Below are 56,418 nucleotides of genomic sequence, written 5' to 3'. Positions count from 1 at the left end.
TGACCGACAACACCCGGCTGATCCGCGGCCTGGAGGTCAGCAGAATCCCGGGCCTGTTCCAGACGCCGGAATACGCGCGTGTCCTCTTCGACGCGCTCGCCGAGTTCCGTGGCGTCCCGCCGACCACCGACGCGGCAGTCGAGGCGCGTATGCGGCGGCAGGAAGCCTTGTACGACCCGGCCAAGTCCTTCCACTTCGTCCTGTGCGAGGCGGCCCTGTATCACCGCGCGTGCCCCGTTGACGTGATGGCCGAGCAGCTCGACCGCCTCTACAACCTCGTCGGGCAGCGCCGCGTTGAACTCGGGATCATCCCCTTCGGCGCGCAGCTGCGCCGCACCGTTCCGCACGCGTTCTGGATCTACGACCGCCGGTTGGTCATCGTCGAGACGATCAGCGAGGAACTGTGGCTGACGGGTGACGAGGACCTCGCACTGTATGAGCGGGCGTGGGACTGGCTCGCCGAGTCCGCCGAGTACGGGGCGCCAGCACGGCGGCTGATCGGCCGTGCACGGGCCTCTCTCGACCTGTCGTAGGCAATCAGCCGCAACCTCTGCAGCAGCGCGCGCAATCCCGCGCAATCGGCGCACAGGCCCGCAACCGCCCTGCATACGGTCGGGGTATGCCGACGCAATTCCACCTCGCGCCGACGCGTGCGGGGCAGGACTGGCTTCTGTCCTGCGCCCCCGCCCCCGCAGCAGCGCAGCGCGCATGGGACACCCAGCAGCTTGCCGCGATCCCTACCGGCCCGCACTGGCGGGTGGCCGAGGCGTCGCTGCAGCGCTCCCTCGACGCCGTCCGGCGCATGGGCTCCAACCCCCATGGCCCGGTGCTCGCCGACACCCACCTCGGCACGGCCTGGTGGCTGCTCCCGCCGAGCCTGGCTGACGAACTCGACGATGTCACCGGCCTCACCGTGCGTCCGGCCGGCTGGCCGCTGGAGTGCCCGCCCGTCGTGCATTCCCTTGGCGACCGGTGGTGGCTGGAGCTACCGGACGGCACCGGCCATCTGACCGACCCGACACTCCTCGCCGCCGCGTTCGGGCCGGGCGGCTACCGGCCTGAAGCGGAGACACGAGCATGAGCAGCGCGACGCAGTCGGGGCCGCTCGCCCTGCTCGACCTGCCCGCCCCCGCAACGCTGACCGGCGCCCAGCTGCGCGGCGCGCACTGCGTGTGGTGCGCGGCCGAACTCCACGGCGACACAGCCGTAGACCTTGAGCCCCGCCACGCCAGCATCAAGGACGTGCCCGGCCGCTGGTACCCCCGCGGCTGCCGCCCCTGCACCCGCAAGCCGCTCTTGCTGCTGGTGCGCACCCACCCGGGTACGTGCGAGCAGTGCACGGACGACGCCTCCTTGTGCGAGACCCGCCGCGCCCTGCGGGCCCTGGCCTTGGAGCTGCGCCGATGACGCGGCAACAGGCCAATGAGGCGGAGCAGGCGGCGCGGGCGGCCGGCCGTGCAGCCGGGTACTGCTGGGCGCCGCACGAGGGAGGCCGCGCACGGTGTACGAGGCCGCCGCACAACGATCGACATCACGTCGACCACTACACCGGCCGGACGTCCACCACGGACGCCCATGGCGTGACGTGGACTACGTAGCTGCACAGACGTCCAGCGGGCTTTGGGAGCGTCACCGCTGGATCGGCCACCCGGACGGGGTTGCGGGTGGCCGTGGGTCCGCCGCCGGAGCTACCCCGTCCCGACCCGACGAGCAGTTGGCCAGTTGCCGCGGCACGGTCATGGACGCCAACCCGGACATGCCGGAGGAGATGGCCGGCCGGATCGTCGAGGAGGGCATCAAGTTCGTGGCCGCCTGCTCGCGCAACCCGGGCTGGGACCCGACGAACTACGACTCGCCGATCCTGGAGCGGACCCGCAAGCAGATCGCCAAACTCGGGTGGGTGGCAGACCCGCAGCTGTGGGGGCCGCCGTCCGACGAGACGCTCGTGTCCGTGGCGGCGAACTGCCAGCACGCCCCGGAGTGCACCATCCGTCCCATGCCGAAGCCGGAGCCTCCCGTAGGCTGACGGCGGAGGTGGCGCATGTCTGAGTGGATCGACCCGCGGTACGCGGAGCTGGTGGCGGCGTGGAAGCGCGCGCAGCAGCCGGACTCGCGTGCCCCGGAACCCAGGCCGGTGCGGGGGTTCATCGTCCCGCCCAAGCCCTGACAGCAATCCCCGCGGCCCCGGCCGGCAGCTCGCCGGCCGGGGCCGCGCCATGCCAGCGAGACACAATGCTTCGCCGTGGACAGTGAAACAACCGTCGTCATGATCGGGCTCGCCGGCGCGCCCGCACCCGCGGCGCTCACCCCCGACGACGAGCAAGCCCGCGCCGCCACCACGGAACTCACCGACGCCCGAAGGCAGGACGCCCGCCAGATCCTGCGCGACGGCATGCGCGGCCGAGCCCGTCGCCGGGCTCCGCCGCGTCGCTCAGGCCACCGACCCGATCCGCCCCGTCGGCAGTGACGCCGTGTCGTGGTGGATCGGGGTGTGTGCTCCGGTCAGTGAGGTCCCGCTGCCTCCGCGCCGGCCCGCGACGATCTCGGCGGCGATGGAGAGTGCCGTCTCCTCGGGCGTACGGGCGCCGAGGTCGAGGCCGATCGGGGAGCGCAGGCGGGCCAGTTCGAGTTCGGTGACGCCGACCTCGCGGAGGCGCTCGTTGCGGTCGAGGTGGGTGCGGCGGGAGCCCATCGCGCCGACGTAGGCGACCGGCAGGCGCAGCGCCAGTTCGAGCAGCGGTACGTCGAACTTGGCGTCATGGGTGAGGACGCACAGGACGGTGCGGCCGTCGACCTCGGTGCGCTCCAGGTACTTGTGGGGCCACTCGACGACGATCTCGTCGGCCTCCGGGAACCGGGTGCGGGTGGCGAACACCGGGCGGGCGTCGCACACCGTGACGTGGTAGTTCAGGAACTTGCCGACGCGGACCAGGGCGGAGGCGAAGTCGATGGCGCCGAAGACGATCATGCGGGGTGCGGGGACCGACGACTCGACCAGGAGCGTGAGCGGGGCGCCGCAGCGGGAGCCCTGTTCGCCGATCTCCAGGGTGCCGGTGCGGCCCGCGTCCAGGAAGGCACCGGCATCGGCGGCGACCGTGCGGTCCAGTTCGGGGTGGGCGCCGAAGCCGCCGTCGTAGGAGCCGTCGGGGTGCACGAGGAGGGCCCGGCCCAGGAGTTCGGCCGGTCCCCGGACGACGCGCGCGACCGCCGCCGCCTCCCCATGGGCGGCGGCGGCCAGCGCGGCCGCGAGCACCGGCCGGGCGGGACCGTCCGCCCGGACCGGTGTGACGAGGATGTCGATGATGCCGCCACAGGTCAGGCCGACGGCGAAGGCGTCCTCGTCGCTGTACCCGAAGCGTTCGAGGACGGTTTCCCCGTCGTCGAGCGCCTGTTGGCACAGCTCGTACACCGCGCCCTCCACGCACCCGCCGGAGACCGAGCCGATCGCCGTGCCGTCGGCGTCCACCGCGAGGGCGGCGCCGGGCTGGCGCGGGGCGCTGCCGCCGACGGCCACCACGGTGGCGACGGCGAAGTCACGGCCCTGCTCGACCCACCGGTTCAGCTCCTCGGCGATGTCCAGCATCTCTCGGTCTCCTTAACGGGGTTGCGTGGAAGGGGCGTTCGGCAGGCCGGCTAGTGCACGCCCAGCCAGCCCTCGATCGGATGCAGTGCGAAGTAGATCAGGAAGATGACCGTCAGACCCCACATGAAGGCGCCGATCTCGCGGGCCTTGCCCTGGGCGGTCTTGATGGCCACGTAGGAGATGACGCCCGCGGCGACACCGGTGGTGATGGTGTACGTGAACGGCATCAGGACGACGGTCAGGAAGACCGGGATCGCGGTGGCGCGGTCGGCCCAGTCCACGTGCCGGGCGTTCATCAGCATCATGGCGCCGATGACGACCAGGGCGGCGGAGGCGACCTCCTGCGGGACGATCGCGGTGACCGGGGTGAAGAAGAGACAGGCCGCGAAGAACAGGCCCGTGACGACGGAGGCCAGACCCGTGCGGGCGCCCTCGCCGACGCCGGTCGCCGACTCGATGAACACCGTCTGACCGGAGCCGCCCGCCACACCACCGATCGCACCGCCGGCGCCGTCGATGAACAGCGCCTTGGACAGGCCCGGCATACGGCCCTTGTCGTCGGCCAGCTTGGCCTCGGTGCCGACGCCGATGATGGTGGCCATCGCGTCGAAGAACCCGGCGAGCACCAGCGTGAAGACGATCATGCCGACGGTCATCGCGCCGACCTTGCCCCAGCCGCCGAACTCGACGTGCCCGAAGAGCGAGAAGTCGGGCATCGAGACCGCGCTGCCGTGCAGTTCGGGGGCGCCGTTCGCCCACTGCTTGGGGGCGATCACGCCGGCGGCGTTGAGGACCGCGGCGACGATCGTGCCGGAGATGATGCCGATGAGGATGGCGCCGGGGATGTTCCGGGCTTGCAGCATGAAGATCAGCAGCAGGGTTCCGGCGAAGAGCAGCACGGGCCAGCCGGCGAGTTCGCCCGCGGGGCCGAGGGAGACGGGGGTGTGCGCACCCTGGTGCACGAAGCCGGCCTTGTAGAAGCCGATGAGGGCGATGAAGAGGCCGATGCCCATCGTGATGCCGTGCTTGAGCGCCAGCGGGATCGCGTTCATGATCATCTCGCGCAGGCCGGTGACGACCAGCAGCATGATGACGACGCCGTACATCACGCACATGCCCATGGCCTGCGGCCAGGTCATCTCGGGGGCGACCTGCGAGGACAGGACGCCGGAGACGGAGAGGCCGGCGGCGAGGGCGAGCGGCACCTTGCCGACGAATCCCATCAGCAGCGTGGTGCAGGCCGCCGCGAACGCGGTCGCGGTGATCAGCGCCTTCTGGCCGAGCGTGTCCCCCGCCGCGTCCTTGCCGGACAGGATGAGGGGGTTGAGCAGGAGGATGTAGGCCATCGCCATGAAGGTGGTGATGCCGCCGCGGACCTCTGTCGAGACCGTGGACCCTCTCTTGGATATGTGGAAGTACCGGTCGAGCCAGGAACGCCCGGCCGGGACGCGGCTGCCATCGCCCGCGTCGTCGGCTGCGGTCCTGGGCTCCACTGACTGCTGGGTCATGGTGCCATCTCCCAAGGTTCACAGGGGCACCCGTGCGTGTGCCTTCGGCAACTCACGGGATTTGGGGGAATGGACGACCCGGGGGACGGCCCGAGACGAACGAATTTCCTGGTACTTCAAGGACCGCGAGCGGTGCGGAACTCAAAGGGGTTCCTCCGGGCGGCGCGGCGGAGTGTGTGACGTTCCCTCACACCGCCCGGAGAGCTGGGGTGTTACGCGGTCCCCGTCAGGTGCTCGGGCCGCACCGGAGTGCGGTTGAGCTCCAGCCCGGTCGCGTTCCGGATCGCCGCGAGGACGGCCGGGGTGGACGACAGGGTCGGGGCTTCACCGATGCCGCGCAGCCCGTACGGGGCGTGGTCGTCGGCGAGTTCGAGGACGTCGACCGGGATGGTCGGCGTGTCGAGGATGGTCGGGATCAGGTAGTCCGTGAAGGAGGGGTTCCTGACCTTCGCCGTCTTCGGGTCGACGATGATCTCCTCCATCACCGCCACGCCCAGGCCCTGGGTGGTGCCACCCTGGATCTGGCCGATCACGGACAGCGGGTTGAGGGCCTTGCCGACGTCCTGGGCGCAGGCCAGTTCGATGACCTTGACCAGGCCGAGTTCGGTGTCGACCTCGACGACCGCGCGGTGCGCGGCGAAGGAGTACTGGACGTGTCCGTCGCCCTGGCCGGTCGCCAGGTCGAAGGCTTCGGTCGGCCGGTGCCGCCACTCCGCCTCGATCTCGACGGTCTCGCCCTCCAGGACGTCGACCAGGTCGCCGAGGACCTCGCCGCCGTCGGTGACGACCTTGCCGCCCTCCAGCAGGAGTTCGGCGGTGGCCCAGGCGGGGTGGTAGCTGCCGAACTTGCGGCGGCCGATCTCCAGTACCTTCTCGCGGACGAGTTCGCAGGTGTGCTTCACGGCGCCGCCGGTGACGTACGTCTGCCGGGAGGCCGAGGTCGAGCCGGCGCTGCCCACCTGGGTGTCGGCCGGGTGGATGGTCACCTGGGCGACGCCCAGCTCGGTGCGGGCGATCTGCGCGTGGACGGTGACTCCGCCCTGGCCGACCTCCGCCATCGCGGTGTGCACGGTCGCGACCGGCTCGCCGCCGATGACCTCCATGCGCACCTTGGCGGTGGAGTAGTCGTCGAAGCCCTCGGAGAAGCCGACGTTCTTGATGCCGACCGCGTAGCCGACCCCGCGTACGACGCCTTCGCCGTGCGTGGTGTTGGACAGGCCGCCGGGCAGCTGCCGTACGTCGGCGCCCTCGCTGGACTCCCACTGGCGCTCCGGCGGCATGGGCATCGCCTTGACGCGGCGCAGCAGTTCGGCGACCGGGGCCGGGGAGTCGACCGGCTGCCCGGTCGGCATGATGGTCCCCTGCTCCATCGCGTTCAGCTGCCGGAATTCCACCGGGTCCATGCCCAGCTTCTTCGCCAGCTTGTCCATCTGCGCCTCGTAGGCGAAGCACGCCTGGACCGCGCCGAAGCCGCGCATGGCGCCGCAGGGCGGGTTGTTGGTGTAGAGGGCGATGGCCTCGATGTCGACGTCGTCGATGACGTACGGGCCGACGGAGAGGGAGGAGGCGTTGCCGACGACTGCAGGGGAGGCGGAGGCGTAGGCGCCGCCGTCCAGGACGATCCGGCACTTCATGTGCGTCAACTTGCCGTCGCGCGTGGCCCCGTGCTCGTAGTAGAGCTTCGCCGGGTGCCGGTGGACGTGCCCGAAGAAGGACTCGAACCGGTTGTAGACGATCTTGACGGGCTTGCCGGTGCGCAGCGCCAGCAAGCAGGCGTGGATCTGCATCGACAGGTCCTCGCGGCCGCCGAACGCGCCGCCCACGCCGGCCAGCGTCATGCGCACCTTGTCCTCGGGCAGACCGAGGACGGGCGCGATCTGGCGCAGGTCGGAGTGGAGCCACTGGGTGGCGATGTAGAGGTGGACGCCGCCGTCCTCCTCGGGCACGGCGAGGCCGGACTCGGGGCCGAGGAAGGCCTGGTCCTGCATGCCGAAGGTGTACTCGCCCTTGACGATGACATCGGCTCGCTTCGCGGCCTCGTCCGCGTTGCCGCGGATGATCGGCTGGCGGTGCACGATGTTCGGGTGCGGGACATGGCCGATGTGGTGGTCGTCGCGGTTCTCGTGGACGAGGATCGCGTCCGGGGCGGTCGCGGAGGCCTCGTCGGTGATGACCGGGAGTTCCCGGTACTCGACCTTGATCTTGGCGGCGGCGCGGCGGGCCGTCTCCGGGTGGTCGGCGGCGACGATCGCGACCGGCTCGCCGTGGTGGCGTACCTTGCCGTGCGCGAGGACCGGGGTGTCCTGGATCTCCAGGCCGTAGTTCTTCACCGCGGTGGGCAGGTCGTCGTAGGTCAGGACCGCGTAGACACCGGGCGTGGCGAGGGCCTCGGCGGTGTCGATCGACACGATCTCGGCGTGGGCGACGGTGGAGCGCAGGATCTGGCCCCACAGCATGTCCTCGTGCCACATGTCGGACGAGTACGCGAACTCGCCGGTGACCTTGAGGGTGCCGTCCGGACGGAGCGTGGACTCGCCGATGCCGCCCTTGGTCCGGGTGCCCTGCGTGATCTTCGTAGGAGCGCCGTTGGTCGGCATGTCAGACCCCCTCGGACTGGCGGGCAGCCGCCAGACGGACCGCGTCCATGATCTTCTCGTAGCCCGTGCAGCGGCACAGGTTGCCCGACAGCGCCTCGCGGATGTCCGCGTCGGACGGGTTCGGGTTGTTCTCCAGCATCTCGTCGGCGGCGACCAGCAGACCCGGGGTGCAGAAGCCGCACTGGACGGCGCCGGCGTCGATGAACGCCTGTTGGATGGGCGAGAGTTCAGTGCCCTCGCCGGTCTGCGAGTCGGTGTCCTTGGCCTGCCACTGCTGGGCGTCCTGGAGGCTCGTACCGCAGGCGCCGCTCGCGCAGCCGCCCTCGGCGCGCTGCTTGGCGTAGTCCGCGAGGCCCTCGACGGTCACGACCTCGCGGCCCTCGACCTGGCCGGCCGCGACCAGGCAGGAACAGACCGGGACGCCGTCCAGACGGACGGTGCAGGAGCCGCACTCGCCCTGCTCGCAGGCGTTCTTGGAGCCGGGCAGGCCGAGGCGCTCGCGCAGGACGTAGAGCAGGCTCTCGCCCTCCCAGACGTCGTCGGCTTCCTGCGGACGTCCGTTGACGGTGAAGTTGACGCGCATTACGCAGCTCCCTCGGTGGTGCGGCGGGCGCCGCGGTACGACTCCCAGGTCCAGGTGAGCGTCCGGCGGGCCATCACGCCGACCGCGTGGCGGCGGTAGCTCGCGGTGCCCCGGACGTCGTCGATCGGGTTGCAGGCGGCCGAGCACAGGTCCGCGAACTGCTTGGCGACCGACGGGGTGATGATCTTTCCGTTGTCCCAGAAGCCGCCCTCTTCCAGAGCCGCGTTCAGGAAGTCCTCGGCGGTCTTGGCCCGCACGGGGGTCGGGGCGGCGGAGCCGATGCCGGTCCGGACCGTACGGGTCTCGGGGTGCAGGGCGAGACCGAAGGCGCACACCGCGATGACCATGGCGTTGCGGGTGCCGACCTTGGAGTACTGCTGCGGGCCGTCCGCCTTCTTGATGTGGACGGCGCGGATCAGCTCGTCGGGCTGGAGCGCGTTGCGCTTGACGCCGGTGTAGAACGCGTCGATCGGGATCAGGCGGGTGCCGCGGGCCGCCGACTCCACCTCGACGTCGGCGCCGGCCGCGAGGAGGGCGGGGTGCGCGTCACCGGCGGGCGAGGCCGTGCCGAGGTTGCCGCCGACGCCGCCGCGGTTGCGGATCTGCGGGGAGGCGACCGTGTGCGAGGCGAGCGCCAGGCCGGGCAGCTCGGCACGGAGATTCTCCATGATCTGGGTGTACGGGACGGAGGCACCCAGCCGTACGGTGCCCTCGCCGACCTCCCACTCGGTGAGGTCGCCGATGCGGTTCAGGTCGAGCAGGTACTCGGGCCGGCGGTGGTCGAAGTTGATCTCGACCATCACATCGGTGCCACCCGCAATCGGCACAGCGGTGGGGTGCTCGGCCTTCGCGGCGAGCGCCTCCTCCCAGCTGGCGGGGCGAAGGAAGTCCATGACCGGCTCTCTTCTTCGTCTCGTGGGTCGTACGTATTGAGCCAATCCGTGTGCGGCGGGCCCGGCTCGTTCATGTCCTGTTAACGCGGAGTGGACTCAGTACACCGCCCCGTACTCCGACCCGGTCAGTCACCGAAAACATGAAGGAGTTGGCTGGCCACGTGGGGCATCTTGTAGATTCGTATGAACGGAGGCCATCGGTAACCTCTCCGTTTTCCTCGGGAAACGCAGGACACGGCCCGACGACCCCGGAGAACGGCCTGTGCGCCCCGCGTCGGGTCCCTCCCCCGTCACCCATCCAAGATTCATCGTAGGTTTCGAGACAAAGAACGGCGGCGACGAGATGCGGCTGCGCGCACTTCTGGACACCGATGCGCTGGGCCTGCGGCTGCTCGGCGGCGAGGACGAGCTGGACCGCTCGGTACGCGGAGTCATGACCACCGACCTGCGCGACCCGAGCCGCTATCTCTCCGGCGGCGAGCTGGTGCTGACGGGCCTGGCCTGGCGTCGGGACGCCGACGACTCCGAACCCTTCGTGCGCATCCTGGTGCAGGCCGGGGTGGCGGCCCTCGCGGCCGGCGAGGCCGAGCTGGGCGATGTGCCGGACGACCTGGTGCTGGCCTGCGCCCGGCACCGGCTGCCGCTGTTCGCGGTGCACGAGTCGGTGGCGTTCGCGACCATCACCGAGCACGTCGTACGGCAGGTCTCCGGCGAGCGGGCCGGGGACCTGGCGGCCGTGGTCGACCGGCACCGCCGGATGATGACCTCAGGCCCGGCCGGCGGCGGCCCGGACGTGGTCCTCGACCTGCTCGGCTCCGACCTGGACCTGCGCGCCTGGGTGCTCTCCCCCACCGGCCGGCTGATCGCGGGCTCGAAGGTCTCGGGCCCCGAGCTGCCGCCGGAGACCTGCGCCAAGCTGGCCGCCGAGCACCTGGCCGCCGCCCGCACCGGCCGCCGCGGACCGCACCGGCTGCTGCTGGGCGGGACCCGCTACTCCCTGTTCCCGATCCGCTCCTCCGGGCGTTCCCCGCAGGCCGCCCGCGACGTGCGCGAGACGGTCCTGTCGGACTGGCTGCTGGCCGTCGAGGCGGACGCCGGGGACTGGCCGGAAGAGCGCCTCGACCTGCTCCAGGGCGTCACCCAGCTGATCGCCGTCGAACGGGACCGCCGGGACGCGGCGCGCACGGTGCGTCGCCGGCTCGCCCAGGAGGTGCTGGAGCTGGTGCAGACGGGCGCCGCACCGGGCGAGATCGCCGCGCGCCTGCGGGTGGCGGCACCCGTGCTGCTGCCCGGGCTCGGGGCGGCCCCGCACTGGCAGGTCGTGGTGGCCCGCGTGGAGTGGGAGGGCGACGTGGTCGAGGGCGGCCCGGTCGCCCAGTCGCTGCTGGAGGAGGTCCTGGTCGACCCCATGGCCACGGGCCCGGAGCCCTCGGACCGCATCGCCGTCGCACACACCGGCGACGAGGCGATCGCGCTGGTCCCCCTCCCGGCGGTCGCCACCGAGCACGACGGCTCGGAGACCGGTCTGCTCGCCGACGCGCTGCTGCAGTCGGTGCGGGAGCCGCTGTCGGCGGGCCTGAACGACGACGGGCGGATCACGCTCGGTGTCAGCGCGGCCGTGCACTCGGCTGAGGGGCTGCGCGGCGCCCTGGAGGAGGCCCGGCACGCCCGCCGGGTGGCCGCGGCCCGTCCCGGCCGGGTCTGCGCGGCCGGCCACCAGGAACTGGCCTCCCACGTCCTCCTGCTGCCCTTCGTCCCGGACGACGTCCGCCGCGCCTTCACGGCACGCCTGCTGGACCCCCTGACGGACTACGACCGCCGTCACCGCGCCGAACTGATCCCGACCCTGGAGGCGTTCCTGGAGTGCGACGGCTCCTGGACCCGCTGCGCCACCCGGCTCCACCTGCACGTCAACACGCTGCGCTACCGGGTGGGCCGCATCGAGCAGTTGACGGGACGGGACCTGTCGCGCCTCGAGGACAAGCTGGACTTCTTCCTGGCACTGCGCATGAGCTGAGGCCGGACGGGCGTGGGGCGGTCAAACCAACTCACGCCAATGCCCCGCCACTTTGTGAAATCTTTCACCCACCCTCTTGGCCCGGCCCCGCCATTGGTGCTGGAATGCCGCCACCACTCAACAGCTCGATGGCGTGCTCGGGGAGGGCAACGTGGCGCATTCCGCCATGTCTGGTAACGGAACGACCGCCGGCGACGATCCTCTCCAGACCGCGGTATGGCGGCTGCGCTCGCGGGCCTGCTGGGCCGATGCGGCGGCGCTGCTCCCGGCGGACACACCGGCCACGACCCTGCAGCGGGCCGCGCTGCTGGTCGAACGGTGCCTGTACACCGAGCGGGGCTGGGAGGAGGCGGAGGACGCCCTCCGCACGGCCGAGGCGCAGGCGCACACCGACGAGGAGCGGGGAGCGGCCGCCTGCGAACGCGGCCAGCTCGCCTACGCGGCCACGCTGCACGGGGTACGGGACCGGGCGGACGAGGCCCGAGCCGCGCTGGGGCGGGCGGCCGCACTGATCCCTCCGGGGGCCGCGGGCCGGGCCCTGCTGGACTTCCGCCGGGGCCTGCTGGCCGAGAACCTCGCCCGCTCCCCGCAGGCGGCCCGCGCCGCGTACCGCCGGGCCCACGCGGGCGCGACGGCACACGCCGACCCGCTGCTCCTGTCCTTCACCTGGCGCCACCTGGCCGGACTCGCACTGCGGGAGGGAGAGTTGGCGGAGGCCCGGCACGGCTTCGCCGAATCACTGCGCATCCGTGAGGAGTTGGGCTACCTGGTGGGTACGGCACCTGCGCTGGCGTCGCTGGCGGACGCGGAGTCCGAGCCGGAGGCTTCGCGGCTACGGGAGGAGGCCCGGCGGCTGTTCCGGTTGCTCGGCGGTGTACCTACGTGGCTGGCCCGCCAGCTGACTCCACCGGCTCCGGGGGCTGCGACGGCCTAGCGGCGGGTGGGTGCGGGCTCGTCGCCGGTCAGCGCAACGTACCCAAGGGGCGCGGGGCTGTATCGATATGCGGCTCCGCCGCGTGCGCGCGACAAGCCACGACGGACCCGCACCCGGCGAAGGATCCCACCCCAACGGCGAGAGCCCGCTCAGCTCGCGCCGGCGAAGTGCTCCCCCACCAGCGCCCGCACGACATCGAGATCCCGAGCGATCAACGCGTCAAGCAGCGCAGCGTGTTGCGCCGCGTCCGCCACCAGGTCCGCCCTGCCGTGCCGTACCTGTGACCGCCGGTGCAGGTCCTCCGCGACCTGGACCAGCTGCTCGTTGCCCGCCAGGGACAGGACGGCCCGGTGAAAGGCACGGTCGGACTCCGCGTACGTCGCCACGCAGCCGGAGGACGCCGCGCGTACCGTCTCCTCCGCGAGGGGCCGGAGTTCGGCCCACCGCTCGGCCGGAACGGCGCGGGCCAGCCGCAGCATCACCGGGACCTCGATCAGCGCCCGCACCTCGGCCAGCTCGGCCAGCTCGCGCGCACCCCGCTCGACGACCCGGAAGCCACGGTTGGGCACGACCTCGACGGCGCCCTCCAGCGCGAGCTGCTGCATGGCTTCCCGCACGGGGGTCGCCGACACGCCGAAACGTTCGCCGAGGACCGGTGCGGAGTAGACCTCGCCGGGCTTCAGCTCGCCCGCCACCAGCGCCGTACGCAGCGCGTCCAGGATCTGCCCGCGCACCGAGGAGCGCTGCACGACGGCCCGCGGCTGCGGCATCGGCCGCTCACAGTGCGTGTGCTCGCCCCGCGCGCCCGGCAGGGCGGCGCCCCGCTCCCGGGCCACGTCCACGTTCACCGCGCGCTGCTGCGCAGGCACCCGGGGGGAGCCCTGCACGCCCTGCTTCACGGGGTCCTCCTCCGGCTGGTCGGCACTCGGGTCATTAACGGCGGTTTGTTACTTGTCCGTCAAGCACCTTAGGCGCACAAGGCGACAGTTCAAACTCCCCGAAGGGCGGATAAGGTTAGCCTTACCTATCCATCCCGCTCTGGTCCGGAGCAGCCCCCGGGTCCACTAGGATCACCGCATCCGGACCACCCACCCCCGGACGGGCAATTCACAACTCCCTCACTTGTCACGGGAACTTTCCGCGGAACCATCCGTACGGGTAGTCTTATTCGAACTCAACTCCCGCCCCTCAAGCGGCAGTTCGAGCAGAACGCCGCCCTGGGCATCCCCTTGCACTTCCTTGGCGGCCTCTTGCCCCGAAACCCCCTGAGGGCCGTCGGGAGTGGGCCACTATGGCGGGCGTTACGCCCTATCCCAATGCAAGGGACCCCTGATGAGACTGACCGACATATCGCTGAACTGGTTGCTTCCGGGCGCCGTACTGCTCCTGGGCATGCTGGCGGCGGTGGCGGTGCTCGCGCGCGGCAAGCGCTCCTCCGGGGAGAACGCGAGCGCGGACGACTCGTGGGAGCGCAGCGAGGAGCGCCGCAGGCGCAAGGAGGCCATCTACGGCACGGCCTCCTACGTGCTTCTTTTCTGCTGTGCGGCGGTCGCGGCCGCACTTTCCTTCCACGGCCTGGTCGGCTTCGGCGAGCAGAACCTCGGCCTGACCGGCGGCTGGCAGTACCTGGTGCCGTTCGGCCTGGACGGCGCGGCGATGTTCTGCTCCGTCCTCGCGGTGCGCGAGGCCAGCCACGGTGACGCGGCGCTCGGCTCCCGGATACTGGTGTGGATGTTCGCCGCGGCCGCGGCCTGGTTCAACTGGGTGCACGCGCCCCGAGGTGTGGGTCACGACGGCGCGCCGCAGTTCTTCTCCGGCATGTCGCTGTCCGCGGCCGTCCTGTTCGACCGCGCGCTGAAGCAGACCCGCCGGGCCGCGCTGCGCGAGCAGGGCCTGGTGCCGCGTCCGCTGCCCCAGATCCGCATCGTGCGCTGGCTGCGGGCCCCCCGCGAGACTTACAAGGCCTGGTCGCTGATGTTGCTCGAAGGCGTGCGCAGTCTTGACGAGGCCGTCGAGGAGGTCCGCGAGGACACCCGGCAGAAGGAGCAGGCGCGGCAGCGCCGACGCGACCAGCAGCGGGTGGAGCGCGCCCAGCTCAAGGCGATCAGCCGGGGCCACCGCGGCTTCGTCGGCCGCACCGCCGGCCGGCAGGTCGAGATCCAGACGCTGGAGCGCGAGCCCGCGTCGGCGACCGCGGAGCCTGCCATATCGACGCCGGAGCAGCTGCCCGTACGCTCTCGGCCCTCCCTTCAGCCGGTTCGCAAGGCCACTGAGCCGCTCACGGTGGACCTCACCGCGGAGGACGACACCATGGCCCTGCCGCGCCTGGACTCGCTGGAGCGCAAGCTGAAGGACCTCGAACAGCAGTTCGGCTAGGACGCCAGGACTTCGGATCGGCACGGGACGGGGGCGTGACCACGCGGGTCACGCCCCCGTCCCGTTCCTGTCTCCGTCTCCGCTCCCTCTCACGCGGCTACGCTGCCTCGGCGCCGAGTTCGAACCACACCGACTTGCCCACCCCGTGCGGCCGTACGCCCCAGGCGTCCGCGAGGGACTGCACCAGGACCAGCCCCCGGCCGTGGGTGTCGTCGCCGGTGTCCGGCGCGCGCAGGAGCGGCCTGCGGGCCACGAAGTCCCGTACCTCCACGCGCAGTCCGCGCGGTGAGACGACGGCGGTCAGTACGGCGTCGTCGTCGGTGTGCACCAGCGCGTTGGTGACGAGTTCGCTGGTCAGCAGTTCTGCTATCTCCGAGCGGTCCGGCCTGCCCCACTGCCGCAGCAGTTCACGCAGCTCCCGTCGGGCCTCGGGCACCGCCCTGAGGTCCGCCCGCCCCAGCCTGCGCCTGAGCTGGGGCCGGTGCGCCCGTTCCGCGATGGTGTCGGTCTCTTCCCCCGCCTTCGCCGAGGAGGCCCCGATGGCCACGGGACCGCCCCCTCGTGCCTGCCTCTTCATGACCCCCGCCTGCACGTTGCCGGACCTGCCCCTCCTGATCGAACGCGTACACGGCAATCCATGCCCAACGGTCCTGTGGGCACGCATGGCGGTCCGCCGACGGCCGTCTGTTCGGCCACCCCCGGACGGCCGCCCGGCCGGCCCTCCGGCACCCCCGCACCCGCCAAGCCCGCCGTACGACGTCACGCACGCCTCATCGCGGCACGGCTCGGCCGTCCGGCAGCGGAGGCCGAGCCGTGCCGCGATGGGCCGTCACCCGGCACGAAACTGGCCGGAAACCATCGCTCCGGTCGGCCCGCTCAGGGCCCAGCCGGGAATATGACACAGGCCCTCAGGGTCTGGGGACGTTCCGCAGATTGGAGCGGGCCATCTGGAGCATCCGGCCGACCCCGCCGTCGAGCACGATCTTCGAGGCGGAGAGCGCGAACCCGGTGACCATCTCGGCACTGATCTTCGGCGGGATGGACAGGGCGTTGGGATCGGTGACGATGTCCACCAGGGCCGGGCCCTTGTGGCGGAAAGCGTCCTTCAGCGCCCCGGCGAGCTGCTTGGGCTTCTCCACCCGCACCCCGTGGGCACCGCAGGCGCGGGCCACGGCGGCGAAGTCGGGGTTGGTGTTGGCGGTGCCGTACGAGGGCAGGCCCGCGACCAGCATCTCCAACTCGACCATGGAGAGCGAGGAGTTGTTGAACAGCACGACCTTGACCGGCAGGTCGTGCTGTACGAGCGTGAGGAAGTCGCCCATCAGCATGGCGAATCCGCCGTCCCCGGACATGGAGACGACCTGCCGGCGCCGGTCGGTGAACTGGGCGCCGATCGCCATGGGCAGCGCGTTCGCCATCGAGCCGTGCGAGAAGGAACCGATGATCCGGCGCCGGCCGTTGGGCGAGATGTAGCGGGCGGCCCACACGTTGCACATGCCCGTGTCGACGGTGAACACGGCGTCGTCGTCGGCGACTTCGTCCAGGACGGCGGCCACGTACTCGGGGTGGATCGGGACGTGCTTCTCGACCCTCCGCGTGTACGCCTTGACCACGCCCTCCAGCGCGTCGGCGTGCTTCTTCAGCATCTTGTCGAGGAAGCGCCGGTCGGTCTTCTCCCGCACCCGCGGGAGCAGACAGCGCAGGGTCTCGCGGACGTCGCCCCACACGGCGAGGTCGAGCCGGGAGCGGCGGCCGAGCACCTCGGGGCGTACGTCGATCTGTGCGATCCGCACGTCGTCCGGCAGGAAGGCGTTGTACGGGAAGTCGGTACCGAGCAGGATCAGCAGGTCGCACTCGTGGGTGGCCTCGTAGGCGGCGCCGTAGCCGAGCAGGCCGCTCATGCCGACGTCGTACGGGTTGTCGTACTGGATCCACTCCTTGCCGCGCAGGGCGTGCCCCACGGGCGACTTGACGCGCTCCGCGAACCGCATGACCTCGGTGTGCGCGCCGGCCGTGCCGCTGCCGCAGAAGAGGGTGACCTTGTCGGCCGTGTCGATCATCTCCACGAGCTTGTCGATCTCGGCGTCGCCGGGCCGGACGGTGGGCCGGGAGGTGACGAGGGCGCTCTGGGGGGCCTTCTCCGGGGCGGGTTCGGCGGCGATGTCGCCGGGCAGGGAGACCACGCTCACGCCGCTCTGGCCGACCGCGTGCTGGATGGCTGTCTGCAGCAGCCGGGGCATCTGCCGGGGGCTGGAGATCAGCTCGCTGTAGTGGCTGCACTCCTGGAAGAGCCGGTCCGGGTGGGTCTCCTGGAAGTAGCCGAGGCCGATCTCGCTGGAGGGGATGTGCGAGGCGAGGGCGAGCACCGGGGCCATGGAGCGGTGGGCGTCGTACAGGCCGTTGATGAGGTGGAGGTTGCCCGGGCCGCAGGAGCCGGCGCAGGCGGCGAGGCTGCCGGTGATCTGGGCTTCGGCGCCGGCCGCGAAGGCGGCGGTCTCCTCGTGCCGTACGTGGATCCAGTCGATGGCGGAGTTGCGGCGGACGGCGTCGACGACCGGGTTGAGGCTGTCGCCGACGACGCCGTAGAGGCGGCGTACCCCGGCGCGGACCAGGATGTCGACGAACTGCTCGGCGACGTTCTGCTTGGCCATGGCTCTCGTCAGCCCCTTCGATGTCCCGGGATCCGCCCCTCCCGTTCCATCAATCCACAGGGGCCACGGTTACGCCTCCCAAACGGCCGCCGCCGTGCGGTCGTCGGAGTAGCCCTTCACCCGCACCTGGGTGTCCGCGAGGAACGCGGCGAGGCCGGGCGGGGTGCGGCCGGACCAGCGGCGGGCCAGGTAGGCGCAGAAGGCGGCCTCGCCGCGCAGCGGGTCGGCGAGGCCGCCGGTGCCCATCACCAGCACGTCACCCGGGCGGGCTACCGAGGCGCGGAACCGGAAGGGTTCGCGCGGCGGCTCGGGCGCCGGCTCGTACGGGCTCGGCGGGGTCGGGATGCCGAGGTCCATGGTGAGGCGGTCGCCCTCGGGGGTCTCGGCCGGCGGGGAGCCGAAGCCGAGGACGGGTTCGCCGGTGGTGTCGGCGGGTGACACCCGCGGCTCGATGTCCTGCCAGTCGCCGTCCCGCAGCCGGAACAGACCCCCCTCGCCGGCACCGAAGAACACCCGGGTACGGCAGTCGGGGTCGGCGGGCAGCAGCAGACAGCGCAGGCTCGCCGAGTACTCCTCGGGATCCAGGCCCTGCTCGACGGCGCTGGCGCGCAGCTTGCCCAGACTGCGGTCGGTGAGCCGGTGCAGCCCCGACTTCAGGTCGCCGCGGCGGGCGGCCCGGATGTCGTCGACCAGCCGCTGCCGGCTGCGGCCCACGGCCCGCCCGATCAGCCAGCACGCCTCCGCCGCCGCCAGGTGCGCACCCGGCGTGGCCCGCGCGCCGGTCGCCATCGCGACCAGCACCAGCGCCTGCTCCCCCACCCCGAACCGCGCGGTGAGCAGCGCGTCCCGCCGCGGCTCCCCTCGATACCGCGCCGAGTCCCCACGCAGCGACACGGCCCGCAACGTCCAGGCCCCGTACCGGGCACCGTCCAGCACGGTGTCGGCGACCAGATCCCCGAGTTCGTCCGGGTCGGCGGCGGGGAGCGCGGTGGGCTCGGGGTCGTAGGTGGGCGGCCCGGAGCCGACGTAGTCGAGGGCGGAGGACGGTGGGGGTGGAGCGGAGGTGGCGGCGAGGTCGAGCTGGGTGGCCACGGGAGGCGGACTCGTGAAGGCACCACCGGGGGCCCGGGCCCCCTCGGGCCACTCGGACGCCTCGGGGTCGGGGGCACGCTCGGGCGGAACGCCGGACCGGCCCCCGGAGGCCGCTCGGGCTCCGGGAACGGGTCCGGGCTCCTTCTCCGCCCGTCGGTCCGTTTCCCCCGCCCCGCGCCACGAGGCTTCGGGCACTTCGGGTCCGGCCGACTCCGCCCATCCGCCCGCTCGGCCCAACCCGGACGGCGAGGCCCCGGGCGCCTCGGGTTCGGCCTTCGAAGCCGATGTACGCCCCGACTCCGCCCATCCGTCCCCTCGGCCCAACCCGGGCGGCGAGGGCTCGGGCACTTCAGGTCCGGCACTCCGGGTCGACGTGCGCGCCGCCCGCTCCCGATCCCCGGCACCGCCCCCCGAGGGCGGCCCGGCCCCGGGTGCCTCGGATTCCACCTTCGGAGCCGATGTACGCCCCGACTCCGCGGGTTCGGCCGGCGGACGTTCCCAGGGGGCACGCCGGCTGGGCGGTGCGCCGGTCGGGGCGGTGCCCGGGGTCGTCGGGGGTGACGCGGCTCGCTGTGGTGGTACTGCGGGCTCGTGCGGCGGCTCCTGACTCGGTGTCCGAGGCATCGTGCCCCCGGTGTGCCCCGTCGTCCCGCCCGGCCGCCCCGCCACCGTGTCCTTCGCCGAGGCGAAACGGTCGTCCAGGGAGTCGGGTGCGGCCGTGGGGCCCGTGTCCTCGGTGGAGTCGTCGTACAGCTGCCCCCACCAGTCGTCCTCGCGACGGGCGGGCCTACCCCCCTGCTGGCTCATGCCCCTAATTGTCCACCGCACGGGCCGGATGAAAACGGGGCATCAGGAAAAACCGGCGCACGTGGCCGACTCGAACGGCGTGTCGAGGGATGGAACGAACAGCCGTACGAGAAACGGAGGTTGATGGCCGCCGGGCGACCCCACCCCCCACGGGAGGGCCGCCCGGCGACATCGGAAGCGACCCGGCCCCACATCCCCTCGTGCGCTCGCGCACGCGCGGGCCCGGGTCACCGTCTCACGCGACCGGCCGCCGAGGGCGCCGGTCGAATGGCGTGATTGTGGCTTGGTTTCCTGGGACGCAGCTGTGAACCGTGCGCACGGCCCCGCGTCCTTCGGTGCCCCCACCTTGGCAGAGTCACCTGAGGTACGGCGATGATGGGCGACGGCGGGTTTGCGCCGTGGCCGTTTTCCGCCAGGCCGTACGGCGCCGACGGCTGGTTCTCAGGGGAGGGACGTGGGCCGATGCTGGCAGCGATAGGCCTGGACGAGACGCACGAGTCGGCGTACCGGGCGCTGGTGTCCGCGGGCGCCGCCGAGGTGGCCGATCTGGCCCGGCGTCTGTCGCTGGCCGAGCCGGACACCGAGCGTGCGCTGCGCCGGCTGGAGCGGCAGGGCCTCGCGGCCCAGTCCCCCGCGCGGCCGGGCCGCTGGGTGGCGGCCCCGCCCGGGGTGGCGCTGGGGGCGCTGCTCACCCAGCAGCGGCACGAGCTGGAGAAGGCGGAGCTGGCGGCGGCGCTGCTGGCCGAGGAGTACCGGGCGGCGGCGGCCGAGCCGGAGGTGCACGACCTGGTGGAGGTGGTGACCGGCGCCGCGGCGGTCACCCAGCGCTTCCTGCAGCTCCAGCTGGGCGCCGCCGAGGAGGTGTGCGCTCTGGTCACCGGCCATCCGGTGGTGGTCTCCGGGATGGAGAACGACGCGGAGGAGCAGGCGGCCGGGCGCGGGGTCCGCTACCGGGTGGTGGTGGAGCGTGCGGTTCTGGACCTGCCGCACGGGCTCACCGAGCTGACGGCCGCGCTCGGCCGGGACGAGCAGGTGCGGGTGGTGGACCGGGTGCCGACCAAGCTGGTGATCGCGGACCGCTCCCTCGCGATGGTGCCGCTGACCTCGCGGACGGCCGGGCCGGCCGCGCTGGTGGTGCACGCGAGCGGTCTGCTGGAGCTGCTGGCCGGGCTGTTCGAGTCGGTGTGGCGCGAGGCGCTGCCGCTGAGGCTGGGCGCGTCCGGGGTGACCGAGCAGCAGCCGGACGGCCCGGACGCCACCGATCTGGAGGTGCTGTCGCTGCTGCTGGCCGGGCTGACCGACGCGAGCGTGGCCAAGCAGCTCGACCTGGGTCTGAGGACCGTACAACGCCGGGTGAAGCGGCTGATGGAGCTGACCGGGGTGACGACCCGGCTGCAGCTGGGCTGGCAGGCCTACGAGCGCGGCTGGGTGTCCCGCGAAGGCTCCCGGTGACCTGCGAGTTCCTTCCTCCTCCGGCACTCTGGGCAGATGGGAGCGTGGGAACTCCTGCTGGTCGGCGTGGTGCTGGTGCTCGGCCTGTGCGGAGTGCTGGTGCCCGGGGTGCCGGGGTCGTGGCTGGTGTGGGCCGCGGTCCTGTGGTGGGCGCTGAAGGACCCGCAGCCGGTTGCCTGGGGCGTTCTGGTGGGCGCCACCGGGGTGCTGCTGCTGTCGCTGGTGGTGCGCTGGGCGCTGCCGCCGCGCCGGCTGCGCGCGAGCGGCGCCACCCCCCGCATGGCGGTGTACGCCGGAGTCGGCGCGCTCCTGGGCTTCGTCCTGATCCCGGTGGTGGGCGCGCTGCCTGGCTTCATGGCCGGGATCTACCTGCACGAGCGACTGCGGCTCGGCCGGCACGGCGAGGCGATGGCCGCGCTGCGCACGGCGATGCGCTCGGGCGGCTCCAGTGTGCTCGCCGAGCTGTTCGCGTGTCTGCTGATCGCGGGGGCGTGGCTGGGTGCGGTGCTGTGGGGCTGACTGGTCAGCCGGCGACGGCCGCGCCGCTGCCGACCAGGGCGCCCGTCACGGCGTCGGCGACCGCACCCATCCCCGCATCGTTGAAATGCAGGTGATCGCCCGGGTCGTACCCGGGCAGGACGCGCTCAGAAGCTGACCCGTCAGCCGGCAACCGCCGCGCCACTCCCGGCCAGAGCGCCGGTCAGGGCGCCCTTCACGGTGTCAGCGACCGCACCCATCCCCGCATCGTTGAAATGCAGGTGATCGCCGGGGTCGTAGCCGGGCAGGAGGCGTTCGGGGGCGGACGGGTCGCGTACGGTGGCGTCGGCGTCGGCGACCGCGTCGAAGGCGCCGCCGGTGCGGATGAACGCGTTGACCTGCCGGCGTACCGCCTCGCGGGCCGGTGTGTACGCGGAGTAGCCGCCGAAGGGGGTGAGGGTGACGCCGACGACCCGGATGCCGCGGGCGTGGGCGCGGGCGACGAGGGTGCGGTACGCGTCGGCGAAGGCGGCGGGGTCGTTCGCCTCGGGGGTGCCCTTGATGTCGTTGATGCCCTCGAACACGATCAGGGCCCGTACCCCTGCCCGGTCCAGGGCGTCGGCGTCCAGGCGGGCCAGGGCGCTCGGTCCGACGCCGTCGCGCAGCAGGCGGTTGCCTGCGAGGCCGGCGTTGAGGACGCCGAGCCGGTCGCCGCGCAGGTGCCGGGCTAGCCTGTCGGGCCAGCGCTGGTTGGTGTCGGTGGTGGAGCCCGTGCCGTCGGTCAGGGAGTCACCGAAGGCGACGACGCTGCCGGCGCCGGTGCCGAGGACGTCGACGCCGGTGACGTAGTACCAGTAGGCGATGGGCGTGGTGTACGCGGACCCGTCCTCGTCGGCCGCGTGACCCGTGCCGGCGGGGGCGAGGTAGCTGGTCTGCAGGGCGGTGCGGTGGTAGGTGGCCGGCCCGGAGTCGACCGGGGTGAGCACGGTGACCAGCAGGTCGGCGACATCCGGTACGGGCAGCAGGACCGGGTCGGTGACCAGGTCCTGTCCCGCCGGGACGACGGCCGTCCGGACGCCGCCGAAGGTGGCGGTGCGCAGGCTGCCGGGCACCGCGTCCGGTCCGGTGCCCCGGCGCAGCGCGACCGTGACCGCGCCGAGTTGCAGGGGCGCGGTGCCGAGCCGGTTGCTGAGCCGGATCCGCACGGCCGCGCCGCCGACGCTGAGGTGGACGACGTTGCGGACGGCGGCCCCGGGCAGCGCCGCTGCGGTGCCGGAGGGGGCCGTCTCCCAACTGCCGGTCCACACCGGCCTCGTGGGCTGGGCGACGGCCGTCGTCGTCGTGCCCGGCAGCACCGCGAGCAGAAGCGACACGAGGACCCGTCCGACCTTGCCCATGCCTGCGCCCGCCCTTCCCCCGTGCCCGTCGCAGGTGACCGTCCCACACGCCCGCCTCAGGGCGCCGGAACATCCGCACCGGTCCACCCGCTCGGCGTACGGCGTCCGGCACGGGTCGGCGCCTCAGGGCCGCCAGCGTGGTGCCTGGTCGTCCGGCGTGTCGGGGCTCGCGAAGTGGAAGGGGACCGAGAGATGGGCGGCCAGGGCTGTGCCTGCCCCGGTGGCCGCTGCCGCCGAGGGATGCAGCGGGCCGTGAACCTCGTGCTCTCCGAGGTGCCTTACGGCCGTGCTCCGGTAGATGGTGGCCAGCCGATGCTCGCCGGCGGGGTCGGCGGTGACGGCCAGCAGAGCCACGAACCAGTCGTGCCTGGTGTCGCCGTCCCAGACCGCCTCGATCGCCAGGACGCGGCCGGGGCAGCCGGCCGCACGGGCGGCCAGTGACTCCAGGTCGAGGGGGCTGTCCGGGGTGCGGGCGATCCTGTCGCCGTGGTGGAGGTAGCGGTCGTGGACGACCCTCTGGGCCTCGATGACCCCCAGACCGTGCGCACGTCCGACTTCCCAGGCGACACGGACCGCCTGCATGTAGGCGTCCTGAAGCACGTACCCGTCGACCTGTTCGCGGATCCCGGCCGGCAGCAGATTCCACCACTCGTCGGTCGTGGCCGTGTCGGTCATCCGTAGCCCCCGTCTTCTCTTTCCCTGTCCGAAAAGGAAACCCTAAGCCGACAGCGCGCCCTCCAGCGTCAGCAGCCACACCTTGCGCTCAAGTCCGCCCGCGTACCCCGTCAGCGAGCCGTCCGCGCCGATCACCCGGTGGCAAGGGCGCACGATGAGCAGGGGGTTGGCGCCGATGGCTCCGCCGACGGCGCGGACGGCGGCGCGCGGGGCGCCGATGCGGGCGGCGATCTCCCCGTAGGTGGTGGTGCCGCCGTACGGCACGGAGTCGAGCGCGGCCCAGACCCGTTCACGGAACTCGGTGCCGTGGGTGTGCAACGGCAGGTGGAACTCCTTGAGTTCGCCCGCGAGGTAGGCCGTGAGCTGTTCCTCGGCCGCGCGGAAGGGGCCGGGGTCGTGACGCAGGCCGTCCAGGTCGGTGCGTCCGCCCTTCTGGCCCGGCATGGACAGTGAGGTGAGCGCTCCGTCCGGGTCGGCGGTGAGCAGGAGCCGGCCGAGCGGCGTGTCGATGTCCGTCCAGTAGGTCGCTTCCATCAGTCTCTCAACTCTCTTGTGATACGCAGATGTTGGGCGGCATAGGAACGCCACGGCCGCCAGCTGTCGGGTACGTCCGCTCCGGGCGGAGCCACGTCGGGGTCGCCGAGGGCGCGGACGCGCAGGGTGGCGACGGCGGACGGGGCCAGGCCGGGCAGGGCGAGCAGTGCCTCCTGGGCGGCGTCGCGGTCGGCGCCGGGGTCCAGGCGCACGGTGCCGTCGGCGAGGGCGCCGGCCAGCGCGCCCAGTGGTCCGCCCAGGTCGGCCTCGGCGAGGGCGGCGGCCTCCGGGAAGAGATGGGTGAGGCTGCCGCAGGGGGCGTCGAGTGCCTTGCCGTACCGGCGGACCAGGTCCTCCGCTCCGGCCACGCCCACCAGCGCCCGTACGGCGGGCTCCAGCGGGTCGACGGCGCCGGGTGAACGCAGTCCGGGCCGGGCGGCGACCAGCGGGGCGAGCCGCGGGTCGGCGCCGAGCCGTTCGTCCACCGCGTACGGGTCGGCGTCGAGGTCGAACAACCGCCGCAGCCGCTGCACGGCCGTGGTCAGGTCCCGTGGGTCGGTGAGGTGCAGGCGCGCGTCGAGCCAGCCGCCCGGATGCGTGCCGCCGCCCGCGTTCGGCCCCTGGGTGCGCTCCTCGACGGCGACGAGCGCGGTGCCGTACGGCAGCCGCAGGGTGCGCCGGTAGGTGCGGCCGCCGGGGGCGCCGCTCACCTCCTCGACGCCGGGTACGGCCTCCCGGGCCAGCTGGTCGAAGACGGCGGTGGCCTGGTAGGGGCCGCGGTAGGCGAGCCGGAGGGGGATGCCCGCGCCCGGGGTGGCCCGGCGGCTGCCCCGGCCCCGGGGTGCGGCGGCCCGTACCTCGGTCGGCGTGGAGTCGTACACCTCGCGCACGGTGTCGTTGAACTGCCGCACGCTGGCGAACCCGGACGCGAACGCGATCTCGGTGATCGGCAGCTCGGTGGTCTGCAGCAGCACCCGGGCGGTGTGCGCCCGCTGGGCGCGGGCGAGCGCCACGGGTCCGGCGCCGAGTTCGGCGGTGAGCTGACGCTGCACCTGCCGGGCGCTGTAGCCGAGCCGGGAGGCGAGGCCCGCGACGCCCTCGCGGTCCACGACCCCGTCGGCGATCAGGCGCACGGCCCGGCCGACGGCGTCCGCGCGGACGTTCCACTCGGCGGACCCGGGCACGGCGTCCGGCCGGCACCGCCGGCAGGCCCGGAAGCCGGAGCCCTGTGCGGCGGCGGCCGTCGGGAAGAACCGCACGTTGCGCCGCTTCGGGGTGATCGCCGGGCAGCTGGGCCGGCAGTAGATCCCGGTCGTCTCGACGGCGAAGAAGAACGCCCCGTCGAACCGCCCGTCCCGGCTGCGCACCGCCTCGTACCTGGTGTCCTCGTCCATCACGTGTTCCAGTGTGCGGCGTGGCGACGGGGCGGGCTGGCGGAAATCGGACGCGCAGCTGGGCGGCGGCCGTCGGAACTGGGGGGCTGAGTCGTCCCACTGGTCCAGGAGGTCGTCGGCCGTCTGCGCGGGCTCATGCGGGATCGTCCCGCACCCGCGAACAGGCCGAAACGCCTCTTCGTGGTCTATTTCTACATCGGCGACGGAAATGGACGCGCTGCTCGCGCTGAAGCGCAGCGGCTCCCGGCGGGCGCCGAAGCCACCCGCCGGGAACGCGCCCTCACGATCCGTCCCTTACTTCCACCGGCCCCGCTTGGCCTCCATCGCCGCCTTGCCCTGCGCACCCTTCCGCTTCCAGTCCTTGCGGATCTCGGAGCGGAGCCGGGCGTCCGTCTTGGCGACGATCCACTGGTTCTCCCGCATCAGCTTGCGGTAGCTGTCCAGCCGGCGGACCGGGAGGGCACCGCTGTCCACCGCGGCGCGGACCGCGCAGCCGGGCTCGCTCTCGTGGGCGCAGTCGTGGAAGCGGCACTGCTCGGCCAGTTCCTCGATCTCGGAGAACACCTGCCCGACCCCGCTCTCGGCGTCGAACAGGCCGACGCCCCGCAGCCCGGGGGTGTCGATGAGCACGCCCCCGGAGGGCAGCGGCAGCAGGTTGCGGGTGGTCGTGGTGTGCCGCCCCTTGCCGTCCACGTCACGGGCGGCCTGTACGTCCATGACGTCGTCGCCGACGAGGGCGTTGGCGAGGGTGGACTTGCCCGCGCCGGACTGCCCGAGCAGCACGGACGTGCCCGAGCCGACGAGGGAGACGAGCGCGTCGAGGCCGTCGCCGTGCAGGGCGCTGACGGTGAGCACGGGCACGCCGGGCGCGGTCGTCTCGACGTCCTGGACGAGGTGGGCCAGCACCACCGGGTCCGGCACGAGGTCGGCCTTGGTGAGCACGACCACGGGCTGTGCGCCGGACTCCCAGGCCAGCGCCAGCAACCGTTCGACGCGCCCGAGGTCGAGTTCGACGGCGAGGGACACGGCGACGACGGCGTGGTCGACGTTGGCCGCGAGGATCTGCCCCTCGGACCGCTTAGAAGAGGTGGAGCGCACGAAGGCGGTGCGGCGCGGCAGATACATGCGCACGTAGCGGGGGTTGCCGCCGGGTTCGACGGCGACCCAGTCGCCAGTGCAGACGACCCGCAGGGGGTCGTGCGGGGTGACGAAGGCGGTATCGGCACGCAGCACACCGCCCGCGGTGACCACGTCGCACTGGCCGCGGTCGACCCGCACGACACGGCCGGGCAGGAAGCCCTGCTCGGCATAGGGAGCGAACTCCGCTTCCCATCCCTCGTCCCAGCCGTAGGGGGCGAGAGGGTGCGACGAAGCGGAAGAAGCCGAAAGAGACGAGAGATTCAAGGGAAACCCTTCACAGGGCGGCCCCGGCCGGGCGCACGCGCAGGCGCCAAGAAGGCAGGAAGGATCAGCCGGAGGCCACGGAGGTGGAGTGGATGAACTTCTGGTTGCGGGCAGCGCCCATCACAGAGACAGCCATCGGTCACACCTCCCGTTTCTCACTCGGCAGACGGCAGCGGCCAACAGCCACTGCGTGAAGCGGATCTCAGCCTAGAGGCGGCCGCGTTCCGGCGCCACCGACTTTCTGGCAGGGTCGCAGGCCGTGCTGGTCGAGGAGCCGCAGGTAGACCCCGAGCGCGTCGGCAGGACGGATGGCGCGGGCCTGGTCGGCGAGGGCGAGCCACTGCCGGTCGTGCGCACGCGTTTGGGCCGCGGCCCGCCAGGCGGCGTCGACGTCGCCGTCGTCGTCGAGCAGGGCATCGACCAGGACCGGGCCGCCGTACCAGGACTGCTGTCGCTGCCCGGCGTCGGCGCGCAGCAGCACGAGCGTCTGTGCCCGCTCGGCCTGCCAGCAGCCGGCCGCCTGTGCCGCCGTACGCAACCGCTGGTACGCGGCCAGGGAGTGGCGGGTGGCGAACTGGACGCGACGCAGGGCGACGACGTCAAGGAGCCGGTTGGCGCGGGTGTAGCGGTCGCAGAGGTAGTCGATCAGAGCGTGGTCGGGGGTGACGTCATCGGGTGTTTCCTCGATGCCGCGTTCCGCCCACCGCAGGGCCTCGTCCGGCCGGCCGACGGCGGCAGTTCGCGGGCGACGCTCTGGTGGGTGCTGCCGTCCGGGGCGAGATCGGCCGCGTGCACGGCGACCCATCCGTCCACGTCTCCTTCCGCCTTGGCCAGCCGTTCCATCAGGTACTTCTCCGCCCAGCCGGTGCGGTTGCGGCGCCGGGCCGCAGCCGCCGACTCCTTTACCCGGGCCATCCCTTGCGCGCCGAGGACATCCTCGTGGTCGAGGGGGTCGATGCCGGTGAGATCGTCCAGGTCGCTGAGCAGATGGGCGACCAGCCACCGCGCGGTCTCGTCCACCTCGGGGCATGCCGCGCGGCACGCGCCGAGGTGGGCTTCGGCAAGCGCAGCCCCGATTCCACCCAGGTGACCGTCGGAGTCATCGATCGCGTCCTGCGCCTGGCTCAGCAGCCGCATCGCCTCCCGGGACAGGGAGATCGCGTCCGCGGGCCGCCCGGCGGCAGTCAGCGCGTCGATCGCGGACACCGCCTGAGGGGCCTGTTCGCCGTAGGCGTGGGCGTCGACGTACTCGACGTAGCCGTACCGTTCGAAGGGGGCGGTGTCGAGGAGTTCCCGGATCCGGGCGCGGACCTCGACCAAGTCTCCGCGGGCACTCGCCGCCCGCAGTTCCAGTCGACGCGCCGACTGTCGGTCCTCCGCGACCTGTTCACGTACCAGAGCGAGCAGCTCCCTGGAGAGCGTAGCCAGCCACGCATCCTGCTCCTGGGCACGAGTCCTGGCCCGGCCGCGCTGCCCCGGCACCGCCTCCGGCTCGGCGAGCACGGTCGGGCCCAGAGCGACCAGGTGCTTGCAGAAGTTGCCCTCCATGCCGTAGGGGCAGTCGCACTCCCCGGCAAGACCGTCGGGCCCGTCCAGGGTCAGCTCCGCCTCGTAGGCGTCCGTCCCGTGGGCGGCGGCCGTGATCCAGCCGCTGGATCGGTTGGCGCGCGCACCCACATCTGCGCGCACCGGTCCGGCACGTACGGCCCGACGGACAGCGCATGCTCTCCTCGGCCCCCTGGACCTCAACATCGACCGCTTGGTGCAGCGGTACCTGCCGACCGCATGGTGCACTCCGTGGCCCCGTCCGCAGGAGCGGTGACCACCGTGGAGCACCACGTGCTCCACGTCCAGGACGAGGCCGACAGACAGAGCGGCCGGAACGGTCCAGGCGAGTTCCCGCACCTCGTCGTCCAGCGCCCTGCCCCGCCAACCGCCGCCGTCGCTGATCGGCTCGTCCCGGTCGAGGCATGCGTGCAGCAGTGGGGCGAGCGCACGGGCCGCGGGCCCCGCGACAGTGCCAGGTATACGAGCGCGTACTCGCGAAAACCGTGCCTACGCTGGTGGGAGCCGCCTGGGCCTCGGCCGCGAGTGGCCAGGAGCGGGCCTTCTCCTCACGGAGGAGGGGCGGCGACCGCCGTCGGACACCCTGTCGCTCGGCCGGGATGATCGGGGACGACTCGACGATCATGTCCTTGCTGATCACCAGCTCGATGCGCGTCTGCCGAAGATGTTCAGGGGGTGGACGACGCGCTCGGCACCCGGTCGGCCTGGGAACAGCGCAGACGTGTGGCAGAGTGGAAAAGTGAGACAGGAGAGGGCGCCTGTCATGTCTGCACATTTCGAACCTCGCAGTTCGGCCATGGCCCACTCCGTCCCCGTCAACCGGCGGAGCGAGGAGTACGCGGGCCTGTTCGAGCAAGCCCCGGTGATCTTCGCTGCGCTCAGTGGTCCCAGACACCTGCTGGAGGCGGCGAACTCGGCGTTCTTCGAGACCGTCGGGGGCGACCGCGGCCGCATCGGCGAGCCGATCGCGGAGGTGGTTCCGGAACTGGCTCCGCAGGGCGTCCTCGACCGGCTCGATGAGGTCTACCGCACGGGCGTCGCGTACCGGGCCCGAGACGGGCGACTCCTGCTGGGCGGGCCGGGCAGGCAGCGGGAAGGGTTCTTCGACTTCACCTACGAGCCCCGCCGGGACTCGGTCGGCCGGATGGACGGGGTCGTGGTGATCGCGGTCGAGACCACCGCGTACCACCACACGCATCTCCTGGCCGCCGAGCAACGCGTGCTGCTTGAGCAGATCGCACGCGACGCCCCGCTGGACGAGGTCCTTTTCGGCATGGCCACGGCGATCGAGGCGCTCTCCCCGGACCTGATCGTCTCGGTACTGCTCGTCGACGCCGACGGACAACACCTGCGGCACGGCACCGCCCCGCGCCTGCCCGACTTCTACAACGAGGCGATCGACGGGACGCCCATCGCCGAGGGCGTCGGCTCGTGCGGCACGGCCGCCTACCGGCGCCAGCCTGTGATCGTCACCGACATCGCCACCGATCCCCTGTGGCAGGACTATCGCGAATTGGCGTCGCGGGCCGGGGTCGCGGCGTGCTGGTCCACTCCGATCCAGGACGCGGACGGCCGGCTGCTGGGCACCTTCGCGATGTACCACCGCATACCCAAGGTTCCCGCGGACAAGGACGTGGCGCTCAGCGCGGCATTCGCCCGCATTGCCGCGCTGGCCATCGAACGCCACTCCGCGGTGGAGGCGAGCCGCGCCGCCCAGGAGCGCGAGAGGGCAGCCCGAGAGGATCTCGCCTTCCTGTTGGAAGCCAGCACCGCCATCGCGCGCGAGACACACTATTCCGACAGCCTGCAGCGCATGGCGCGACTGATCGTTCCGGCCCTGGCGCCGCTGTGTTCCGTCCATGTGGTGGAGCGCGGCCAGGCGCAGCGCATCGCCGTCGCCGCGTCGACCCGGGACGGGGAAGAGCTCCTCTCTTCCCGCGCACTGCGTGCCGAGGTGGACGCCGCAGTCGCCCGCGTGCTGGCCTCCGGCACCACCGAGGCTGTCCACACCGACGGCCGCTGCGCGCAGCTCGGCGTCACGGGTCACGTGTGCGTGCCACTGACAATCCGGGGTCACGCCTTCGGTGTGCTGACTCTCCTGACCACCGACCTGCCCCTGGACGACCGCACGATCGCCCTGGCGCAGGAACTCGCCCGCCGGGCTGCATCGAGTGCCGACAACGCCCGCCAGTTCACCAACCGCGTCCGGCTGGCACGCGATCTGCAGGCAGGCCTGCTGCCCCCCGAGTTGCCAAGGATTCCCGGCGCCACCCTGACATCCTCGTACCATCCGGCAGGTGAAGGACTCGACGTCGGCGGCGACTTCTACGACGTCTTCCCGCTGCCCGACGACCGCTGGGCTCTCATGATCGGCGATGTGTCCGGGCGCGGCGCGCTGGCCGCCACGACCACCGCAACCGTCCGCCACACCGCACGCGCGGCCGCCCGTCTCCTGAACGACCCGGCGGCGGTGGTCGCCGTCATCAACGACGCGTTGGTGGCGAGCACCGCCGATGAGGACCAGTTCGTTTCGCTCGTCTACGGTGAACTGCGGCACACCGCGTCCCACCTCGCGCTGAAGCTGATCCGAGCAGGCCACGTCCCGCCGCTCGTGCGCCGCGCCGACGGCTCGGTGGTGGAAGTCGCCGAACCGGGCCTGCTGCTGGGCATCGGTCCCGACCCCGGCTTCTGTCCGTGCGGCATCGAACTGCACCCTGGCGACAGCCTGGTCCTGGTCACCGACGGCATCACCGAGGCTCGTTCGGCCGGCGGCGAGTTCTTCGGCGAGGACCGTTTGGCCGACGCGCTTGCCGCCGTCCGGACCACCACGCCCGCCGCCCTCATCGAGTCCGTCACCGCCGCAGTCACCGCGTTCGCAGGCAATGCCACCGTCGACGACCAGGCCATGCTGGTTGTCACCGCCACCTGATGGTCCATCGACGTCCAGGGCGACAGCGACGAACTGTTCGTCTGCCTTGCCGTTGATCAGGGCAGACGACCCGCAGGGGGTCGTGCGGGGTGACGAAGGCGGTGTCGGCACGCCGCCGCCCGCGGTGACAACGTCGCACTGTCCGCGGTCCACCCGGATCACCCGTCCGGGCAGCAGTCCCTCGGACTCGTACGGGGTGAACGCGTCGGCCCAGGCGTCGTCCCAGCCGTAGGGAGTCACCGCTGTAGCCCGCCTCCGGCGGCTCACCTCAACGCATTTGAATTCGGGCACCGGTCGCGGACACGTCGGCACCCGCCGTCAGTTCGTCACGCAGGCCGCCCCGTTGAGCGTGAAGTCGTACGGCGCCCGGTTCTCCCCCTGCCAGGACCCCAGGAACCCGAAGGTCAGGGTCCCGTGCGCGGACACGGACTTGTTGTAGTCGGCGGCGGAGGCGGTGACGCGGGAGCCGTCCTGGTCGACCGTGGCGTCCCACATCTGGCCGACCTGCTGGCCGTCGCGGAAGCGCCAGGCGACCTGCCAGTCGGTGAGGGCCTTGTCGGTGGTGACGGTGACGGTGGCCTGGAAGCCGTCGGTCCACTGGCTGTCCAGGTGGTAGTCGACCCGGCAGCCGGCCGCGGGGGCGGTCGTACGGGTCGGGCGGCCGGCGCTGGTGGTGGCGGCCGAGGTGCCCTGGGGTTCGGGGTCGGGGTTCCTGCGGTCGGACCTGCCCTTGGAGGCGGTCGGGGACGGGGTGGTCGAGGGCGTGCGGGAGGGGGTCGAATCGGTGGCTGTAGCGATTGCGGTGTCGGGGTCGGCGGGGTCGGCGACCGGCTGTCGGTCGTCGCGGGCCGCTGCCGCCCTGTCGTCGCCGGAGCCGCCCGAGCCGTCGAACGGCATCATCGACACGCCGAGGGCCAGGAGCGACAGCAGGACCGCGGCGGCGAGCAGGCCGTTGCGCAGGACGCGGCTGCGACCCTCCTTCTCGTCGGAGTCGCCGCCGTCGGCCTCGGCCGCGCCCGGCCGGCCCACCCCGAGCCGGACCTCGGCGGCGCGGCGCCGGCGCTCCAGATATGCGAGGCCGCCCCAGCCGATGACCCCGCCGGCCAGCGCGGCGGGCAGCCCGCCCCCGTGCAGCCGCAGACAGGCGGCGGCCTCGGCGCACTGGACACAGGTGGCGAGGTGCCGGGAGAGGTCGCCCGGCGTGTCGGCGGCCGGCGAGCGAGTGACCGCGTCCAGCAGGCGGGCGTAGCTGCGGCACTGCGCGTCCATCGGGGTGTCGACGTGCGCGCGGTGACAGCGGTCCCGGAACAGGCCGCGGACCTGGTCGAGTTCCTCGGCGACGGTGGCCGGGTCGAGGCCGAGCCGGCGGGCCACGGTCGGCAGCGGCAGCGCCTCCACCTCGGCGAGCCACAGCAGCGAGGCGTCCGCCTCCTGCATGTCCCTGAGGCCGCGCAGCGCGACCGGACGCTGCAGCGGCGGGCCGGTGTAGCGGGCGGCCTGGCCGGAGTTGAGCCACAGCCTCAGGTCGGGGTCCAGCTTGTGCCCCTCGCCGTCGGCCTCCCAGCTCGCGGCCGTGTTGCGTACGGCGGTCAGCAGCTCCGGGATCGTCGGCAGCCGGCCGGCGCGCCGGCCGGGGCCGCGCGCGGGCACGGTCCCGGCGGCGCGGACCTCGCGCATGCCGAGGGTGAACGCCTCGGTCGCCAGTTGATGTGCCGTCAGGGAGCCGGAGGTGCACAGGTCGGCGTACGAGAGCACCGCGTCCCAGCACTCCGAGAACAGCGCGGCCTCGGTGGCGTCCTGGGGGGTCGGCAGGTCGGGCATGGGACTCCTGCATCCACGTGCGAGGTCAACTCACCATAGAGGAGGTGGAGTTGGGGGGAACCTCGCGGCGGCAGGAGCCTTTCACGTCTTCGCCACAACTGACAAGCGCTGTATTCAAATCCGGTGACGAGGAGGTCGCGTGACGTGACCGCATCCGCGCAGGACCACAACTCCGGCCTCTGGTACGGATGGGGGCGCCGTTCTGCTCACCGCCCCGACGGTTTTTCGGCGCGGATCACACCTCCGCCGGCTCGGCGGCGGGCAGGCTGTCCATGAAGGAGCTCACCGAGAACACCGCGCGGCCGGGTCCGGGCGGGCCGTAGCCGGGGGGCGAGGAGAGGCCGAATTCGTCCATGGTGGCCCGGTAGGCCTCCAGGAGCCGGATGTGGTACTCCAGCGGCGCGCCCTGCGGGTTGGCCTTGCCGAGCGGGGTGGTGGGCTCCGGGCACCAGGTGGTGAAGCGGGGCGTGATGCCCTGCGACATGAAGAAGCGCAGCCCCTCGGTGGTGGAGTCGATCGCCTCGTCGACCGTCGTGAAGCCGAACGGCTCGGCCATCTCCACACCGGCCACGAAGTTGGGGATCACGTTGCGCGCGCCGAAGATCTCCGCCGAGTCCAGGATCCGCTTGTGCCACTCGTCCCGGCCGACGTAGCGCTCCTTGCCGGGGCAGTACAGCTCGAACAGCCGGCGGTCCCACACCTCGAAGTTGGGGTGGTAGATCTGCACGCCGTAGTCCTTGAACCGCTGCACGTCGTCGCGCGGCAGAGCCTGGGCCACGACCTTGCCGATCCAGCGCCCGGGGAAGCGCTCCTCGATGGCCTTGGCGTACTGCCCGTAGAAGTCGGCCTCGTCCCGGCCGGCGACCGTCTTGGTGATCGCACCGCCGGTGAGGGTGTAGGCGGTCGACGCCTTCTGGGTGTCGTACCGGTCGATGATCTCAAGGGCTTCGAGCACCTCCTCGACGTCCTTGACCCCGGTGTACGGCCGCCCGGCCGCCTTGTGCTGGCGCCAGTTGTGGTTGATGTCGCAGTACTGGCACTCCTCCTTGGCGCCGAAGTACTGGCAGACCCGGAAGACGGTGAGGTAGATCAGGTAGCCCCACTGGATGGTCGGGGCGACCTCCATGACGGACTTCCCGTTGGACAGGGTGTGCCGGTAGTACTCGGGCATCGGCGGCACACCGACGTCGGCGATCCGCTTCCCGTCCAGGTACAGCCCGAGCAGCCCCTCGTCGTCGGCGGCGACCCGGTACGGCGAGGCCGGGTTCACCCGTACGGAGACCACCGTGCGGCGCAGGTCGTACGGGCCGCCGGTGAGGATGATCTCCTCCGGGGGCCGGCGCAGCGCGGCCTCGCCCAGCTCGGGCAGGGTGCCATGGTCGAACGAAAAGATGAAGTACGACTTCGGCTTGACTTCCCCACCCTCGTTGTCGCTCAGGGCGGACGGGTCGAAGGCGACGCCACCCCGAAGCAGGTCCTCCTTGAAGACGGCCTCCCGCGGTACATGCGGGAACCTCTCCATCAGATCCTCGACCAGCGCGGTGCGACTGCCCATCCGTCATCTCCTCCCGGCTCAGGCGTTCGCCCCTCACCGTATGCCCCTGCCTCCGGGTCAGCCGTGGCGGGTCCCCGCACGGCGCGCGACGTGTCCCGGTACGGCGGTGCCGGACGGCAGCGCCGGGTCGGCGACGGGCTCGCCCCAGACGGAGGTGAGCGGCAGGACCCCGGCCCACAGACCGAGTTCCGCGTCGGGCCCGTCGCCGTCGTCGGGAGCGCCGCTCCGTATCTTGACGGAGGCCTCTTCGAGGGAGAGTGCGAGGAGGGTGGTGGCGGCGAGTTCCTTCCGGTTCGGCCGCCGGGCGTACGACCACTGCCCCGGCGTCGCGTGCTCGGTGAGCCGGCGCAGCCCCTCCAGCTTCTCCTCGGGGTCGGTGACCTTGCGGGCGGTGCCGTGGATCATGGCGCTGCGGTAGTTCACCCCGTGCTCGAAGACGGACCGGGCGAGCACGAGCCCGTCGATGTGCGTGACGGTCACACAGACCGGGAGATCACCGGCCAGACTGCGACTGGCCACGGACCCGTGGAGGTACAGCTCCCGCTCGTCCCGCCCGTACACGGTCGGCACGACCAGCGGCCGCCCCTCCACCACCACACCCAGATGACAGACGAAACCAGCGTCCAGAATCGCCTCCAGCTCGGCCCGCTCCAGGCTGCCCTGGTCGCGGAGGCGGCGGTGGCGGGTGAGGTCGGTTTCGGGGAGCCGGGGAGGCAGCGGTGTCGGAGCCATGGATCGCACGTTACCGATATCGCATATCTAAGGCTAGATATATTTCGATTCCATCACTCAACAGGAGGTGAACAACGAAATCCGCAGTGGTGACTGTCGCGGTCAGCCGCCCCGACGGGTCGAGTCCCGCAACACCACATGCGTCCCCAGCACCAGATGCTGGCTGTCGGGCAGTTCCGCGCGGTGCAGGGCCAGGCGGACGGCGGCGCGGCCCAGTTCTTCCTGGGGGACGTGGACCGTGGTGAGGGCGGGGTGGACGTCGCGGGTGACCGGGATGTCGTCGTAGCCCGCCACCGCCACGTCGTCCGGGATACGGCGGCCCGCCTCGCGCAGGGCCTGGATCACACCGGTGGCGATCATGTCGGTGGCGGCGAAGATCGCGGTGAACTCCTGTCCGGAAGCGAGGAGTTCGCGGGTGGACTGGTAGCCGTAGGAGCGGGAGAAGGTGCCGTCGACGATCAGCCGGGGGTCGGGGGTGAGGCCGAGGAGTTCATGGGCCCGGGTGAAGCCGCTGATCCGCTGGGCGCTGGTGGACAGGCCGGGGACCCGGCCGAGGTAGGCGATGCGGCGGTGGCCGGCGGAGAGCAGGTGGGTGGTGAGGGCGAAGGCGCCGCCCTCGTTGTCGTAGTCGACGACCGTGGCGGGCACTCCGGGACCGAGCGGCGGGCGGCCGACCAGGACCAGCCGGGATCCGGCCCGGTCCAGGGCGTGGGCGAAGTGGGTCATGCGGTCCTGGTAGGCCTTGTCCTCCCAGGCGCCGCCCACCACGATCACCGCGTCGGCGCGCTGCTCGCGCATGGTCTCGACGACGGCGAGGATGCGCTTCGGGTCGCCGTGCGTGGTGCACAGCATGCACAGCCGGCCCTCCGCCGAGGCCTGCTCCTCCACCCCGCGGGCGATGTGCGCGTAGAAGGGGCCGGTGACGTCGTCCACCACGAAGGCGACCGTGTTGTTGGTGGCGCCGCCGAGCGCCCGCGCGTGCGCGTTGACCACGTAGTCCAGCTCGCGCATCGCCTTGAGCACCTTGGCGCGGGTCGCCGCGGCCACCGGATAGGTGCCGCCCAGCACCCGCGAGACGGTCGACGCGGACACCCCGGCCCGCGCGGCGACGTCCCGCACGGTCGAGGCGTCCCCGTTCGATGCGGGCTGTGTCCGCTTGACCACCGCTCGGCCCCCCTTCCTCGCGTCTTCAGGTCACCTTACGAGGCGGGCGCCCCGTCACGCCGCCCGCTCCAGCGCGGTGTGGTCGATGGCGTAGGCCAACTCGCCCCCGGACAGCAGTCGTTCGGCCTCCTCCACGACGGTCAGGCCGAGCCGGGCCAGTTCGTTGCCCTGGGAGCCCGCGAGATGCGGGGTGACGAAGGCGTTGGGCAGGTCGAAGAGGGGCGAGTCGGCGGGCAGCGGCTCGGGGTCGGTGACGTCGAGGACGGCGTTCAGGCGTCCGGTGCGCAGTTCCCCGATCAGTGCGTCGTGGTCGACGAGGGCGCCGCGCGCGGTGTTGATGAGCACCGATCCGGTGGGCATCAGGGCCAGTTCCCGGGGGCCGACCAGGTGCCGGGTCTCGGGGGTCTGCGGGGCGTGCAGGGTGACGATGTCCGAGGTGCGCAGCAGGTCGTCGAGGGGCAGCAGGGGTACGCCGAGCCGCGCGGCCTCGGCCGCGTCCACGTACGGGTCGGCGAGGCTGACGTGGAGGTCGTAGGGCCGGAGCAGTTCGATGAGGCGGCGGCCGATGCGCGAGGCGCCGACCACGCCCACCCGGCGGCCGTGGTTGCCGATGCCGGGGACGATGTCGCCGTAGGGGAAGGTGCGGCGTGCGCGCAGCAGGTCCCGGAAGGCGAAGACGTCCTTCCCGGCGAGCAGGATCATCGCGAGGGTGTACTCGGCGACGGGCAGCGCGTTGGCGGCGGCCGCCGAGGAGACGACGATGCCGCGCCGCCAGACCTCGGGGGTGGTGAACCCCTTGACCGAGCCGGCCGCGTGCAGCACCGCGCGCAGCTTGGGGGCGGCGTCCAGGGCGGCCGCGTCGAGGCGGGGGCAGCCCCAGCCGGTGACGAGGACCTCGGTGCGGGCGAGGGTCTCCCGGACCCGTGGCTCGGTGAAGTCGTGCGCCACCAGAGTGGGATCGATTTCTACGCAGGCGCGTAGCCGCGCGAGCACCTCCGGCGGAAAGATGTGCGGCACGTTCTGGGTGGTCATGGCGAACAGTGCCTGGGGACGCTCGGGCAAGGAAGTGACCTTCCGGCTCGGTGACGCACGGATAGCAACCGGTCTCTACGGTAGGTCGCCGCGAATGAGAGGGTCAATGGACACGCACTCACCCGGAGGGACGACAGGATGACGGGAACGGCCGGCACGGTGACCAACTGGGCGCGCAACATCACCTATACGGCGAAGGAGTTCCACCGCCCGCGCTCGCTCGACGCGCTCCGGACCCTGGTGGCCGGGAGCCCGAAGGTGCGGGTGCTGGGCAGCGGCCACTCCTTCAACGAGATCGCCGACCCGGGCGCCGGCGGCGTCCTGCTGTCGATCGCCGACCTGCCACCGGTGATCGAGGTGGACCGGGCCCGTACGGTACGGGTCTCGGGCGGTGTCCGGTACGCCGAGCTGGCCCGCACGGTCCACGCCCACGGCCTCGCGCTGCCCAACATGGCCTCCCTGCCGCACATTTCGGTGGCCGGCTCGGTGGCGACCGGCACCCATGGCTCGGGCGTGGGCAACGGACCGCTCGCGGCGGCGGTCCGGGAGGTGGAGCTGGTGACCGCGGACGGCTCGACGGTGTCGATCGCGCGGGGGGACGCCCGCTTCGACGGTGCCGTGACCTCCCTCGGCGCGCTCGGTGTGGTCACCGCGCTCACGCTCGACCTGGAGCCGTCGTACGAGGTGGAGCAGTACGTGTTCACCGAACTGCCGCTGGCGGGGCTGGACTTCGGGGCGGTGGCGGGGGCGGCGTACAGCGTGAGTCTGTTCACCGACTGGCGGGAGCCGGGCTTCAGGCAGGTGTGGGTCAAGCGCCGCACCGATCAGGCGCCGGTGGACTTCCCGTGGGCCGTGCCCGCGACCGAGGCAATGCATCCGGTACCGGGGATGCCCGCGGGCAACTGCACCGAGCAGTTCGGGGTGCCGGGTCCGTGGCACGAGCGGCTGCCGCACTTCCGGGCGGAGTTCACCCCGAGCAGCGGTCACGAGCTGCAGTCGGAGTATCTGCTGCCGCGATCGGCCGCCGTGGATGCGCTGGCCGCGATCGACGGCATGAGGTCGACGGTCGCCGCTGTCCTGCAGACCTGCGAGGTGCGTACGGTCGCCGCCGACCCGCAGTGGCTCAGCCCGGCCCACGGCCGCGACTCGGTGGCCCTGCACTTCACCTGGGTCGAGGACACGGCGGCCGTGCTGCCGGTGGTCCGTCGGCTGGAGGCGGCGCTGGACCCGTTCGACCCGCGCCCGCACTGGGGGAAGGTCTTCACCATGCCGGCGACCGTGGTCGGCCGACGGTATGAGCACCTGGTCGACTTCCGTACCCTGGCCCAAGCCCTGGACCCCACCGGCAAGTTCACCAACGCCTTCGTCCGGGACGTCCTGGCAGACTGACGGACAGCCACGGACGGCAGACTTTCTCCACCCCCTTTCCTAACCCCTTGTCGAAAGCCCCTCCCAGCCCATAGCCTGACGCCGCGCCGGTGCCGACCTCGCCCCGGCCTGGTCCGACGGGATGGGAGGGGCAGCTCCGTGAAGCGCACATCACGGGACATCCGCACCGCGAACCGCTACGAGGTGCTGCGCCAGATCATCGCCGAGTCTCCCACCTCCCGGCAGGAACTGGCCGCGGCCACCGGACTGAGCCTCGCCACGGTCGCCACGCTCGTCGGCGAGCTGCTGGACCTGCGCATGATCACCGAGGTCGGTTTCGAGGACTCCGCCGGCGGCCGCCCCCGGGGCCTGGTCGCCGTCAACGCGTCGGGGGGCGCGTTGATCGGCGTCGACATCGCGGAGACCTACGTCCATGTCGAGCTGTTCGACCTGGCGCTGAACGTGCTGGCCCGCGCCGACGAGGACATGCGGCCCGGCGAGAGCCGTCCCGAGCAGGTGGTCGGCCATGTCGCCGCCGCCGTCGGTTCGGTGGTCGCCCAGGCCGGGGTCGAGGCGGCCCGGGTGCTCGGCGTCGGGGTGAGCGTGCCGGGCCAGGTGGACCGGGACACCGGCATCGCCGAGTACGCGCCCAACTGGAACTGGCACGACGTCCCGTTGCTCGACCTGCTCGCCGAACACATCGCCTATCCCCTGTACCTGGACAACCCGCTGCGCGCCTGCGCGGTGGCCGAGCTGTGGTTCGGGGCCGCGCGGGGCCGCGGGGACGCCGTGGTGGTCAATCTCGGCACGGGCGTCGGCGCCGGACTCGCGCTCGGCGGCGGGCTGCATCGGGGCGTGAGCAACAGCGCCGGCGAGTGGGGGCACACCACGCTCGTGCTGGACGGGCGGCTGTGCCACTGCGGCAACCACGGCTGCGTGGAGACGTACGTCGGCGCGCCCGGCATCATGCAGAACCTGCGCGAACTCAGCCCGCAGTCCACGCTGTTGCACCCCGAGGACCAGACGGCCACCATCGACGCGCTGGCCCGGGCGGTCGCCGCGGACGACCCGGTGGCGCTCAAGGTGGTCCGGGACACCGCCCGTTACCTGGGCGCCGGGATCTCCGATCTGATCAACCTCCTCAACCCCGAAGTGGTCGTGCTCAGCAGCTGGGTGGCGTCCCGGCTGGGCGAGCCGCTGCTCGACGAGGTACGCGCGGCCGTCGCCCGGCACGCGCTGCGGCGGCCGCTGGCCGCCACCGAGATCGTCCTCTCCCCGATCCCCACCGACCCGGTGTCCCTGGGCGCGGCCACGTTCGCGCTGGAGGGGGCCCTGCAGTCCGTCGGGCAGAGGACCGGCACGAAGCGCACCACCGCACCCGCAAGGAGCCGTACCGCACCGCCTTCATGACGACGGAAGGGATGCACGTGTCTCACCCCCGCACCAGGAGATCTCTCCTCCTCGCAGCCTCCGCCGCACTGGCTGTCACGGGAGCCCTGCTCACCTCCCCACCCGCGACCGCCGCCGACTCCCCCGCCCCCGCCGAGGTCTCCCCGCACGCCGCCCAGACCATCGACGACTTCGGTGCCTCGGGTGCCTGGTGGGTCAACGACCTCAAGAACTTCGACCCCAAGGTCCAGGCCCGGGTCGCCGAGCTGCTGTTCTCGCGGCAGGGCCTGGACCTGAGCGCGTACCGCTACAACATCGGCGGAGGCGGAACCGGCGTGACGTACGCGCCGCGTGCCCCCGAGGACTTCCTGACCTCCGACGGCGGTTACGACTGGAGCAAGGACAGGGCGGGCCGGTACTTCCTGTACGCGGCCGCCAAGTACGGCGTGAAGGACCTGATCGGGTTCGTCAACAGCGCTCCCGCCGCCTGGACGACGAACGGCAAGAGCTGCGGCGGTTATCTCAAGGCCGAGAACGAGCAGGACTTCGCCGAGTACATAGCCGACGTCACCGACCACTTCGCCCGGCAAGGCGTCCGGCTCGACTACATCAGCCCCTTCAACGAGCCGGACAACAGCTTCGCCGACTGCGGCCAGGAGGGCATGCCGGTGCCGGTCGACCAGCGCGACGACATCGTGCGCGCACTGGGCGCCGAGCAGCGGGCACGCCACCAGAAGACCGGCATCATCGCGGACGAGTCCAGCAAGACGACTCAGTTCAACTCCGAGCTGCCACAGTGGATCTCGCAGCCGGACACCGCCCAGTACGTGTCCAAACTGGCCCACCACACGTACGACAACCCGTCGGACGCGGACCGGGCGAAGATCTACGAGACCTCCAAGGCGGCCGGAAAGCAGTCCTGGTCGACGGAGATCTGCTGCTTCGGCAAGGGCGGTACGGGTTGGGCGCAGGAGTACGACCCGACGATCGACGGCGGGCTGAACCTGTCGCGGATCATCTACAAGGACTTCGCGACCGCCCATGACTCGGCGTTCCAGTGGTGGGTGGCCCTGTCGGAGATGATCGGCAGCGACCCGCTGGCGAAGAACGACGACGGCTGGAACGACGGCCTGATCTACTACGACCCGAACTACGCCACGAACGGCAACCAGAGCCTGTACTTCACCAAGCGCTACTACGCGCTGGGCCAGTACAGCAAGTTCGTGCAGCCGGGCTCGGTCGCGCACAACGTGACCGGGGCGCCGGACGGCGTGGAGGTGTCGGCCTACGACCGGGACGGACAGTGGGTCGTCGTGGTGAACAACCACAACACCACAGCCACCCCCCTGAACCTGCACTTCAACAGCGCGACGCCGGTCCGGGCCACCCAGGCCGTGCGCACCTCGGCCGACGAGAACTGGGCCAAGGTTGCGAAGCCGGCCGTCCGCGGTGGTACGGCCACGGCGACGCTCGCGGCCCGCTCGATCACGACGTACGTCTTCGACCAGCGGGGTCACGGCAGTTCGGCGCTGACCGGGGCGCTGGTGGGCGAGCAGTCGGGCAAGTGCCTGACCGCCGACGCCACGGGTGCGGCGCTCGCCACCTGCGCGGGCTCGGCCGGGCAGTCGTGGTCGTACGACGCGGACGGCACGCTCAAGGGTGCCAACGGCTATCTGACGGCCGGGAGTTCGGGGCTGACATCGTCCGCCGCGACCGGTGACGGCACCCAGCGCTGGCTGCTGAACTCCAACGGCCAGATCGTCAACGAGGCCTCGGGCAAGTGTCTGGACGTCAGCGGGCAGGCGACCGCCGACGGCAGCAAGGTGATCCTCTACAGCTGCAACGGCGGTACCAACGAGGCCTGGACCAGGCAGTAGTCCGCGCCACCCCGTGACCGAGGGCCGCCGGCCACATCCCTGACCCGGCGGCCCTCATCTCCCTTTCCCTGAAGTCCTGTTCGGAATTCCGAACCGGACACAACGCTTCGAACAGACTTCGTCCAACCCCTTGCCGAAGCCTTAGCCGAAGGTTAACGTCCCCGCACCGCAAGGCAATTCGAGCCAACTGGCTTTCAAGTGCAGAGCCGCGGCAGCACTCGACAGACAAGGACGTCAGCATGTCGGCACTGAGCAGCAACTGGGACCGCCGATCGATATTCCGGGCCGCAGCGGGCCTGGCCGCCGCCGGCACGCTCGCCGCGTGCGGCGGCAACAACGGCCGTGGCGGCGGCTCCGGTTCGGGCAAGAACCTCGTCCAGTACTTCCACGCGTACGGCGAGGCCGGCACCGAGCAGGCCATCAAGCGCTATGCCAAGGCGTACTCGAAGGCCGACGTGACCACGCAGTGGATCACCGGCTCCAACTTCGAGAGCAAGCTGTTCGCGTCGCTGCTCACCGACCAGGCGCCGGACCTGTTCGAGTTCCACCCGCAGATCCAGCTCGTCAAGAGCGGGCAGGTGGCGGACCTGACCGACCTCATCGACCCGGTCAAGGACGACTTCAACCAGGCCGACATCAAGTCGCACACGGTCGACGGCAAGATCTACGGCGTCCGGATGATCGACGACCCGCAGTTCTTCTTCTACCGCAAGTCCCTGCTGGAGAAGGCGGGCATCCAGCCGCCCACCACCCTGGACGAGCTGATCGAGGCGGCCGCCAAGCTGACCACGAGCAAGGTCAAGGGCCTCTTCCTCGGCAACGACCTGCACGCGGTGATCAACCCGCTGATCTGGTCGGCCGGCGCGGACACCCTCGACGACAAGAACCAGATCGCCTACCACACGGACGGCGTGGTCGAGGGTCTGAAGAAGATGCGAAGGCTCTTCACCAGCGGTGACCTCCTGCTCGACGCCCCGGCCGACTTCTGGGACCCCTCCGCGCTCAACCAGGGCCTGTGCGCCATCCAGTTCTGCGGCATGTGGGCCATGCCGCAGTTCCAGCAGACCCTCGGCGACGACCTCGGCATCATGCCGTTCCCGAAGGTCACCGACGCGGGCAAGCCCTCGGTCTACAACGGCGGCTGGTCGATGTTCGTCAACGCCAAGGGCAAGAACGTCGACGCGGCCAAGGAGTACGTGAAGTGGCTGTGGATCGACCAGAAGAAGTACCAGGAGGACTGGGCGACCTCGTACGGCTTCCACATCCCGCCGCGCACCTCCATCGCGCAGTCGGCGAGCAAGCTGAAGTCGGGCCTGCCGGCCGAGGGCGTGAAGCTCTTCGACGAGTACGGGCACTTCGACAACATCGGCTGGACCCAGGCGATGATCACCGCCACGGAGAACGTCTTCGCCGACTGCGTCCGCAAGGGCGGTGACCCTCAGGCCGCGCTCGACACGTGCGACAAGACGGTGAACGCCGAACTGAAGAAGCTGTTCGGATAGGCCGCCGGGCGGACCACGACATGTCGACGACCACCACGCGCGGTCTCGCGAGCCCCGCCCCGGCCGAGGTCACCAAGCCCCGGCCGCGGCGGGGGCTGCGCGCCGGCCGCACCTTCAACTTCTGGCTCTTCACCAGCCCGTTCCTGATCGGGCTGATCGTCTTCGTCTACATCCCCATCCTCTGGAGCCTCTACCTCAGCTTCTTCGAGGCCCGCTTCACCGTCACGCCCAGCGACTTCGTCGGTCTGGACAACTACCGGGACATCTTCTCGGACACCCAGTTCACCGGCTCGCTGGTCACCTTCACCGTCTTCGCCGCGTTCATCGTGCCCACCACCTGGGCGGTCTCCCTGGGCCTCGCCCTGCTGGTGAACCGTCTGAGGATCATGCGGGCGTTCTACCGTTCGGTGTTCTTCCTGCCGACGGCGTGCAGCTATGTCGCGGCCTCGCTGATCTGGAAGATGTCCCTCTTCAACGGGGTGCGCTTCGGCCTGGCGAACACCGTCGTCGGCTGGTTCGGCGTGGACAACGTCGCCTGGCTCGCCAACCCCGACCCGCCCTGGTACTGGCTGGTCATCGTCACCGCCCGGCTGTGGCTGCAGTCCGGCTTCTACATGATCCTGTTCCTGGCCGCTCTGCAGAACATCCCGCAGGAGCTGTACGAGGCCGCGGCCATCGACGGCGCGAGGCCCGGCTGGCAGACCTTCCGGTACATCACGCTGCCGCAGCTGCGGGCCACGTCCACGGCCGTGATCCTGCTGCTGCTCGTCGCCGCCTACCAGGCCTTCGACGAGTTCTTCAACCTGCTGTCCAAGACGACCTGGGGCCGCCCGCCGCTCGTCGACCTGTACTACACCGCCCTCGGCCAGGACCAGAACTACGGCAAGGGCAGCGCCGGCGCCATGGTGCTGACCGTGCTGATCTGCGTCGTCACCCTGTTCCAGGGCAGGATCATGGGATTCGGAAGGGGTGACGAGTCCAGGTGACCACCACCGTGCCCGAGACCCGCAAGCGCGCCAGGCGCGGCGGCGTGATGAGCTCCACCGGCCTCTACATCGCCACCAGCGTCGCCGCGCTCCTCTTCCTCGTCCCCTTCTACCTGCTGGTCCGCAACGCCCTGTCCACGGACCCGGAGATCACCGGCGAGAACTGGAAGTTCTTCCCCACCCACCTCCAGTGGGGCAACATCACCGAGCCGTTCGACGACCCCACGGTCGACTTCGGCCAGTCGATGTGGAACTCGCTGGTCGTCGGCATCCTGCACACGGTCGGCACGCTGCTCGTGTGCTCCCTCGCGGGCTACGCCCTGGCCCGCATCCCCTACCGGCACGCCAACAAGATCTTCTACGGCGTCCTGGTGACCCTCATGGTCCCCACGGCCGTCACCTTCGTCCCGAGCTTCGTCCTCGTGTCGTCCCTCGGCTGGGTCGACAGCTACCGCGGCCTCATCATCCCGGGCCTCTTCAGCGGTTTCACCTGCTTCCTGTTCCGGCAGTACTTCCTCGGGTTCCCGAAGGAGCTGGAGGAGGCGGCGCGCGTGGACGGGCTCGGCTACTGGGGCGCTTACTGGCGTGTCGTGGTGCCGAACTCGCTGAACTTCTTCGCCGCGATCGCCACGATCACCTTCATCAACGGCTGGAACTCGTTCCTGTGGCCGCTGGTCATCGGCCAGGACCCGAGCGCCTGGACGGTCCAGGTCGCGCTGTCGTCGTACATGACCAACCAGACCGTCAACTACCACCTGATCTTCATGGCGACCGCCATTTCCATCCTGCCCCTGCTGTTCGTCTTCCTCTTCCTCCAGCGCTGGCTGGTCCAGGGAATCGCGCAGACCGGCATCAAGGGCTGAGCTAGGAGACCGATGTCCTTCCGCACCACCACCGAGTACGTCGAGGATGTCTCGCCGGGATCCGGGGCGCTGCCGCCCCGGGCCTGGTACGCGTCCTCGGACGCCACGTCCCTCTCGCTGAACGGCAGCTGGCGCTTCAGACTGTCGGACACGGCCGACGCCGAGGACGACTCCTTCGCGCAGGACGGGTACGACGCCGGTGGCTGGGCGGAGGTGTCGGTCCCCGGCCACTGGGTCCTCCAGGGGCACGGCTTCCCCATCTACACCAACCACCTCTACCCGTTCCCGGTCGACCCGCCCCGCGTCCCGACCGAGAACCCGACCGGCGACCATCTGCGCGTCTTCGACCTGCCGGCCCACTGGCCGGCCGACGGCGGTGCCGTCCTGCGCTTCGACGGTGTGGAGTCCTGTGCCCGGATCTGGCTGAACGGCACGGACATCGGCGAGTTCAAGGGCTCCCGGCTGCCGCACGAGTTCGCGGTCGGCCATCTGCTTAAGGCCGAGGGCAACGTCCTGGCGGTCCGCGTCCACCAGTGGTCGGCCGGCTCCTATCTGGAGGACCAGGACCAGTGGTGGCTGCCCGGCATCTTCCGTGACGTCACGCTGCTGCACCGCCCGGCGGGCAGCGCCCTCGACTTCTTCGTGCACGCCTCCTACGACCACGTGACGGGCACCGGCACGCTGCGCGTCGACTCCGACGTGGACGGCCGGGTGACCGTCCCCGGCCTCGGCATCGACACCGCGACCGGCGAGCCGGTGACGGTGCCGGTCGAACCGTGGACGGCGGAGCGTCCGCAGTTGTACGACGGCGTGCTGGCCACCGAGGGCGAGCGGGTGCCACTGCGCATCGGCTTCCGCACGGTGGAACTGTCGGACGGCTTGATCAAGGTCAACGGCAGGGCGGTGCTCTTCAAGGGTGTCAACCGGCACGAGTGGCACCCGGAGAAGGGGCGCGCGCTCGACCTGGAGACCATGCGGGAGGACGTGCTGCTGATGAAGCGGCACAACATCAACGCCGTCCGCACCTCCCACTACCCGCCGCACCCGGCCTTCCTCGACCTGTGCGACGAGCTGGGCCTGTGGGTGATCGACGAGTGCGACCTGGAGACCCACGGCTTCACCGAGCAGTCCTGGCGGGACAACCCCGTCGACGACGACCGCTGGACCCCGGCGCTGCTCGACCGCGCCGCCCGCATGGTCGAGCGGGACAAGAACCACCCGTCGGTCCTCATCTGGTCCCTCGGCAACGAGGCCGGCACCGGCCGCGGACTGACCGCCATGGCCGAGTGGATCCACAGCCGGGACTCCTCGCGGCTCGTGCACTACGAGGGCGATATCAACTGCCGTGACACGGACATGTACTCGCGGATGTACGCCGACCACGCCGAGGTCGAGGGGATCGGCCGCGGGCTCGACGGCGGCACCCACAAGCGCCGCGAACTCCCCTTCATCCTCTGCGAGTACGCCCACGCCATGGGCAACGGCCCCGGCGGACTCGCCGACTACCAGCGATTCTTCGAGTCGTACGACCGGCTCCAGGGCGGCTTCGTCTGGGAGTGGATCGACCACGGCATCAAGGACGAGCGGTACGGCTACGCGTACGGCGGCGACTTCGGCGAGGAGCTGCACGACGGCAACTTCGTCTGCGACGGCCTGCTGTTCCCGGACCGGCAGCCCTCACCCGGCCTGGTCGAGTTCAAGAAGGTGATCGAGCCGGTCGCCGTCGAGGGCGACGGCAGCGGCGGCACCGTCCGCGTCACCAACAAGTACGACTTCGCCGACCTGTCCGCGCTGGCCTTCACGTGGTCGTACCAGGTGGAGGGCGAGACGGTCGGCTCCGGCGCGCTGACGGTGCCCGCGCTGGCGCCCGGCGAGTCGGCCGAGGTGAAGCTGCCCGAGCCGCCGGCCGGCGCCCCCGCGGGCGAGGCCCACTGGACGGTACGGGCGGTGCTCGCCGCCGACACCCCCTGGGCGCCCCGGGACCATGTCGTCGCCTGGGGGCAGTTCGCCGTGTCCGCGCGCCAGACACCGGCGGTCGCGGCGACGGACGGTCCGGTGCTCGGGGACGGCCTGATCACCCTCGGCCCGGCCTCCTTCGACGCCCGCACCGGCGCGCTGCGCACCGTCGGCGGGGTGGCCGTCACCGGGCTGCGCCTGGACGTGTGGCGGGCGACGACCGACAACGACGACGGCGCGGCCTGGCAGACGGGCATCCGCCACGGCCTGCTGTGGCGCAGTCTCGGCCTGCACCGTATGCGGCACCGCCTCGACGCGGTGGAGCTGGGCGACGACGCGCTGACGGTCCGCACCCGGGTGGCGCCCGCGGCCCGGGAGATCGGGCTGTCGACCGTGTACCGCTGGACGTCGGACGGAACCCGTCTGCGGCTGACCGTGTCCGTGACACCGGAGGGCGACTGGACCGTGCCGCTGCCCCGGCTCGGCATCCGCTTCGGACTGTCCGCGGCCGACCGTGTGCGGTGGTACGGCGGCGGCCCCGGTGAGGCGTACTCGGACAGCAGGACGGCGTCCGCGGTCGGCCGCTGGGAGTCGACCGTGGACGACCTGCAGACGCCGTACGTCCGTCCGCAGGAGAACGGCGCCCGGGCCGACGTCCGCTGGGCGGAGATCGGCGGCCTGCGCGTAGAGGGCGACCCGGAGTTCTACTTCACCGCCCGCCGCTGGACCACCGAGCAGCTGGACGCGGCGGCCCACCGAACCGACCTCACCCCTGACGACGCGGTCTGGATCAACCTCGACCACGGCCAGCACGGCCTCGGCTCCCAGTCCTGCGGCCCCGGCCCGCTGCCCCAGTACTACCTGCGTGCCGAGCCCGCGGAGTTCTCGTTCATCCTCTCCGAGACGCCCTCCTCGGAGACCGATTGACCGACAGGGTCCCGACGCACCCGTTGCCGGCCGGCGCCTGTTCGCCCGGCCGGCCACGGGTGCGTCACACATTAATGTTGAACAGTCTTCTCAACTATCCTTCAAAATCCAACATCTTGGCATGAACATGTTCCCCATGCGACCCATGAGACGACTCCTCACCGCCCTCGCGGCCGGCGCCCTGACCTTCGCCGGACTCACCGCCTCCAACGGCACCGCCCAGGCCGCGACCACCACCGGCACGTTCAACGTGCTCACGTACAACGTGGCCGGCCTCCCGGAGGGCCTCAGCTCCAGCCATCCGGCCACCAACACCCCGCTGATCTCACCGCGGTTGGTGGGCTACGACATCGTGAACGTCCAGGAGGACTTCAACTACCACGCGGCGCTTTACGCGGGCGACAACCACCCGTACCGCACGGCCACCAGCGGCGGCGCCGGCATCGGAGACGGCCTCAACACCCTCTCGAAGTACCCGTTCGAGGACTTCGAGCGGGTCAAGTGGAACGACTGCACCGGCACCAACTGCCTGACCCCGAAGGGCTTCACGCTGGCCCGGGTGCGTCTGGCCGAGGGTGTCTTCGTCGACCTGTACGACCTGCACCCCAACGCCGACGACACCGACGACGCCCTCGCCGCCCGCCGCGCCAACATCGCCCAGGTGTCGGCGTTCATCAAGGCCAACTCGGCGGGCAACGCGGTGATCGTCATGGGCGACACCAACACCCGCTACACCCGCGCCGGTGACAACATCCGCACGCTCGTCGACGACAACGGCCTGACCGACGCGTGGGTGCAGCAGGTCTTGGGCGGTACGGCACCCACGCAGGGCGCCGACCCGCTGCTGTGCCCGACGTCGGCTCCGCCGAACGACTGCGAGGTGGTCGACAAGGTCCTCTATCGCGGCAGCAACCTGGTCTCCCTGAACGCGACCCGCTACAACGACGAGTGGGCCAAGTTCCTGGACTCCAGCGGCGGCAACCTCTCCGACCACTTCCCGCACACCGTCGACTTCTCCTACGCCCTCAACCCCAAGCTCCGCGCGAGCGACTTCTTCGGCGGCCCGCACGGCACGGCCTTCAACGACGCCGACGGCCTCCCGGCCGCCCTCGCCCCGCGCACGCTGACCCTGCGCGGCGCCGCCCGCCTGGACGCGGTCTCCCTCACCCACGACGGCGGCGCCGTCCTCGGCCACGGCGGCACGGGCGGTACGGCGACCTCCCTGACCCTGGCCTCCGGTGAGCACCTCACCTCGGTGAAGCTGACGGAGGGCCAGAAGGACGGCCGTACCCGGATCTTCTCGGCCGCCTTCGGCACCGACAAGGGACGCACCCTGTCCGTCGGTACGGCCACCACGGACACCGCCACCTTCACCGCGCCGTCCGGCTGGCAGATCGTCGGCTTCACCGGCCGCTCCGGCGACGAGATCGACAAACTGGGAGTGCTGTACGCGCCGATCAGCTGAGCAGGACGTCCGCCCAGACCGCCTTGTACACGCCGTCCGGGCGGACTTCCACACCCCACTTCTCCGCCAGCGCCTCCACAATCAGCAGCCCGCGCCCGCCCTCGTCCGGCTCCCCCTGCGCCCGCATGGGGAGCCGTGCCACGCGCGCGTCCAGCACCTCCACGCGCACGACCTCCCCGTCCAGCAACAGCCGTACGCGGAAGCCGCGCCCCCGGACCCGACCGTGTCGTACGGCGTTCGCGGCGAGTTCGGCGGCGATGAGGGTGACGGTGTCGCTCACCTCGCTTCCGTGTGCGAACCCCCATACATTCATCCGGTTCGCCACCAGTTGCCGCGCCTGCCGGGCACCGTGCGATGTCGCGCTGAAGAGCTGGGTGAACGTACGTTGCATGCCCCAACCGTCCCGCCGGGCACGGGAGTCGACCAGCGACAGAACTCGTACGCTGCGCACTGTACGAGTTCACGCTCTGGACAGTCATCGTGACTTTCCGTGACCCTTGGTCGATATGAGTGACAGCACCATGAGCATCGAGCAGGCCACCAACGAGCCCGAACCGTCCGACAGCCTGAAGGCGTTCGGCGCGGCACACAAGGCCTTTCGCAAGCGGGCGGGTTACACGCAGGAGCAGTACGCACCGCTGGTCGGGTACCAGCCGGCGACCATCGCTTCCATCGAGCAGGGGCGGCGGTTTCCGCCCCGGGCGTTCGTCGAGCGGGCGGAGAAAGTCCTGGACGCGTTCGGTGTGCTGAGGGAGGTGTACAAGCACGCGACCAGGGAGAAGGGGCTGGCCTCGTGGTTCCGGCAGTGGGCGGAGCTGGAGGCGCAGGCGATCAGTCTGTACACGTTCGAGAACCGGTTGGTGCCGGGGTTGTTGCAGACGGAGGCGTATGGGCGCGCGATCTTCAGCGAGCGAGTCCCAATGCTCAGTGACTCAGAAATCGAGGCTCAGATCACGGCGCGGCTGGCACGTCAGTCGCTGCTGAGGGAGCGCCCCAACACAGCGTTCAGTTTCGTCATCGAGGAGCACGTGATCCTGCGGCAGACCGGCGGCCCAGAGTCCATGCGCGAACAGATCGAACACATCCTGGAGGCGACGGAACCACGAAACGTGGAGATCCAGATGTTGCCGATGTCCCGCGGCGCTCACGCCAGCATGGATGGCCCGATCCGGCTACTGGAGACGCCGGACACCGAGTGGTTCGCGTACTGCGAGGGACAGGAGAACAGCCAGTTCATCACCGACGCGAAGAAGATCAGCGCGCTCCACATGCGGTATGGGAAACTTCGCTCACAGGCTCTAACTCCGGAGGATTCCCGGAGCCTGTTGGAGCGGATGCGAGGAGCGCTATGAGCATAACCGAACTGGTCTGGTTCAAAAGCAGCTACAGCGGCGACGACTCCGGCCAATGCATCGAAGTCGCCACCTGCCCCACCACCATCCACGTCCGCGACTCCAAGAACACCACCGGCCCCCAGCTCGCCCTCGCCCCGGCCTCCTGGACGGAGTTCGTGGCGTTCGCCGCCCGCAACCGCGGGTGAGGTCGGAGCCTTTCAACCGCCGGGTGCGTCTGGCCGTCGAAGTGCGCGACGACCGTGACGAACTGGAGTTGGCGGAGAGCGTGTTCGCCGCTCAGGGATGGCGGGTGCGCCCGGCGCGGGACGGCGACGCGGTCGGCGCGGACGACGGATACTCCGCGCTGATCGTCGAAGTCCCGCTCCGCGGCTCCCGCTTGACCGCCAGGTCGATGGCCTGCGAGCAGGTGACGACACTCGCCGCCCGGCGGAAGCTGGACGTCTGGGTACGCGAGGCCAAGCTCGTACGCCCCAAGCCCGCCGAGCCGAACACGACGTACCACGTCCATCACAAGGTGCCGGACGGCGTGAGCCCCGCTCTGCGGTGGCTCGCCGAGCACTGGATAGCCGTGGGCGGGTGGGACCTGCGACACACCCTGCACCTACGCGGCGAGCACACCGAGGAGCAACGGGACCAGGCACTCGCGGAGTTGGGGCAACGCAACATAGGGGGCGCGCCCTTCGACCCCGACGTGCACGACATCCGCAAGTCGATCGGGCCTCGGGGACGCTACCAGTCGGCCGATCCGCGTCGTAAGGCGATCATGAGCGCGGTCATCGGCGCGGTCGTCATCGTCAGCCTCGCGTGCGGAATGGTCCTCGGCGCCTTCGCGACCCCATGGCGGCTCCTGGCGTTGGCGTGGCCGCTGGGTACATGCTGGCCGGTGGGCACGTGGGTGTCCGCGAACGAGCCACGCCCGTGGCTCGTCCGGCTGGCGATCGGCGTAACTCTGGTCTGGTGCCTGACCGCCTTCGGGTTCCTCTGGGCGGACTCCCAACCGGCGGGGCTGTCCAAGCAGTTCGCCGGAGTCCTCCTCACCCTCCTCATGGGCTTTACGATCTTCGGCCTGTGGTATGCCCTGAGTGAGTCCTGGTTCAGCCGCAACATGCAGTGGTTCCTGCCGGTCCTGGCCGCACCGCTGCCGTTCGTCCTGCCGTGGGTCGGTTCGTTCCTGCACGCCATGTACCTGGAGGACTTCTTCGGGATCCCGGCCGACACGGTGCACGTGGCCTTCTACTGGCAGTACGTCGTGGCATTCCGGCCGCTGGCCACGGCCGCGGGATGCGGGCTGGTCCTCGTCGCACTGGCCGGCTGGGCCCGGCACTTCAACGTACAGACGGGCGTCGGCGGGCTGGTCCGCTGGACCGTACCCCTGATGGTGCTGGTCATGGTTCTCACCGTGGCGTCCGGCGCACTGAACGGCGTGGAGAGGGCCGCCGACCGGACGATGGACGCCGCCGCCGAAGGCCGTCGCGCGCCCGCCTACTTCGGTATCCAGGGCGACCTCGTCTGCATCGAACCACTCAACCCGAAGATCCCCGTCATCAACGGTCCCGTGCCCACGACCCACCCCGTTCTCTCCTTCCAGGCGAGCGGCGACACCGTCTGGCTCTGGGACCCGGATCCGGCCCGGGGCAAGGACACCTCCCGCCACGCCCTTCGACTGAGGGCGGAGGACGTGGCACTGGTCTCCGCCCACGGCAAGCACTGCTGAAGTGCCTGTTTGCGATCCCGGATTCTGAGTAGCCTGGGCGCCGTAGCCTGGTTGGGTGTCCGGGGACGCCGGGCGTCGGTGCCCGGCTGCGATGAGCGGTTGCGGCCGGGGGCGCGGTCCGACGCTCTGTAACTGCTCGACAGCGTGTCGCTCCAGGCAGTGGCGGGTTGACCGTCGGCTGAAGCGGCGCCTGGCGGCCGTGCAGCGGGGCGAGGGCGAGCGGGAGTGCCCGGAGTGCGGGGCCCGCTGGGTGGCCGGGGTCGACCGGCGCTCGGACGCCGTCTACTGCGGCGGGAAGTGCCGGACCCGGGCTTGGAGGCGGCGGGCGAAGCGTTCAGCGAACCGTCACAGTGACGGCAGCGGGAACGGCTGGAGCAGTCAACTCACTCAGTTTACGGCCAATTGCGGTCGGTTGTTGATGATCTCGCGTGTCGCGCTGGACGGTGTGGTCGTGCTGGCCGAGTCCCGACACGGCGCGAAGGAGTCCGTGCCCCGGCCCGCGGGGGTGGTGCCTGCCATGCCCGGCACCAACGTGAAGATCGACAATGTGACGCGGGAGCGGTACGACGAGATGTCGCCGAGCTGCGGGCCGAGATGCGGGAGGATCACCGGATCCAGTTCGTCGTCGGGGACCGCGCCCTGGAAGTGGCCCCGTTGGGGCCGCACGGCGGGTCCATGCCGAACGGGGACGATGACCTGTACTCCGTCACGGAGTCGCTGCACCTGCTGTCGGAGGACACCGGCATCCCCTACGGCACGATCGAGCGGCACCGCTGGACGGCCTCCCGGTTCCCGGCCGGCCACCGCAACCCGGACGTCTCGCACTCCATCCACGGCACCCTGGCCAGCATCCCCGACGACGAAGAACGCTTCGCCGCGCTGGACAACCCGCCAGAGGACAGGCACGGCCGGAAGCGGTGGACACCGGATGCGGCCAAGCGCCGGGTGGGCCAGCAGGTGACCAAGCCGGAGACGCCGCAGGAGAAGGTGCGGGCGATCCACCGCCTGGCCCGTGACGAAGAGGTCGCCGCCCAGGTGACCACCGACTTCCTGCGCCGACCGGCGGTGGCCTCCCAGGTGAAGGCGGAGGACAAGGTGCGGGTGGTGGAGGAGTTCACCCGGGACGACGACGTCGCCACCGAGGTCACCACGAACATCCTGCGCCGTCCCACGGTCGCGCGGCGGGCCATGGCCGACGACACCACCCGGTTCCTCGTCAACGAGGCCCAGCACCACAACGACGAGGAGACCAGGGAGGACTTCCGCCGCAACTCGCCGATCGGCCGCACCGTCCGCCGTATCGACACTCGATCGAGTTCATCGACCTGATCGGGGCCTTCCACGCGTTCGTCGCCACGGCCGGACGGGTCGTCCCGCGCCTGCGGGACCGCCAGCTGTCGGACGAAGAACGTGCTGTCGTGCACGAGAACGTGGGCAGGGTGAAGGCGACGCTGGAGTGGGTGGAGCAGGCCGTGGACACCGGCCAGGTGGACCTGGACGCCGAGCTAGAGCGGCTGATCAGGGGCCAGTAGCCGTGCCCCGCAAAGCCAAGCGCCGCAAGAGCCGGCCGCGGCGGAAGGGCGATGCGGCCCGTTCCCACGCCGACCGCATCCGCAAGGTGCTCTTCGAGGCCCAGGGCGTCGGGCTGACGCTGCCGCAGCTGATGAGAGCCACCGAGCTGACCCAGAGCCAGGTCCGTGCCGGACTGGCGATGCTGCGCGACCAGGCCGCGGAGAAGGGCTGGCCACCGACCGTCTGGACACTGACCGACGGCTACCGCTCCAGCGGCGATCCCGAGGTGCTGCGCAGTACGAGATCGCGGAGATCCACGAAAAGCTCGTCGAGGTGCGCCGGCTCATGACCGGCACCGTTGCCCCGCATGCGGCCTTGCACCCCAAGGACAAGTGGATCGCCTACGTGGTCACCCAGCTCGCGGCCGTCGAATCGACGCTCGACCTGCTGGCCGCCGCCTGAAACCCTTCGTGATCGAACTCAAGGTGAATCCGTGCGCCGACGCACCTACCCCTCCGACACCACCGTGGCCGAGTGGGCCCTGCTCGACCCCCTGCTGCCCATCCCGGCCTGCCGGACCCCGCAGGGCGGCCGGCCGGAGAAGTGGCTGCGGCGGGACATCGTGGACGCCATCCGTTACCTGGTCGATTCGGGCTGCAAATACCGTGCTCTGCCGCGCGACTTCCCGCCGTGACGGACGGTCTACGGCTTCCTGGCGAAGTGGGCGGCCGCCGGCGTCCTGAACGTCATCCGCGACCAGCTGCGCCGGAAGATCCGCCAAGGCATGGGCCGGGCCCCGCACGCGGTTGCGATCGTCATCGACTCCCAGTCCGTGAAGGCTGCGGAGACCGTGGGCAGGGACAGCCGCGGCTACGACGCGGGACAAAAGATCAACGGGAGGAAGAGACACCTGGTCGTGGACACGAAGGGGCTGCCGCTGCTGGTCATGGTCACCCCCGCCGACATCCAGGGCCGGGACGCGGCACGTGAGGTCCTTTTCCGGCTCCGGCTCATGCACCCCGAACTCACGGCGGCCTGGGCGAACTCCGCTTACGCCGGCCAGCTCGTCGACTGGGCGAGGGGATTCCTGGCCCTCACCGTTCGCACGGTGTCCCGGCCGAAGGACGCGACCGGGTTCGTCGTCCTCCCACGACGTTGGGTGGTGGAGCGCAGCCTCGGCTGGATCATGCACGCCCGCCGGCTGGTCCGCGACTACGAGCGGCTCCTGCAGCACAGTGAGGCCCTGATCACCTGGGCAGCGATCACACTGATGACCCGTCGCCTCACACATCAGCCGGCGCAGCCCTGGTATCGCGCAGCCGCCCTGTAGGAGCGAAAGGCGGCATGACACACCTGACGTCACATCGCCATCTGAACTGGTCTGTTCCAGCGGCCTTAACCAGCGGGTTTGAACAAGCCGCCTATAAGCTTCTTGATGAGTTCTGTTGCAGCCTGGTCCAGCAGAGATCCCGCTTTGCTCAAGATGTCTCCACCCACGTTATTCGCCGACCAGATCGACCAGCGCATTCCGTCGTTGTGGAAGACTAGGTGCAGTGATACGGAGGACGACCACCATGACCCCCTGGGGCCCATCTCGACGGTGAAGATCTCATTGCGGCCGTCGTCGAACCCACGCAGGTTGTCCAGGCTTGACCAGCTAGCTGGTCCGACGACAAAGTCCACCCCTCCTTCGGGGCCCTGGACGCGTAGACGCCCCCAGTCGGCCCACGGGATGAAGAAGTGGTCGAACCGCAGAACTTCCCCGCTGTTGATCGGAATTTCTTCGTCCCTGCCGTAACTCTGGCCCCGTTCACGGCAGTAGGGCCTCCACGTGCCATCGTTCTGGAGGAGGGTGAAGCTGTAGTCGCTGAGGTTGAACACCTTTTCGAGCCATACGGTCGCCATTAGAACACCTCCGGCGGCTGATGCCGCCTATTGCTTCTCGCGCCGATGGTTAGCTTCCACTATCCAAGAAGAAGTGCATAGCGTTGCGCCTCAATCGATAGGCCGGGTTCCATTTGATCCGTGCGCAATGACCTTTCGATCTGTCAGGAGCGTTGTGAGTAAACTCTTTAGCCGGGTGGATTAGAAGTAGCGCAAGGGATGTAAGGCGAAAGGGTGTCACCTCAGGCGAACCCCCTCGCGTTACGAGCGGCGTTCGGAGCTCGATCACAGCCCGTCAGTGAGCAAGTCGCTCCACTGTCCGGCTCGTTACTCGCAGGTTCGGAAACAAGTACTCAAAGAGTGTTTTGTCCTGGCGAGGTTGTTTGGTGGCGCTTCGAAGGGCGAGTGGGTCTGCGACTGCTGGGGCGAGAGTGGTCAATGCGGCCT

The 56,418-nt window shown here is 71.0% G+C and carries 48 protein-coding genes and 4 pseudogenes (1 of these 52 only partly in view); 27 read left to right on the top strand and 25 right to left on the bottom strand.

Going from position 1 to position 56,418, the window contains the following annotated elements; genetic code table 11:
* The 6 genes from ACFY3C_RS42090 to ACFY3C_RS42065 form a co-directional block, all read left to right on the top strand.
* On the top strand, positions 1–533 hold the 3' portion of the coding sequence (locus ACFY3C_RS42090) for a helix-turn-helix domain-containing protein (RefSeq protein WP_390774646.1). 316 nt of this gene lie to the left of the window's left edge; 533 of the gene's 849 nt are visible here — the last part of the coding sequence; its start codon lies off the left edge, out of view; its stop codon occupies positions 531–533.
* Positions 534–619: 86 nt separating this feature from the next.
* Entirely contained in the window at positions 620–1,081 is a 462-nt protein-coding gene (locus tag ACFY3C_RS42085) for a hypothetical protein (RefSeq protein WP_390774645.1), read from the top strand.
* A complete protein-coding gene (locus tag ACFY3C_RS42080; RefSeq protein WP_390774644.1) occupies positions 1,078–1,407 on the top strand; it encodes a hypothetical protein in 330 nt (109 codons plus the stop codon). Before ACFY3C_RS42085 ends, ACFY3C_RS42080 begins: the two co-directional genes overlap by 4 nt.
* A gap of 331 nt (positions 1,408–1,738) precedes the next feature.
* The gene (locus ACFY3C_RS42075; protein ID WP_390774643.1) at positions 1,739–2,026 is read left to right on the top strand and encodes a hypothetical protein; all 288 of its coding nucleotides are present in this window, start codon (positions 1,739–1,741) and stop codon (positions 2,024–2,026) included.
* A gap of 15 nt (positions 2,027–2,041) precedes the next feature.
* Positions 2,042–2,167 (top strand): hypothetical protein, encoded by a 126-nt coding sequence (locus tag ACFY3C_RS42070; protein ID WP_390774642.1) that lies wholly within the window; start codon positions 2,042–2,044, stop codon positions 2,165–2,167.
* Positions 2,168–2,242: 75 nt separating this feature from the next.
* On the top strand, positions 2,243–2,467 hold the full coding sequence (locus tag ACFY3C_RS42065) for a hypothetical protein (protein WP_390774641.1): 225 nt from the start codon (positions 2,243–2,245) through the stop codon (positions 2,465–2,467).
* On the opposite strand, the gene ACFY3C_RS42060 is transcribed toward ACFY3C_RS42065, so the two are convergent.
* From ACFY3C_RS42060 to ACFY3C_RS42040, 5 genes are all read right to left on the bottom strand, one after another.
* Positions 2,432–3,583, bottom strand: coding sequence for an XdhC family protein (locus tag ACFY3C_RS42060; protein ID WP_390774640.1), 1,152 nt, complete (start codon positions 3,581–3,583; stop codon positions 2,432–2,434). The two genes, ACFY3C_RS42065 and ACFY3C_RS42060, sit on opposite strands and share 36 nt — an antisense overlap.
* A 50-nt stretch (positions 3,584–3,633) precedes the next feature.
* Positions 3,634–5,091 carry an NCS2 family permease gene (locus ACFY3C_RS42055; protein ID WP_386580790.1) on the bottom strand — a complete coding sequence of 486 codons (1,458 nt, stop codon included), beginning with the start codon at positions 5,089–5,091 and terminating at the stop codon, positions 3,634–3,636.
* A 212-nt stretch (positions 5,092–5,303) separates the two neighbouring features.
* Positions 5,304–7,688 carry a xanthine dehydrogenase family protein molybdopterin-binding subunit gene (locus ACFY3C_RS42050; RefSeq protein ID WP_390774639.1) on the bottom strand — a complete coding sequence of 795 codons (2,385 nt, stop codon included), beginning with the start codon at positions 7,686–7,688 and terminating at the stop codon, positions 5,304–5,306.
* Between the two features lies 1 nt (position 7,689).
* A complete protein-coding gene (locus ACFY3C_RS42045) occupies positions 7,690–8,271 on the bottom strand; it encodes a (2Fe-2S)-binding protein (RefSeq protein WP_390774638.1) in 582 nt (193 codons plus the stop codon).
* Positions 8,271–9,164, bottom strand: coding sequence for an FAD binding domain-containing protein (locus tag ACFY3C_RS42040; RefSeq protein ID WP_386580785.1), 894 nt, complete (start codon positions 9,162–9,164; stop codon positions 8,271–8,273). Before ACFY3C_RS42040 ends, ACFY3C_RS42045 begins: the two co-directional genes overlap by 1 nt.
* Positions 9,165–9,507: 343 nt before the next feature.
* Here ACFY3C_RS42040 and ACFY3C_RS42035 point away from each other — a divergent pair, with 343 nt between their 5' ends.
* On the top strand, positions 9,508–11,181 hold the full coding sequence (locus tag ACFY3C_RS42035) for a PucR family transcriptional regulator (protein WP_390774637.1): 1,674 nt from the start codon (positions 9,508–9,510) through the stop codon (positions 11,179–11,181).
* Positions 11,182–11,347: 166 nt separating this feature from the next.
* The gene (locus tag ACFY3C_RS42030) at positions 11,348–12,115 is read left to right on the top strand and encodes a hypothetical protein (RefSeq protein WP_390774636.1); all 768 of its coding nucleotides are present in this window, start codon (positions 11,348–11,350) and stop codon (positions 12,113–12,115) included.
* Positions 12,116–12,264: 149 nt separating this feature from the next.
* On the opposite strand, the gene ACFY3C_RS42025 is transcribed toward ACFY3C_RS42030, so the two are convergent.
* Positions 12,265–13,014, bottom strand: a complete 750-nt coding sequence (locus ACFY3C_RS42025; RefSeq protein WP_386580779.1) for a GntR family transcriptional regulator — start codon at positions 13,012–13,014, stop codon at positions 12,265–12,267.
* A gap of 433 nt (positions 13,015–13,447) precedes the next feature.
* Between ACFY3C_RS42025 and ACFY3C_RS42020 the strand changes: the two genes are divergently transcribed.
* Positions 13,448–14,491 (top strand): DUF2637 domain-containing protein, encoded by a 1,044-nt coding sequence (locus ACFY3C_RS42020; protein WP_390774635.1) that lies wholly within the window; start codon positions 13,448–13,450, stop codon positions 14,489–14,491.
* A 97-nt stretch (positions 14,492–14,588) separates the two neighbouring features.
* Here the strand turns inward: ACFY3C_RS42020 and ACFY3C_RS42015 are convergent, their stop codons facing one another.
* The 3 genes from ACFY3C_RS42015 to ACFY3C_RS42005 all read right to left on the bottom strand — a co-directional run bounded on the left by ACFY3C_RS42015 (position 14,589) and on the right by ACFY3C_RS42005 (position 18,234).
* On the bottom strand, positions 14,589–15,038 hold the full coding sequence (locus ACFY3C_RS42015) for an ATP-binding protein (protein WP_390774634.1): 450 nt from the start codon (positions 15,036–15,038) through the stop codon (positions 14,589–14,591).
* Positions 15,039–15,399: 361 nt separating this feature from the next.
* Positions 15,400–17,142, bottom strand: coding sequence for a pyruvate dehydrogenase (locus ACFY3C_RS42010; RefSeq protein ID WP_390774633.1), 1,743 nt, complete (start codon positions 17,140–17,142; stop codon positions 15,400–15,402).
* Positions 17,143–17,211: 69 nt separating this feature from the next.
* Positions 17,212–18,234 (bottom strand): protein phosphatase 2C domain-containing protein, encoded by a 1,023-nt coding sequence (locus ACFY3C_RS42005; RefSeq protein WP_386580775.1) that lies wholly within the window; start codon positions 18,232–18,234, stop codon positions 17,212–17,214.
* Positions 18,235–19,503: 1,269 nt separating this feature from the next.
* Between ACFY3C_RS42005 and ACFY3C_RS42000 the strand changes: the two genes are divergently transcribed.
* Together ACFY3C_RS42000 and ACFY3C_RS41995 are read left to right on the top strand one after the other, a co-directional pair.
* A complete protein-coding gene (locus tag ACFY3C_RS42000; RefSeq protein WP_390774632.1) occupies positions 19,504–20,493 on the top strand; it encodes a helix-turn-helix domain-containing protein in 990 nt (329 codons plus the stop codon).
* A 36-nt stretch (positions 20,494–20,529) separates the two neighbouring features.
* Positions 20,530–21,012 carry a DUF456 domain-containing protein gene (locus ACFY3C_RS41995; RefSeq protein ID WP_389170454.1) on the top strand — a complete coding sequence of 161 codons (483 nt, stop codon included), beginning with the start codon at positions 20,530–20,532 and terminating at the stop codon, positions 21,010–21,012.
* 140 nt (positions 21,013–21,152) lie between these two features.
* Here ACFY3C_RS41995 and ACFY3C_RS41990 read toward each other — a convergent pair whose 3' ends face one another.
* From ACFY3C_RS41990 to ACFY3C_RS41960, 7 genes are all read right to left on the bottom strand, one after another.
* Complete coding sequence (locus ACFY3C_RS41990; RefSeq protein WP_390774631.1) at positions 21,153–22,367, bottom strand: GDSL-type esterase/lipase family protein; 1,215 nt, start codon at positions 22,365–22,367, stop codon at positions 21,153–21,155.
* Positions 22,368–22,490: 123 nt separating this feature from the next.
* Entirely contained in the window at positions 22,491–23,042 is a 552-nt protein-coding gene (locus ACFY3C_RS41985; protein ID WP_386580767.1) for a hypothetical protein, read from the bottom strand.
* A 42-nt stretch (positions 23,043–23,084) separates the two neighbouring features.
* Positions 23,085–23,576 carry a methylated-DNA--[protein]-cysteine S-methyltransferase gene (locus ACFY3C_RS41980; RefSeq protein ID WP_390774630.1) on the bottom strand — a complete coding sequence of 164 codons (492 nt, stop codon included), beginning with the start codon at positions 23,574–23,576 and terminating at the stop codon, positions 23,085–23,087.
* Positions 23,576–24,970 carry a DNA-3-methyladenine glycosylase 2 family protein gene (locus ACFY3C_RS41975; RefSeq protein ID WP_390774671.1) on the bottom strand — a complete coding sequence of 465 codons (1,395 nt, stop codon included), beginning with the start codon at positions 24,968–24,970 and terminating at the stop codon, positions 23,576–23,578. The genes ACFY3C_RS41980 and ACFY3C_RS41975 overlap by 1 nt, the downstream gene beginning before the upstream one ends.
* A gap of 294 nt (positions 24,971–25,264) precedes the next feature.
* Positions 25,265–26,374, bottom strand: coding sequence for a ribosome small subunit-dependent GTPase A (rsgA, locus tag ACFY3C_RS41970; protein WP_390774629.1), 1,110 nt, complete (start codon positions 26,372–26,374; stop codon positions 25,265–25,267).
* 202 nt (positions 26,375–26,576) lie between these two features.
* Complete coding sequence (locus ACFY3C_RS41965) at positions 26,577–26,912, bottom strand: hypothetical protein (protein WP_390774628.1); 336 nt, start codon at positions 26,910–26,912, stop codon at positions 26,577–26,579.
* 107 nt (positions 26,913–27,019) lie between these two features.
* Positions 27,020–28,063 carry an SWIM zinc finger domain-containing protein gene (locus ACFY3C_RS41960; RefSeq protein WP_390774627.1) on the bottom strand — a complete coding sequence of 348 codons (1,044 nt, stop codon included), beginning with the start codon at positions 28,061–28,063 and terminating at the stop codon, positions 27,020–27,022.
* An 11-nt stretch (positions 28,064–28,074) separates the two neighbouring features.
* Between ACFY3C_RS41960 and ACFY3C_RS41955 the strand changes: the two are divergent.
* Positions 28,075–28,249, top strand: a pseudogene (locus tag ACFY3C_RS41955) (DEAD/DEAH box helicase); the annotation flags it as partial.
* A 454-nt stretch (positions 28,250–28,703) separates the two neighbouring features.
* Complete coding sequence (locus tag ACFY3C_RS41950) at positions 28,704–30,869, top strand: SpoIIE family protein phosphatase (RefSeq protein WP_390774626.1); 2,166 nt, start codon at positions 28,704–28,706, stop codon at positions 30,867–30,869.
* Between the two features lie 61 nt (positions 30,870–30,930).
* Here the strand turns inward: ACFY3C_RS41950 and ACFY3C_RS41945 are convergent.
* From ACFY3C_RS41945 to ACFY3C_RS41920, 6 genes and pseudogenes are all read right to left on the bottom strand, one after another.
* Positions 30,931–31,136 (bottom strand): annotated as a pseudogene (locus ACFY3C_RS41945) (GTPase RsgA); the annotation flags it as partial.
* A 51-nt stretch (positions 31,137–31,187) separates the two neighbouring features.
* Positions 31,188–32,690 carry a cellulose binding domain-containing protein gene (locus ACFY3C_RS41940; protein ID WP_390774625.1) on the bottom strand — a complete coding sequence of 501 codons (1,503 nt, stop codon included), beginning with the start codon at positions 32,688–32,690 and terminating at the stop codon, positions 31,188–31,190.
* Between the two features lie 235 nt (positions 32,691–32,925).
* Positions 32,926–34,245 (bottom strand): radical SAM protein, encoded by a 1,320-nt coding sequence (locus ACFY3C_RS41935; RefSeq protein ID WP_389170434.1) that lies wholly within the window; start codon positions 34,243–34,245, stop codon positions 32,926–32,928.
* 57 nt (positions 34,246–34,302) lie between these two features.
* A complete protein-coding gene (locus ACFY3C_RS41930) occupies positions 34,303–34,977 on the bottom strand; it encodes a pyridoxamine 5'-phosphate oxidase family protein (RefSeq protein WP_390774624.1) in 675 nt (224 codons plus the stop codon).
* Between the two features lie 102 nt (positions 34,978–35,079).
* Positions 35,080–36,141 (bottom strand): LacI family DNA-binding transcriptional regulator, encoded by a 1,062-nt coding sequence (locus ACFY3C_RS41925; protein WP_390774623.1) that lies wholly within the window; start codon positions 36,139–36,141, stop codon positions 35,080–35,082.
* 54 nt (positions 36,142–36,195) lie between these two features.
* Positions 36,196–37,203, bottom strand: coding sequence for a hydroxyacid dehydrogenase (locus ACFY3C_RS41920; protein WP_390774622.1), 1,008 nt, complete (start codon positions 37,201–37,203; stop codon positions 36,196–36,198).
* A gap of 108 nt (positions 37,204–37,311) precedes the next feature.
* On the opposite strand from ACFY3C_RS41920, the gene ACFY3C_RS41915 reads away from it, so the two are divergent.
* The 8 genes from ACFY3C_RS41915 to ACFY3C_RS41880 all read left to right on the top strand — a co-directional run bounded on the left by ACFY3C_RS41915 (position 37,312) and on the right by ACFY3C_RS41880 (position 49,506).
* Complete coding sequence (locus ACFY3C_RS41915) at positions 37,312–38,562, top strand: FAD-binding protein (RefSeq protein WP_390774621.1); 1,251 nt, start codon at positions 37,312–37,314, stop codon at positions 38,560–38,562.
* Between the two features lie 138 nt (positions 38,563–38,700).
* Positions 38,701–39,951 carry an ROK family transcriptional regulator gene (locus ACFY3C_RS41910; protein ID WP_386580742.1) on the top strand — a complete coding sequence of 417 codons (1,251 nt, stop codon included), beginning with the start codon at positions 38,701–38,703 and terminating at the stop codon, positions 39,949–39,951.
* 11 nt (positions 39,952–39,962) lie between these two features.
* Positions 39,963–41,807, top strand: a complete 1,845-nt coding sequence (locus tag ACFY3C_RS41905) for a glycoside hydrolase (RefSeq protein ID WP_390774620.1) — start codon at positions 39,963–39,965, stop codon at positions 41,805–41,807.
* 239 nt (positions 41,808–42,046) lie between these two features.
* Entirely contained in the window at positions 42,047–43,309 is a 1,263-nt protein-coding gene (locus ACFY3C_RS41900) for an ABC transporter substrate-binding protein (protein WP_390774619.1), read from the top strand.
* 20 nt (positions 43,310–43,329) lie between these two features.
* Positions 43,330–44,295: a carbohydrate ABC transporter permease gene (locus ACFY3C_RS41895; protein ID WP_390774618.1), complete on the top strand. Its 966-nt coding sequence runs from the start codon at positions 43,330–43,332 to the stop codon at positions 44,293–44,295.
* On the top strand, positions 44,292–45,158 hold the full coding sequence (locus tag ACFY3C_RS41890; RefSeq protein ID WP_390774617.1) for a carbohydrate ABC transporter permease: 867 nt from the start codon (positions 44,292–44,294) through the stop codon (positions 45,156–45,158). Before ACFY3C_RS41895 ends, ACFY3C_RS41890 begins: the two co-directional genes overlap by 4 nt.
* Positions 45,159–45,170: 12 nt before the next feature.
* Positions 45,171–48,041, top strand: a complete 2,871-nt coding sequence (locus tag ACFY3C_RS41885; protein WP_390774616.1) for a glycoside hydrolase family 2 TIM barrel-domain containing protein — start codon at positions 45,171–45,173, stop codon at positions 48,039–48,041.
* 145 nt (positions 48,042–48,186) lie between these two features.
* Positions 48,187–49,506, top strand: coding sequence for a jacalin-like lectin (locus ACFY3C_RS41880; protein ID WP_390774670.1), 1,320 nt, complete (start codon positions 48,187–48,189; stop codon positions 49,504–49,506).
* Here ACFY3C_RS41880 and ACFY3C_RS41875 read toward each other — a convergent pair.
* The gene (locus tag ACFY3C_RS41875; protein WP_390774615.1) at positions 49,499–49,897 is read right to left on the bottom strand and encodes an ATP-binding protein; all 399 of its coding nucleotides are present in this window, start codon (positions 49,895–49,897) and stop codon (positions 49,499–49,501) included. The two genes, ACFY3C_RS41880 and ACFY3C_RS41875, sit on opposite strands and share 8 nt — an antisense overlap.
* A gap of 130 nt (positions 49,898–50,027) precedes the next feature.
* Between ACFY3C_RS41875 and ACFY3C_RS41870 the strand changes: the two genes are divergently transcribed.
* The 3 genes from ACFY3C_RS41870 to ACFY3C_RS41860 are packed head-to-tail and all read left to right on the top strand — an operon-like array spanning position 50,028 to position 52,575.
* A complete protein-coding gene (locus tag ACFY3C_RS41870) occupies positions 50,028–50,858 on the top strand; it encodes a Scr1 family TA system antitoxin-like transcriptional regulator (protein ID WP_390774614.1) in 831 nt (276 codons plus the stop codon).
* Positions 50,855–51,046 carry a DUF397 domain-containing protein gene (locus ACFY3C_RS41865; RefSeq protein WP_390774613.1) on the top strand — a complete coding sequence of 64 codons (192 nt, stop codon included), beginning with the start codon at positions 50,855–50,857 and terminating at the stop codon, positions 51,044–51,046. Before ACFY3C_RS41870 ends, ACFY3C_RS41865 begins: the two co-directional genes overlap by 4 nt.
* A complete protein-coding gene (locus ACFY3C_RS41860) occupies positions 51,043–52,575 on the top strand; it encodes a hypothetical protein (protein ID WP_390774612.1) in 1,533 nt (510 codons plus the stop codon). The genes ACFY3C_RS41865 and ACFY3C_RS41860 overlap by 4 nt, the downstream gene beginning before the upstream one ends.
* Positions 52,576–52,962: 387 nt before the next feature.
* On the opposite strand, the gene ACFY3C_RS41855 is transcribed toward ACFY3C_RS41860, so the two are convergent.
* The gene (locus ACFY3C_RS41855; protein ID WP_390774672.1) at positions 52,963–53,241 is read right to left on the bottom strand and encodes a hypothetical protein; all 279 of its coding nucleotides are present in this window, start codon (positions 53,239–53,241) and stop codon (positions 52,963–52,965) included.
* On the opposite strand from ACFY3C_RS41855, the pseudogene ACFY3C_RS41850 reads away from it, so the two are divergent.
* The 3 genes and pseudogenes from ACFY3C_RS41850 to ACFY3C_RS41840 all read left to right on the top strand — a co-directional run bounded on the left by ACFY3C_RS41850 (position 53,170) and on the right by ACFY3C_RS41840 (position 55,417).
* Positions 53,170–54,107 (top strand): annotated as a pseudogene (locus ACFY3C_RS41850) (DUF6192 family protein). The gene ACFY3C_RS41855 and the pseudogene ACFY3C_RS41850 overlap by 72 nt on opposite strands.
* A 2-nt stretch (positions 54,108–54,109) precedes the next feature.
* On the top strand, positions 54,110–54,436 hold the full coding sequence (locus tag ACFY3C_RS41845) for a hypothetical protein (protein WP_390774611.1): 327 nt from the start codon (positions 54,110–54,112) through the stop codon (positions 54,434–54,436).
* Between the two features lie 144 nt (positions 54,437–54,580).
* A pseudogene (locus tag ACFY3C_RS41840) lies at positions 54,581–55,417 on the top strand (IS5 family transposase).
* A 65-nt stretch (positions 55,418–55,482) separates the two neighbouring features.
* Here ACFY3C_RS41840 and ACFY3C_RS41835 read toward each other — a convergent pair.
* Positions 55,483–55,992 carry a hypothetical protein gene (locus tag ACFY3C_RS41835; RefSeq protein ID WP_390774610.1) on the bottom strand — a complete coding sequence of 170 codons (510 nt, stop codon included), beginning with the start codon at positions 55,990–55,992 and terminating at the stop codon, positions 55,483–55,485.
* Positions 55,993–56,418 lie beyond the last annotated feature (426 nt).

This window comes from Streptomyces sp. NPDC001410 (assembly GCF_042895235.1).
Lineage (GTDB): Bacteria > Actinomycetota > Actinomycetes > Streptomycetales > Streptomycetaceae > Streptomyces.
The sequence above is the reverse complement of the archived record's forward strand: the minus strand, read 5'-3'. Positions and strand labels throughout refer to the sequence as shown.

Excerpts from the sequence above, each read along its gene's own strand:
- ACFY3C_RS42085 (WP_390774645.1), top strand. The coding sequence starts at position 620 with ATGCCGACGCAATTCCACCTCGCGCCGACGCGTGCGGGGCAGGACTGG.
- ACFY3C_RS42080 (WP_390774644.1), top strand. The coding sequence starts at position 1,078 with ATGAGCAGCGCGACGCAGTCGGGGCCGCTCGCCCTGCTCGACCTGCCC.
- ACFY3C_RS42075 (WP_390774643.1), top strand. The coding sequence starts at position 1,739 with ATGGACGCCAACCCGGACATGCCGGAGGAGATGGCCGGCCGGATCGTC.
- ACFY3C_RS42070 (WP_390774642.1), top strand. The coding sequence starts at position 2,042 with ATGTCTGAGTGGATCGACCCGCGGTACGCGGAGCTGGTGGCGGCGTGG.
- ACFY3C_RS42060 (WP_390774640.1), bottom strand. The coding sequence starts at position 3,583 with ATGCTGGACATCGCCGAGGAGCTGAACCGGTGGGTCGAGCAGGGCCGT.
- ACFY3C_RS42055 (WP_386580790.1), bottom strand. The coding sequence starts at position 5,091 with ATGACCCAGCAGTCAGTGGAGCCCAGGACCGCAGCCGACGACGCGGGC.
- ACFY3C_RS42050 (WP_390774639.1), bottom strand. The coding sequence starts at position 7,688 with ATGCCGACCAACGGCGCTCCTACGAAGATCACGCAGGGCACCCGGACC.
- ACFY3C_RS42045 (WP_390774638.1), bottom strand. The coding sequence starts at position 8,271 with ATGCGCGTCAACTTCACCGTCAACGGACGTCCGCAGGAAGCCGACGAC.
- ACFY3C_RS42040 (WP_386580785.1), bottom strand. The coding sequence starts at position 9,164 with ATGGACTTCCTTCGCCCCGCCAGCTGGGAGGAGGCGCTCGCCGCGAAG.
- ACFY3C_RS42035 (WP_390774637.1), top strand. The coding sequence starts at position 9,508 with ATGCGGCTGCGCGCACTTCTGGACACCGATGCGCTGGGCCTGCGGCTG.
- ACFY3C_RS42030 (WP_390774636.1), top strand. The coding sequence starts at position 11,348 with ATGTCTGGTAACGGAACGACCGCCGGCGACGATCCTCTCCAGACCGCG.
- ACFY3C_RS42020 (WP_390774635.1), top strand. The coding sequence starts at position 13,448 with ATGAGACTGACCGACATATCGCTGAACTGGTTGCTTCCGGGCGCCGTA.
- ACFY3C_RS42010 (WP_390774633.1), bottom strand. The coding sequence starts at position 17,142 with ATGGCCAAGCAGAACGTCGCCGAGCAGTTCGTCGACATCCTGGTCCGC.
- ACFY3C_RS42000 (WP_390774632.1), top strand. The coding sequence starts at position 19,504 with ATGCTGGCAGCGATAGGCCTGGACGAGACGCACGAGTCGGCGTACCGG.
- ACFY3C_RS41995 (WP_389170454.1), top strand. The coding sequence starts at position 20,530 with ATGGGAGCGTGGGAACTCCTGCTGGTCGGCGTGGTGCTGGTGCTCGGC.
- ACFY3C_RS41990 (WP_390774631.1), bottom strand. The coding sequence starts at position 22,367 with ATGGGCAAGGTCGGACGGGTCCTCGTGTCGCTTCTGCTCGCGGTGCTG.
- ACFY3C_RS41985 (WP_386580767.1), bottom strand. The coding sequence starts at position 23,042 with ATGACCGACACGGCCACGACCGACGAGTGGTGGAATCTGCTGCCGGCC.
- ACFY3C_RS41980 (WP_390774630.1), bottom strand. The coding sequence starts at position 23,576 with ATGGAAGCGACCTACTGGACGGACATCGACACGCCGCTCGGCCGGCTC.
- ACFY3C_RS41975 (WP_390774671.1), bottom strand. The coding sequence starts at position 24,970 with ATGGACGAGGACACCAGGTACGAGGCGGTGCGCAGCCGGGACGGGCGG.
- ACFY3C_RS41950 (WP_390774626.1), top strand. The coding sequence starts at position 28,704 with ATGTCTGCACATTTCGAACCTCGCAGTTCGGCCATGGCCCACTCCGTC.
- ACFY3C_RS41940 (WP_390774625.1), bottom strand. The coding sequence starts at position 32,690 with ATGCCCGACCTGCCGACCCCCCAGGACGCCACCGAGGCCGCGCTGTTC.
- ACFY3C_RS41935 (WP_389170434.1), bottom strand. The coding sequence starts at position 34,245 with ATGGGCAGTCGCACCGCGCTGGTCGAGGATCTGATGGAGAGGTTCCCG.
- ACFY3C_RS41930 (WP_390774624.1), bottom strand. The coding sequence starts at position 34,977 with ATGGCTCCGACACCGCTGCCTCCCCGGCTCCCCGAAACCGACCTCACC.
- ACFY3C_RS41915 (WP_390774621.1), top strand. The coding sequence starts at position 37,312 with ATGACGGGAACGGCCGGCACGGTGACCAACTGGGCGCGCAACATCACC.
- ACFY3C_RS41905 (WP_390774620.1), top strand. The coding sequence starts at position 39,963 with ATGCACGTGTCTCACCCCCGCACCAGGAGATCTCTCCTCCTCGCAGCC.
- ACFY3C_RS41900 (WP_390774619.1), top strand. The coding sequence starts at position 42,047 with ATGTCGGCACTGAGCAGCAACTGGGACCGCCGATCGATATTCCGGGCC.
- ACFY3C_RS41895 (WP_390774618.1), top strand. The coding sequence starts at position 43,330 with ATGTCGACGACCACCACGCGCGGTCTCGCGAGCCCCGCCCCGGCCGAG.
- ACFY3C_RS41885 (WP_390774616.1), top strand. The coding sequence starts at position 45,171 with ATGTCCTTCCGCACCACCACCGAGTACGTCGAGGATGTCTCGCCGGGA.
- ACFY3C_RS41880 (WP_390774670.1), top strand. The coding sequence starts at position 48,187 with ATGAGACGACTCCTCACCGCCCTCGCGGCCGGCGCCCTGACCTTCGCC.
- ACFY3C_RS41875 (WP_390774615.1), bottom strand. The coding sequence starts at position 49,897 with ATGCAACGTACGTTCACCCAGCTCTTCAGCGCGACATCGCACGGTGCC.
- ACFY3C_RS41870 (WP_390774614.1), top strand. The coding sequence starts at position 50,028 with ATGAGCATCGAGCAGGCCACCAACGAGCCCGAACCGTCCGACAGCCTG.
- ACFY3C_RS41865 (WP_390774613.1), top strand. The coding sequence starts at position 50,855 with ATGAGCATAACCGAACTGGTCTGGTTCAAAAGCAGCTACAGCGGCGAC.
- ACFY3C_RS41835 (WP_390774610.1), bottom strand. The coding sequence starts at position 55,992 with ATGGCGACCGTATGGCTCGAAAAGGTGTTCAACCTCAGCGACTACAGC.